General features: G+C 43.0%; 50 protein-coding genes and 2 riboswitches (1 of these 52 running past the window's edge). Of the genes, 28 read left to right on the top strand and 22 right to left on the bottom strand.

All coding sequences use genetic code 11. The annotated features are described in order from the left end of the window. Together LPH68_RS07370 and LPH68_RS07365 are read left to right on the top strand one after the other, a co-directional pair. Positions 1-236, top strand: partial view of a hypothetical protein gene (locus LPH68_RS07370; RefSeq protein ID WP_120144912.1) — the 3' end only. The gene continues 1,564 nt to the left of window position 1, outside the view; 236 of the gene's 1,800 nt are visible here — the last part of the coding sequence; its start codon lies beyond the left edge, outside the window; it ends in the stop codon at positions 234-236. Between the two features lie 20 nt (positions 237-256). Further along, a complete protein-coding gene (locus tag LPH68_RS07365; protein ID WP_118218435.1) occupies positions 257-775 on the top strand; it encodes a hypothetical protein in 519 nt (172 codons plus the stop codon). Positions 776-1,020: 245 nt separating this feature from the next. Here LPH68_RS07365 and LPH68_RS07360 read toward each other — a convergent pair whose 3' ends face one another. Then, positions 1,021-1,293: a DUF4248 domain-containing protein gene (locus LPH68_RS07360; protein WP_049702163.1), complete on the bottom strand. Its 273-nt coding sequence runs from the start codon at positions 1,291-1,293 to the stop codon at positions 1,021-1,023. Between the two features lie 366 nt (positions 1,294-1,659). Between LPH68_RS07360 and LPH68_RS07355 the strand changes: the two genes are divergently transcribed. The 6 genes from LPH68_RS07355 (at position 1,660) to LPH68_RS07330 (ending at position 8,949) form a co-directional block, all read left to right on the top strand. After that, a complete protein-coding gene (locus tag LPH68_RS07355; protein WP_009038697.1) occupies positions 1,660-2,172 on the top strand; it encodes an HU family DNA-binding protein in 513 nt (170 codons plus the stop codon). Between the two features lie 530 nt (positions 2,173-2,702). Continuing rightward, positions 2,703-3,563, top strand: coding sequence for an Rpn family recombination-promoting nuclease/putative transposase (locus LPH68_RS07350; protein WP_118407738.1), 861 nt, complete (start codon positions 2,703-2,705; stop codon positions 3,561-3,563). 287 nt (positions 3,564-3,850) lie between these two features. Continuing rightward, positions 3,851-4,040: riboswitch (cobalamin riboswitch) on the top strand. Positions 4,041-4,071: 31 nt separating this feature from the next. Then, positions 4,072-6,465 (top strand): anaerobic ribonucleoside triphosphate reductase, encoded by a 2,394-nt coding sequence (locus tag LPH68_RS07345; protein WP_120144892.1) that lies wholly within the window; start codon positions 4,072-4,074, stop codon positions 6,463-6,465. A gap of 194 nt (positions 6,466-6,659) precedes the next feature. Continuing rightward, on the top strand, positions 6,660-7,118 hold the full coding sequence (gene nrdG / locus LPH68_RS07340) for an anaerobic ribonucleoside-triphosphate reductase activating protein (RefSeq protein WP_008026567.1): 459 nt from the start codon (positions 6,660-6,662) through the stop codon (positions 7,116-7,118). A gap of 235 nt (positions 7,119-7,353) precedes the next feature. After that, positions 7,354-8,757: an MFS transporter gene (locus tag LPH68_RS07335; protein ID WP_008026570.1), complete on the top strand. Its 1,404-nt coding sequence runs from the start codon at positions 7,354-7,356 to the stop codon at positions 8,755-8,757. 21 nt (positions 8,758-8,778) lie between these two features. Continuing rightward, positions 8,779-8,949, top strand: coding sequence for a hypothetical protein (locus LPH68_RS07330; RefSeq protein WP_153882593.1), 171 nt, complete (start codon positions 8,779-8,781; stop codon positions 8,947-8,949). 108 nt (positions 8,950-9,057) lie between these two features. Here LPH68_RS07330 and rseP read toward each other — a convergent pair whose 3' ends face one another. The 7 genes from rseP to tsaB form a co-directional block, all read right to left on the bottom strand. Next, positions 9,058-10,413 carry an RIP metalloprotease RseP gene (gene rseP / locus LPH68_RS07325; RefSeq protein WP_004317003.1) on the bottom strand — a complete coding sequence of 452 codons (1,356 nt, stop codon included), beginning with the start codon at positions 10,411-10,413 and terminating at the stop codon, positions 9,058-9,060. A gap of 124 nt (positions 10,414-10,537) precedes the next feature. After that, the gene (locus LPH68_RS07320) at positions 10,538-11,707 is read right to left on the bottom strand and encodes a 1-deoxy-D-xylulose-5-phosphate reductoisomerase (RefSeq protein ID WP_004317002.1); all 1,170 of its coding nucleotides are present in this window, start codon (positions 11,705-11,707) and stop codon (positions 10,538-10,540) included. A gap of 97 nt (positions 11,708-11,804) precedes the next feature. Continuing rightward, on the bottom strand, positions 11,805-12,665 hold the full coding sequence (locus LPH68_RS07315; protein WP_004317001.1) for a M23 family metallopeptidase: 861 nt from the start codon (positions 12,663-12,665) through the stop codon (positions 11,805-11,807). A gap of 74 nt (positions 12,666-12,739) precedes the next feature. Continuing rightward, positions 12,740-13,279 (bottom strand): ribosome maturation factor RimM, encoded by a 540-nt coding sequence (gene rimM / locus LPH68_RS07310; RefSeq protein WP_008641267.1) that lies wholly within the window; start codon positions 13,277-13,279, stop codon positions 12,740-12,742. Further along, positions 13,276-14,580 (bottom strand): UDP-N-acetylglucosamine 1-carboxyvinyltransferase, encoded by a 1,305-nt coding sequence (gene murA, locus LPH68_RS07305; RefSeq protein ID WP_008641268.1) that lies wholly within the window; start codon positions 14,578-14,580, stop codon positions 13,276-13,278. Before murA ends, rimM begins: the two co-directional genes overlap by 4 nt. A 171-nt stretch (positions 14,581-14,751) precedes the next feature. Beyond that, positions 14,752-15,363, bottom strand: coding sequence for a DUF4290 domain-containing protein (locus LPH68_RS07300; protein WP_004316998.1), 612 nt, complete (start codon positions 15,361-15,363; stop codon positions 14,752-14,754). 29 nt (positions 15,364-15,392) lie between these two features. After that, complete coding sequence (gene tsaB, locus LPH68_RS07295) at positions 15,393-16,082, bottom strand: tRNA (adenosine(37)-N6)-threonylcarbamoyltransferase complex dimerization subunit type 1 TsaB (RefSeq protein ID WP_004316997.1); 690 nt, start codon at positions 16,080-16,082, stop codon at positions 15,393-15,395. Positions 16,083-16,171: 89 nt separating this feature from the next. On the opposite strand from tsaB, the gene LPH68_RS07290 reads away from it, so the two are divergent. The 3 genes from LPH68_RS07290 (at position 16,172) to nadD (ending at position 18,605) form a co-directional block, all read left to right on the top strand. Continuing rightward, the gene (locus tag LPH68_RS07290) at positions 16,172-17,050 is read left to right on the top strand and encodes a YicC/YloC family endoribonuclease (protein WP_008641269.1); all 879 of its coding nucleotides are present in this window, start codon (positions 16,172-16,174) and stop codon (positions 17,048-17,050) included. A gap of 186 nt (positions 17,051-17,236) precedes the next feature. After that, positions 17,237-17,806, top strand: a complete 570-nt coding sequence (gene gmk, locus LPH68_RS07285) for a guanylate kinase (RefSeq protein WP_008641270.1) — start codon at positions 17,237-17,239, stop codon at positions 17,804-17,806. 208 nt (positions 17,807-18,014) lie between these two features. After that, on the top strand, positions 18,015-18,605 hold the full coding sequence (gene nadD / locus LPH68_RS07280; RefSeq protein WP_087320436.1) for a nicotinate (nicotinamide) nucleotide adenylyltransferase: 591 nt from the start codon (positions 18,015-18,017) through the stop codon (positions 18,603-18,605). 5 nt (positions 18,606-18,610) lie between these two features. Here nadD and LPH68_RS07275 read toward each other — a convergent pair whose 3' ends face one another. Next, on the bottom strand, positions 18,611-19,900 hold the full coding sequence (locus tag LPH68_RS07275) for an ATP-binding protein (RefSeq protein ID WP_004316992.1): 1,290 nt from the start codon (positions 19,898-19,900) through the stop codon (positions 18,611-18,613). A gap of 197 nt (positions 19,901-20,097) precedes the next feature. Then, positions 20,098-21,201, bottom strand: coding sequence for a metallophosphoesterase (locus tag LPH68_RS07270; RefSeq protein WP_370638797.1), 1,104 nt, complete (start codon positions 21,199-21,201; stop codon positions 20,098-20,100). Between the two features lie 160 nt (positions 21,202-21,361). Here LPH68_RS07270 and LPH68_RS07265 point away from each other — a divergent pair, with 160 nt between their 5' ends. After that, on the top strand, positions 21,362-22,255 hold the full coding sequence (locus LPH68_RS07265) for a 1,4-dihydroxy-2-naphthoate polyprenyltransferase (protein ID WP_087320434.1): 894 nt from the start codon (positions 21,362-21,364) through the stop codon (positions 22,253-22,255). Between the two features lie 3 nt (positions 22,256-22,258). Here LPH68_RS07265 and rfbB read toward each other — a convergent pair whose 3' ends face one another. The 3 genes from rfbB to LPH68_RS07250 form a co-directional block, all read right to left on the bottom strand. Continuing rightward, on the bottom strand, positions 22,259-23,395 hold the full coding sequence (gene rfbB, locus LPH68_RS07260; protein WP_008026598.1) for a dTDP-glucose 4,6-dehydratase: 1,137 nt from the start codon (positions 23,393-23,395) through the stop codon (positions 22,259-22,261). 22 nt (positions 23,396-23,417) lie between these two features. Next, on the bottom strand, positions 23,418-24,287 hold the full coding sequence (gene rfbA / locus LPH68_RS07255; RefSeq protein WP_008026599.1) for a glucose-1-phosphate thymidylyltransferase RfbA: 870 nt from the start codon (positions 24,285-24,287) through the stop codon (positions 23,418-23,420). Positions 24,288-24,386: 99 nt separating this feature from the next. After that, entirely contained in the window at positions 24,387-24,881 is a 495-nt protein-coding gene (locus LPH68_RS07250; RefSeq protein WP_087320431.1) for a metallophosphoesterase, read from the bottom strand. A gap of 55 nt (positions 24,882-24,936) precedes the next feature. Here LPH68_RS07250 and ppk1 point away from each other — a divergent pair, with 55 nt between their 5' ends. From ppk1 to LPH68_RS07205, 9 genes are all read left to right on the top strand, one after another. After that, on the top strand, positions 24,937-27,120 hold the full coding sequence (gene ppk1 / locus LPH68_RS07245) for a polyphosphate kinase 1 (protein WP_230296894.1): 2,184 nt from the start codon (positions 24,937-24,939) through the stop codon (positions 27,118-27,120). A 376-nt stretch (positions 27,121-27,496) separates the two neighbouring features. After that, positions 27,497-29,746: an inorganic phosphate transporter gene (locus tag LPH68_RS07240; RefSeq protein WP_134993111.1), complete on the top strand. Its 2,250-nt coding sequence runs from the start codon at positions 27,497-27,499 to the stop codon at positions 29,744-29,746. A 235-nt stretch (positions 29,747-29,981) separates the two neighbouring features. Next, entirely contained in the window at positions 29,982-30,488 is a 507-nt protein-coding gene (gene imm9 / locus LPH68_RS07235; protein WP_008641277.1) for an Imm9 family immunity protein, read from the top strand. A gap of 283 nt (positions 30,489-30,771) precedes the next feature. Continuing rightward, the gene (locus LPH68_RS07230) at positions 30,772-31,398 is read left to right on the top strand and encodes an HU family DNA-binding protein (protein WP_004314900.1); all 627 of its coding nucleotides are present in this window, start codon (positions 30,772-30,774) and stop codon (positions 31,396-31,398) included. A gap of 116 nt (positions 31,399-31,514) precedes the next feature. Next, on the top strand, positions 31,515-32,453 hold the full coding sequence (locus LPH68_RS07225) for a site-specific integrase (protein ID WP_004296815.1): 939 nt from the start codon (positions 31,515-31,517) through the stop codon (positions 32,451-32,453). A 403-nt stretch (positions 32,454-32,856) separates the two neighbouring features. Then, positions 32,857-35,427, top strand: coding sequence for a hypothetical protein (locus LPH68_RS07220; RefSeq protein ID WP_230296893.1), 2,571 nt, complete (start codon positions 32,857-32,859; stop codon positions 35,425-35,427). A gap of 26 nt (positions 35,428-35,453) precedes the next feature. After that, positions 35,454-36,320 carry a BT1926 family outer membrane beta-barrel protein gene (locus LPH68_RS07215; RefSeq protein WP_087317911.1) on the top strand — a complete coding sequence of 289 codons (867 nt, stop codon included), beginning with the start codon at positions 35,454-35,456 and terminating at the stop codon, positions 36,318-36,320. 84 nt (positions 36,321-36,404) lie between these two features. Next, the gene (locus tag LPH68_RS07210; protein ID WP_087320427.1) at positions 36,405-36,947 is read left to right on the top strand and encodes a DUF4369 domain-containing protein; all 543 of its coding nucleotides are present in this window, start codon (positions 36,405-36,407) and stop codon (positions 36,945-36,947) included. 340 nt (positions 36,948-37,287) lie between these two features. Further along, the gene (locus LPH68_RS07205) at positions 37,288-38,208 is read left to right on the top strand and encodes a hypothetical protein (RefSeq protein WP_008026607.1); all 921 of its coding nucleotides are present in this window, start codon (positions 37,288-37,290) and stop codon (positions 38,206-38,208) included. 137 nt (positions 38,209-38,345) lie between these two features. Here LPH68_RS07205 and LPH68_RS07200 read toward each other — a convergent pair whose 3' ends face one another. Next, positions 38,346-39,626 (bottom strand): O-acetylhomoserine aminocarboxypropyltransferase/cysteine synthase family protein, encoded by a 1,281-nt coding sequence (locus tag LPH68_RS07200; protein WP_087320424.1) that lies wholly within the window; start codon positions 39,624-39,626, stop codon positions 38,346-38,348. Positions 39,627-39,756: 130 nt separating this feature from the next. Between LPH68_RS07200 and LPH68_RS07195 the strand changes: the two genes are divergently transcribed. Next, positions 39,757-40,851, top strand: coding sequence for an N-acetylmuramoyl-L-alanine amidase (locus tag LPH68_RS07195; RefSeq protein WP_087320677.1), 1,095 nt, complete (start codon positions 39,757-39,759; stop codon positions 40,849-40,851). 605 nt (positions 40,852-41,456) lie between these two features. Here LPH68_RS07195 and LPH68_RS07190 read toward each other — a convergent pair. From LPH68_RS07190 to accC, 3 genes are read right to left on the bottom strand one after another with little or no spacing between them, the layout of a single operon-like run. After that, positions 41,457-42,992, bottom strand: coding sequence for an acyl-CoA carboxylase subunit beta (locus tag LPH68_RS07190; protein WP_004316078.1), 1,536 nt, complete (start codon positions 42,990-42,992; stop codon positions 41,457-41,459). 19 nt (positions 42,993-43,011) lie between these two features. Then, a complete protein-coding gene (locus LPH68_RS07185) occupies positions 43,012-43,521 on the bottom strand; it encodes an acetyl-CoA carboxylase biotin carboxyl carrier protein subunit (RefSeq protein ID WP_004316076.1) in 510 nt (169 codons plus the stop codon). A gap of 23 nt (positions 43,522-43,544) precedes the next feature. Then, a complete protein-coding gene (gene accC / locus LPH68_RS07180) occupies positions 43,545-45,059 on the bottom strand; it encodes an acetyl-CoA carboxylase biotin carboxylase subunit (RefSeq protein ID WP_049702175.1) in 1,515 nt (504 codons plus the stop codon). Between the two features lie 131 nt (positions 45,060-45,190). Then, positions 45,191-45,395, bottom strand: a riboswitch (cobalamin riboswitch). 276 nt (positions 45,396-45,671) lie between these two features. Between accC and LPH68_RS07170 the strand changes: the two genes are divergently transcribed. Further along, complete coding sequence (locus LPH68_RS07170; RefSeq protein ID WP_009038677.1) at positions 45,672-45,995, top strand: co-chaperone YbbN; 324 nt, start codon at positions 45,672-45,674, stop codon at positions 45,993-45,995. 144 nt (positions 45,996-46,139) lie between these two features. On the opposite strand, the gene pncB is transcribed toward LPH68_RS07170, so the two are convergent. After that, positions 46,140-47,315, bottom strand: a complete 1,176-nt coding sequence (gene pncB, locus LPH68_RS07165; RefSeq protein ID WP_087320422.1) for a nicotinate phosphoribosyltransferase — start codon at positions 47,313-47,315, stop codon at positions 46,140-46,142. A gap of 166 nt (positions 47,316-47,481) precedes the next feature. Here pncB and LPH68_RS07160 point away from each other — a divergent pair, with 166 nt between their 5' ends. Further along, a complete protein-coding gene (locus tag LPH68_RS07160) occupies positions 47,482-49,371 on the top strand; it encodes a toxin-antitoxin system YwqK family antitoxin (protein ID WP_230296892.1) in 1,890 nt (629 codons plus the stop codon). A gap of 170 nt (positions 49,372-49,541) precedes the next feature. On the opposite strand, the gene LPH68_RS07155 is transcribed toward LPH68_RS07160, so the two are convergent. Both LPH68_RS07155 and LPH68_RS07150 read right to left on the bottom strand, forming a co-directional pair. After that, positions 49,542-50,321 (bottom strand): SDR family NAD(P)-dependent oxidoreductase, encoded by a 780-nt coding sequence (locus LPH68_RS07155; RefSeq protein WP_004308991.1) that lies wholly within the window; start codon positions 50,319-50,321, stop codon positions 49,542-49,544. 372 nt (positions 50,322-50,693) lie between these two features. After that, positions 50,694-51,632: a DUF1848 domain-containing protein gene (locus LPH68_RS07150; RefSeq protein ID WP_004308992.1), complete on the bottom strand. Its 939-nt coding sequence runs from the start codon at positions 51,630-51,632 to the stop codon at positions 50,694-50,696. Positions 51,633-52,069: 437 nt separating this feature from the next. On the opposite strand from LPH68_RS07150, the gene LPH68_RS07145 reads away from it, so the two are divergent. From LPH68_RS07145 to LPH68_RS07135, 3 genes are all read left to right on the top strand, one after another. Continuing rightward, on the top strand, positions 52,070-52,939 hold the full coding sequence (locus tag LPH68_RS07145) for a hypothetical protein (RefSeq protein ID WP_151923147.1): 870 nt from the start codon (positions 52,070-52,072) through the stop codon (positions 52,937-52,939). A 265-nt stretch (positions 52,940-53,204) separates the two neighbouring features. Beyond that, positions 53,205-54,008: a helix-turn-helix domain-containing protein gene (locus tag LPH68_RS07140; protein ID WP_004308994.1), complete on the top strand. Its 804-nt coding sequence runs from the start codon at positions 53,205-53,207 to the stop codon at positions 54,006-54,008. Between the two features lie 94 nt (positions 54,009-54,102). After that, positions 54,103-54,474 carry a VOC family protein gene (locus tag LPH68_RS07135; protein ID WP_004317320.1) on the top strand — a complete coding sequence of 124 codons (372 nt, stop codon included), beginning with the start codon at positions 54,103-54,105 and terminating at the stop codon, positions 54,472-54,474. Between the two features lie 218 nt (positions 54,475-54,692). Here the strand turns inward: LPH68_RS07135 and LPH68_RS07130 are convergent, their stop codons facing one another. Next, entirely contained in the window at positions 54,693-55,550 is an 858-nt protein-coding gene (locus LPH68_RS07130; protein WP_151923148.1) for a GyrI-like domain-containing protein, read from the bottom strand. 311 nt (positions 55,551-55,861) lie between these two features. Here LPH68_RS07130 and LPH68_RS07125 point away from each other — a divergent pair, with 311 nt between their 5' ends. Then, positions 55,862-56,086 carry a winged helix-turn-helix domain-containing protein gene (locus LPH68_RS07125; protein WP_004308997.1) on the top strand — a complete coding sequence of 75 codons (225 nt, stop codon included), beginning with the start codon at positions 55,862-55,864 and terminating at the stop codon, positions 56,084-56,086. A 262-nt stretch (positions 56,087-56,348) separates the two neighbouring features. Here LPH68_RS07125 and LPH68_RS07120 read toward each other — a convergent pair whose 3' ends face one another. Next, the gene (locus LPH68_RS07120) at positions 56,349-57,452 is read right to left on the bottom strand and encodes an AAA family ATPase (protein WP_074708867.1); all 1,104 of its coding nucleotides are present in this window, start codon (positions 57,450-57,452) and stop codon (positions 56,349-56,351) included. Between the last annotated feature and the right edge of the window lie 219 nt (positions 57,453-57,671).

Genomic DNA, 57,671 nt, shown 5'->3' with positions numbered 1-57,671 from the left:
GAGCTATTCACGGATTTTCCGGTAGTGCGGAAAATGCGAAAATATCGATCGCTTACGGAGGAGTGACTTATAATCAGGCTAATACGACGAACGGTGCTCATTTGGCCGCAGGTGGCAATACTTCTGTGGCTCTTCAAGGAAGTGAAATTGAAATGACATTCAAGATTTTTAGTATTGTACAGTACGATGGCGACTTGTCCGGCTACTACAAGGGCACGGCGACCGTAATAGAATAACGATTTAATGAAGTATATTCATGAAGAAAATTTTACTGAAATATTTCAACCTGTTCGCTTTATCGGGACTGCTGTTGGCTTTCGTCGGATGCAGCGACGACAATGATTCGATAACTCCCGGGCCGGACGTGGAGGAAATGCCTTCCATCGGTACTTACTCTTTCCGGGGAGAGGCGAATAAGATTGTGACCGGTGTGGCTTCTGTGGATGGGGACTATTTAACTTGTGTCCTTTCTCCGGAAAAGATGGATGAGGGAAAGACTGATACTTATTTTGCTTTTTCTCTCCATTTGTATTGGGAAGGGCAGGTGGTGGATGCTTCTACGCTCTATCACAACGACCAGTATGTTTTTATCTACGAAGATCCGATTTATTATTACTCGCAGTATAAAAAGGTTACAGGGACGTTTTATGTGCAGCGTAACAGCGAAACGAATGTGACTGTCAAATTGAATCTGCGGCTTCATGACGGGGTCCGTTTTAAAGCGGAGGTCACTGCCGATTTAATGAAACCGTCGGGAGAAGAACCCTCGGAATAAGGCGGCTTCGGGCGATATTCTTGCCCGGTTATGAATTTATCTTTTAGACGCGGATGACGGACGCGGATTTTAAAATAGCTATGCAGCTTTAAAAATCTGCGTCATTCGTGTCATCAGTGTCATCCGCGTCATTCGTGTCTAAAAAATTACTTGTATGCCGGAGGGAAATCCTGTTCGGGCACTACGATGTCAAATATCCATTCAGATCACTCTATTTTCATTCCTTTCCGTGCCGTATTTGTTTTTTAGGGTTCTCCCAAAAACTTGAAGAATAGTCCAACTTGAGCCGGAGTAAGTAAGATTGCCTTTTCACTGTAGCCGGTTTGGGCAAGTGCGGCTTGTAATGCCGTATTTTGGGCAATCCAACTGCGGAGGGTGCGGCGTGCCGAAGCAGACTGTATGTGAGGCAGATAAAGTGTGGCCAGCTGACTTTTGCTGTAAGTCTGTATGCGGGGAGAGTTTGCCGTCTCCGACATTTCTTTTGGGCTGACGGAGGTTACTGTTGTTTCTGTTTTCATTGTCGGTACTTTCTATTATTAGTAGGTGTTCATAATTTGTTTATATCATAATTCGTTTATATCATAATTTAGGCACGGATTACTCCTAAAAAAATAGCCATTAATCAGTGACAGGAACTTATCTGTTTCTTTTAAGTTTATCCTGTGTGAATGCGAAGATACGCTTTTTTATGCCAAGTGGTTCTGCTTTGTACAGAAGCCTCTGTTGGCATAGCTTGTGTAGAAATTGTGCCTGTTTGTTGTCTCTTGTGATGAGTTGTCACATCGTGTTCCTCTGCTTTTTTCTTTTCATATACTTTTGCCTTCGTAATCGGTTACAGATAGAATTTATTCATTAATCATTAAAAAGAAGAAAGGAAAAAAAGTATGCCATTAATTTACAAACCGTATCAGGCAACGCTTGCCAACAAGGAAGGACAGAAACTTTATTATCCCCGTCTGGTGAAATTCGGGAAAATGGTCAATACGCAGAAAATGGCGGAATTGATTGCAGAAAAAGCCTCGCTGACGGCGGGTGATGTTCACAACGTCATTCGTAACCTGATGTCGGTGATGCGTGAACAGTTGCTCAATAGCCGCACGGTGCGCCTCGAAGGCTTGGGGACGTTTACTATGATTGCCAAGGCAAACGGAAAAGGGGTAGAGTTGGAAAATAAGGTCAGCAGTTCGCAGATCACTTCATTGCGTTGCCAGTTTACTCCCGAATACACCCGCGCCGCCAACGGAAGTGCTACCCGTGCGTTGACCACCGGGGTGGAGTTTGTGCACATCAAGGATGTAGCGGGTTCGTTTGTGGCCGACGATGTCATTGACAAAGAACCGGATGATGATAATAAACCTGGTGGTGGAAGCGGAGAAGCGCCGGACCCGGCAGCTTAACCGGGAGTTCAGCCGGCAGCTGAATCCGCAGGGACTAACTGATAAGTTTGTCGGGCAAACTAAAGCCCGAACATGACCGACGGTTGACGGTTGGCTGTCAAATTCCAACGGACATAAAACGGAATCCAACGGACATAAAACGGATTATTAACTTTTAAAAAGAAAACGGATGAGACTATTATTGGAGAAGTTGCTGGATATTCTTGAAGCAGTTCTGCGTTTCCGCCACCGGAGAAACGGCAAGGCAGAAAAGGATTAGCTAGCTGGAAAAGGCTTGGCATACCTGAAAAAAAAGGTATGAAACGGAATGACGTAAAAACATAGAACGTGCCGTCTGCACGTAGTTCGCGGAACAAGTAAAAATAAACGTGTAGCAACTCATAGAGTAAACATAAGTAAGGAGCAAGTAAAGAAGCTGTCTCGAATGGACGAGGCAGCTTTTCTTTTTGTATCCATTTATTTTCTTCTATTCTTGACCGTATTCAACAAAAAAACTCTATCTTTGTTTTATAATTGAGACACAGCATATAATGGGAAGATTTATCAATCCCTTTACCGATTTTGGCTTTAAGTTTTTATTCGGCAGAGAGGTAGAAAAGGAGTTGTTAATCGACTTCTTGAACGATTTGCTCGTAGGCGAGCACGTAATCACCGACATCAGGTTCCTTAACAACGAACAGCCGCCGGAAGTAAAAACAGAACGAGGTCTTATCTACGACATCTATTGCGTAACCGATACCGGTGAACGTATTATCGTAGAAATGCAGAACCGGGAACAGCCTTATTTTAAAGATCGTGCCCTCTTCTATCTTTCTAGGGCCATTACGCAGCAAGCGAAAAGGGGAGTTTGGAACTTCCAGTTGGATGCCGTGTACGGAGTGTTCTTCATGAATTTCGTGATGGATAAGGATATGCCCTCTAAAATCAGAACGGATGTCGTTCTTTCTGACAGGGATACGGGGAAGCTCTTCAGCAACAAGTTCCGGCAGATTTTTATCGAACTACCGAACTTCAACAAAGAAGAGGATGAATGTGAAAATGATTTTGAACGCTGGATTTATATACTAAAGCATATGGATACACTTGACCGGATGCCTTTCAAGGCTCGCAAGGCCGTCTTCGAGCGACTTGAAAAGTTGGCTTCCAAAGCAAATATGACCCAGGAGGAAAGAGCCCAGTATGAAGAAGAATGGAAAGTTTATAACGATTATTTTAATACGTTGGACTTTGCTGAACAGAAGGGCTTACAGAAAGGCTTACAAAAAGGATTACAGAAAGGTTTGCAAAAAGGTAAAGAAGAAACAGCTCGTAATTTGAAAGAATTAGGTGTGGCTGACGATATTATTATGAAATCTACCGGGCTTTCGAAAGAAGAAATAGAAAAATTATAATTTCTTTCATTCCATTGGGAAGAAAGGCTTGTCGAAAGTGAAAAAATAGTCTATAACTTATGAAGCAAAAGATAGTTGTGGAGACTTTTAACACATCCTTTTTTCGTTAAGAGTAAAGTATCTAAAAACTATATATGTCTTTGGGGTGAAATGAACGGATTTGGAATATTATCCACGTTAAAATCAGAAAAAAGTTTTCCGTTTTGGAAAACTTTCTGTATCAGTGAGAAAGAAAAGTTTCCCGAAATTTAATGTTAAAAGCTAACCAAGCTATGATATAATCTCCTATCTTTGTATCCGGTTTCGGAACTAAAAAGAGGTTTAGTCAATGAGGGAACGCTGTGCAAATCGGCGACAGTACCCGCTGCTGTAATTCTCTAAGAATCCGCACAATAGGCCACTGCATCGATGCCGGTGTGGGAAGGTGTTGCGGGGGAGGGATAAGTCAGAAGACCTGCCGAAGAGATTTTCTATTTTTAATTTATTAATGCTTTCGGGAGTTAAAGTTATGAACTACGCGGAAATTTGTATCATCAAACGTGATGGTAAAAGAGAAGATTTCTCTATCAGTAAGATTAAGAATGCAATCAGTAAAGCATTCAGTGCAAGTGGAATTCAGGATGAGCAGCAGTTGGTTGCTGACATCACCATGAATGTTATCAGTCAGTTTTCAACCCCCACGATCACCGTAGAAGAGATTCAAGACTTGGTAGAAAAGTCGTTGATGAAAGTGCGGCCGGAAGTAGCGAAGAAATACATCATCTATCGCGAATGGCGGAATACGGAGCGTGATAAGAAAACCCAGATGAAACAGGTGATGGACGGCATTGTGGCTATCGACAAGAACGATGTCAATTTGAGCAACGCCAACATGAGCAGTCACACGCCTGCCGGACAGATGATGACGTTCGCTTCCGAAGTAACTAAAGATTATACCTATAAATACTTGTTGCCGAAACGTTTTGCCGAAGCACACCAGTTGGGAGACATTCACATCCACGACCTGGATTATTATCCGACAAAGACGACAACCTGCATTCAATATGATATGGATGACCTCTTTGAACGCGGTTTCCGCACAAAGAACGGTAGCATCCGCACCCCGCAAAGCATCCAAAGCTATGCTACGCTGGCTACCATCATCTTTCAGACCAACCAAAATGAGCAGCATGGCGGACAGGCGATTCCGGCTTTCGACTTCTTCATGGCAAAAGGAGTGGCCAAATCTTTCCGCAAGCATCTGGCATCGTTCATCAACTTCTATGTGGCTATGGAAAACGGAAATCAGGCCGATGAAAAATCCATCCGTACGTTGATTAAAGAATACCTTCCGTCTATCAAGTCCACCGAGGCCGAACGCGAAACATTGCGCATCGCTCTGGTCGCTTTACAGATCATTATAGATAAGGAACACCTTGCCCGCATCGTCGAAAAAGCCTACCAGCAGACCCGTAAAGATACACATCAGGCAATGGAAGGATTCATCCACAACCTGAATACGATGCATTCTCGTGGCGGTAACCAAGTGGTATTCAGTTCCATCAACTACGGAACGGACACTTCTGCCGAAGGCCGCATGGTGATCGAAGAACTGCTGAAAGCTACCATTGAAGGCCTCGGCACCAGAGGAGAAGTACCCGTATTCCCTATCCAGATATTCAAGGTGAAAGACGGCGTTTCTTACTCGGAGAAAGACTTTGAGAAAGCAATGAAAGCGGAGAACATCGAAGCGGCAATGACCGACAGTTACGAGGCTCCCAACTTCGACTTGTTATTAAAGGCTTGCCAGACTACTGCGAAAGCGTTGTTCCCGAACTTCATGTTCCTCGACACACCTTTCAACCAGAACGAGAAATGGAAAGCCGACGATCCGCAGCGTTACATTTACGAATTGGCAACAATGGGCTGCCGTACCCGTGTTTTTGAAAATGTGGCCGGAGAAAAATCTTCTTTAGGACGTGGCAATCTTTCGTTCACCACACTGAATATGCCAAGACTGGCTATCGAAGCCCGTATCAAAGCGGAAAATCTGGTAGAAGATGAACGCAACAAGGACGCCATCGAACAAAAAGCAAAAGAAATTTTCATCGAATCCGTACACCAAATGTCTGCGCTCGTGGCCGACCAGCTTTACGAACGTTATCAGTATCAGCGTACGGCCCTGGCACGCCAGTTCCCGTTCATGATGGGAAATAATGTGTGGAAAGGCGGTGGCGAACTGAATCCGAACGAACAGGTAGGAGACGCCTTGCGCAGCGGTACACTGGGGATCGGATTTATCGGCGGGCATAACGCGATGGTGGCTCTCTACGGACAAGGTCACGGACACAGCCAGAAAGCATGGGACACGCTGTATGAAGCGGTGATGGAAATGAATAAAGTGGTAGACGAATATAAAGAGAAATATAACCTGAACTACTCCGTTCTGGCTACTCCTGCCGAAGGACTTTCGGGACGTTTCACGAAAATGGACCGCCGGAAATATGGAAAAATCCCCGGAGTGACAGATCGCGACTATTATGTCAACTCTTTCCACGTAGACGTGAAAGAACCGATCAGCATCGTTGAGAAAATCAAGCGTGAAGCTCCGTTTCACGCTATTACACGCGGCGGACACATCACGTATGTGGAGCTGGACGGTGAAGCGCAGAAGAATGTGCGTGCTATTGCCAAGATTGTGAAAGTGATGCACGACGAAGGAATTGGATACGGCTCTATCAATCACCCGGTAGACACTTGTCATAACTGTGGTTACAAGGGAGTTATCTTCGATAAATGCCCTGTATGCCAGAGTGAAAGTATTCTCCGTATGCGTCGTATCACCGGTTATCTGACAGGCGATTTAAGCTCTTGGAACTCTGCCAAACGGGCAGAAGAGAAGGACCGTGTAAAACATTTGTAGAATAAATGTTTGATAATTGATGAATGGATAATGAACGGTGCTTGATGAAAGCGTTACGGTTCATTATCCATTATTCGGTTATTACTTGCAGCACGTTACTCTCATCTTGTACTGTTCTGTAACGAGTATTTATTCCACATTTATATGGTTATCATCCATTCTCAAATCTTCATTTTCCATTAGCTATTAAAGAAGTGAATTTACTAGGAACTTATTCTGAAACGATTGTTGACGGTGAAGGTATCAGGTTTTCTATTTATCTTGCCGGCTGCTCCCATCATTGTCCCGGTTGCCACAACCCGGAGAGTTGGAATCCGGGAGCAGGAGAAGAACTGACGGAGGAGAAAATACAGTCCATCATTCGTGAAATCAAAGCGAATCCTTTGTTGGACGGCGTTACTTTTTCCGGCGGTGATCCGTTTTTTCATCCGGAAGCGTTCCTGCTTTTACTGAAACGGGTGAAAGAGGAAACAGGGATGAACGTGTGGTGCTACACCGGATACACATACGAAGAAATTAAGGCGCAGCCTCGTTTGAGTGCCGCTCTTGATTATATTGATGTATTGGTGGACGGACGCTTCGAACAGGCTCTTTTCTCTCCATATCTGGAGTTCAGGGGAAGCAGTAATCAGCGGATTTTGAAGCTGAAGTAAATGTAATTCGACATTTAGAGTAAGTTGAATCCAGTAGTTGAGCACTAAAAAAACTTATTTTTCAAAGGAAACAAAAACACCTGTACCGTTGTTTTGTTTACCTTTACGAAACCAAGTGAATCATTTTTCATCACAGAGTAACGCGGCGCTTTTTGGTAGTCGGTGGGGCTTGCGTCTGTGTTTGTGTCTGCTTGATGGTGAAGAAATAAACGACTACTTACAAGAATAAGTTTTTATGGTACAATCAATAAATCCAACTCAAAAAAACGATGAGACCGATGGCTTGCCAATGCCTAAACGTATTTGGGCGGTGGTGTCTGTCGGCTTCGCTCTTTGTATGTCAGTACTGGATATTAACATCGTCAATATCGTACTACCTACACTTTCGCATGATTTTGGGACTTCTCCCGCTGTAACCACCTGGATTATCAACGGCTATCAGCTGGCCATCGTTATATCGTTACTGTCTTTTTCCGCTTTGGGTGAAATCATCGGTTACCGGAAAGTCTTTCTTTCGGGCATCGGACTGTTTTGCGTCACTTCATTGATCTGTGCCTTGTCCGATTCGTTTTGGACTTTGACGGTTGCCCGTATCTTTCAAGGGTTCAGCGCTTCCGCCATCACTAGTGTGAATACGGCACAGCTGCGTTACATCTATCCGAAGAGCCAGATCGGGCGGGGGATGGGGATCAATGCAATGGTAGTCGCCATATCGGCTGCCGCCGGACCATCTGTGGCGAGCGGTATTCTTTCCATTGCCAGTTGGCACTGGTTGTTTGCCATCAATGTGCCGTTGGGACTCACTGCATTGCTTCTCGGCATCAAACACCTGCCACGACAGGAGGAGCGTACGAAACGTAAATTCGATTATATCAGTGCCATCGCGAATGCGGTCACTTTCGGTCTGCTCATTTACACGCTGGACGGATTTGCCCACCATGAGAAAATGGACTTCCTTTTCATTCAACTGATTGTGTTGGCAGTGGTCGGTACCTACTACGTGCGCCGACAACTGACGCAGACCACTCCGCTGCTCCCTCTTGATCTGCTGCGGATTCCGATTTTCCGGCTGTCCATCCTGACTTCCATCTGTTCTTTCATAGCACAAATGACAGCGATGGTTTCTTTGCCTTTTTTCCTCCAGAACACTTTGGGACACAGCGAAGTCATGACCGGACTTCTACTCACACCGTGGCCGTTGGCTACGCTTGTCACGGCTCCGTTGGCAGGATATCTTGTCGAGCGCATCCACCCCGGTATCTTGGGAAGTGTCGGGATGGCTCTGTTTGCTGTCGGGCTTTTCTCGCTTTCCAGTCTGACTGCGGAGTCGTCCGATATTAGTATCATACTGCGTTTGATGCTGTGTGGGGCAGGCTTCGGATTGTTCCAGACACCGAACAACAGTACGATTATCTCTTCCGCTCCTACGCAACGTTCGGGCGGAGCCAGTGGTATGTTGGGAATGGCCCGCTTGTTGGGACAGACCACCGGGACAACATTGGTCGCATTGCTTTTCAGCTTTGTCGCTCATGACCGGAGTACAGCTGTCTGTCTTATGGTAGGAAGTGGATTTGCTGTTGTGGCGGCTATCGTCAGCAGCTTGAGACTATCGCAGCCTTCCACTCTGAAAAGAAAATAAGAACTGATAAAGTCAGGCTAATTGAAAATAAATAAACTGAGGTTGGTGCCGAAAGCGGAGCTCACTCCGGAACTGGAGGTGTACTACAATTATACTTGTCAGGAGGGCGATTATATCAAAACGTGCACAGTGCCTTCACCCAAGTTGGATGAAACGGATTTGGAAAGGGAAAAAAAGATGTTGAAGATTTAGAAGATTTAAAGGCAAGCAACTATAAAAAAGCATCCCGGATGAGAGAGGAGTGAATACCTGTTCTCATCCGGGATTGTTTTTTATGTCTTTCTTCTGTCGTTTGGTCTGTTAGAAGAAGAACCTTAGAATATCGTTGAAGTTAGCCCATATCAACAGACCGAAGAGTAGAATCATACCGGTCATTTGAGCGTATTCCATAAATTTGTCGCTCGGTTTGCGGCGAGCTATCATCTCGTAGAAGAGGAAGAGCACGTGGCCGCCGTCCAATGCGGGGATAGGGAGGATATTCATGAAAGCCAGAATGATGGAAAGGAAGGCTGTCATATACCAGAACTGGTGCCAATCCCATGTAGCAGGGAAGATGCTGCCGATCGTTCCGAAGCCACCTAGCTGTTTGGCTCCTTCTTTCGAGAAGAGGTATTTCATGTTTCCTACATATCCTTTCAGGGTTTTTACGCCGAGGGAGACACCTGCCGGGAAGGATTCGAAGAAAGTATATTCTTTTTTCACCATAGGGAGCAGGCGGTCTGTGACGAGACAGGCGGTTACACCCATCAGGTAGGCGGAGTCTACACGCATATTCAATGTGTCGGTTACGCCGCCACGCACATAGGTCAGTGTAATCAGGCGCGGATCTATGCTGTCTTTGAGCAGGGTTTCCGCGTTTTTCTTACGTTCTGCCATCGCTTCTTTGAAGTCGGAGAAAGAAATCGGTGTTCCGTTCAGGGCGATAATGCTGTCGCCTGGTTGGATGCCTGCTTGTGCGGCAGGAGAATTCACCATCACACTGTCTATCACATACGGGAAACGGTAGGAGGCAAAACGGATGCTGTCTGCCAGAAGGCGTTGCATCAAGTCTTCAGGGATATAAACGGAGGCTTTCGCGCCGTTGCGGATAACGCTTACTTCGCGGGCGTCGGCAATCTGGCTCAACATATCGCCGTCATAACGTTCAAAAGGAACGCCGTCGGCAGAAAGAAGGATGTCGCCGTCCTGAAAACCTACGGATTTGGCTGTTTCGTTGAAATCCATACCGAGAGGAGCTTCCTGCACCTTTATATATTGGTCGCCCCACGCAAATAGAATCATCGAGTAGATGAACAGGGCCAACAGGAAGTTGAACAGTACGCCACCCACCATGATTAGCAGACGTTGCCACGCCGGTTTGGAACGGAACTCCCACGGTTGTTCGGGTTGTTTCATCTGCTCGGTATCCATCGACTCGTCAATCATACCGGCTATCTTGACATAACCGCCCAATGGCAGCCAACCTACTGCATATTCTGTGTCACTTTTCTTGGGCTTGAATTTAAACAGGGTGAACCAGGGGTCAAAAAATAAGCAGAATTTTTCTACACGCACCTTAAACAAACGGGCAAAAAGAAAATGCCCGCCTTCATGAATGATAACGAGCAAAGATAAGCTCATAATCAATTGCAGGGCACGAATCAAAAATGTTTCCATATAGTCTATTTACAATTTAAAGCCTTCACTGGATTCTCTGCCAAAGAGAAGATATAAAGGCTATTTTCAATTTATATTAATACTAATCAATTTCTCTATTTTCTTTATTCCTCTACGAAATGAATTATATCAGACTTGCTGCTATCTTTCTTGCTTCCGCATCGGTAGCCACATAATCATCGTAGGTCGGGTTGGCAATGAAGGTGGCCCGTTCCATTGTTTTTTCTATCACGTCGCTCATGCCGAGGAAGCTGATGCCGTCTTTCAGGAAAGAGGCTACCACTACTTCATTGGCGGCATTAACGATGCAAGGCATGTTCCCTCCGCGATACATCGCTTCGTAAGCGAGTGCCAGATTGCGGAAACGTTTCGTGTCGGGTTGCTCAAACGTCAGGTTCGTGCATTTGGAGAAATCGAGCCTGTCGAAAGAAGAACTGATACGGTCGGGATAGGAGAATGCATACTGGATGGGCAGGCGCATATCGGGCATGCCCAACTGTGCTTTTACAGCTCCGTCTTCAAACTGCACCATCGAGTGAATGACTGATTGCGGATGCACAACCACCTCAATCTGACTGGGTTGAACACCGAACAACCATTTGGCTTCGATCACTTCAAAACCTTTATTCATCATAGAAGCAGAATCAATCGTGATTTTTGCTCCCATTTCCCAATTGGGATGTTTCAAGGCCTGTGTCTTAGTCACAGACTTCAATTGTTCCAAAGTGTAAGTGCGGAACGGACCTCCGGAGGCAGTCAATATCACTTTCTCAATCGGATTGCCCACTTCTCCCGCTAAACACTGAAAAACGGCGGAGTGTTCAGAGTCTACCGGCAGAATCGGAGTGCGATATTGTTGTGCCAGCTGGTTAATCAGTTCACCTGCTACTACCAATGTTTCTTTATTTGCCAATGCAATCGCTTTCTTGGCGCGGATCGCGTTGATTGTCGGCTTCAGTCCGGCATAACCGACCATGGCTGTCAATACCATATCAATAGGACCCGCTTCCACAATCTGACAGATAGCGTCGGTCCCTGCATACACCTTGATAGGCAGGTCGCTCAATGCTTCTTTCAGTTCGGAATACTTTTCTTCGTTGGCTATCACTACCACTTCCGGCTGGAACTTCCGTGCTTGGGCAATCAGTAGTTCCACACGATTGTTGGCTGTCAGTGCGTATGCTTCGTACAGGTCGGGATGCTCTTCGATGACTTGCAAAGCCTGCGTCCCGATAGAACCTGTGGAGCCAAGGATAGCTATTTGTTTTTTCTTTTTATTAGTCTCTATATTCATTTTATCTAATTCTTCCTATTTTGTTGACAAACATATCATCGCTGATTATCACTTATATCTCATCACTCGCCATATCTCATCATTCATCATTGATAACTTAAAAAACGATGTATTTTTCCGGATTTACCGGGTGACCTTTATACCAAAGTTCGAAGTGCAGGTGCGGCCCTGTACTAAGTGTTCCGCTATTTCCTACCAGGGCGATGGCTTCGCCTCCTTTCACCCGTTCACCTTCCTTTTTCAGGAGAGAGCCGCAGTGTTTGTAGATCGAAATTAAATCCTGGTTGTGTTGCACGCCAATCAGATAACCGGTTTCAGCGGTGTATGTACTAAGGATGACGGTTCCGTCCATGGTTGCCAGTACGCTTTCGTTGGGATTGGCGGCAATGTCAGTGCCGTAATGTTTCTTTTCGGCATTGAAGTGGTCGGACACCATGCCTCGTGTCGGACGGTATAATATCAATCCGGTCACGTCCGGTTGGGAAGTAATGGAGGTCAGATTATATTTTTCATTCTCCTCATATTGGCGGCGGAATTCTTCTTCCCGCTTGGTTCGTTCCATCAACGTGTCTTCACGGGCAGCAGTCAGCGAATCAAGCGTTTGCACGCTGTCGATAGGCACTTTCCCGCTGAAAATGTCCTGAATGTTCATGATGTAGAGGTTCTGCTTGTTGAGCACTTGTTGCAAAGAGTCTACACGCAGCGCATTGTCTACGATCTGTGTACGGACTTCACTGTTCATATATCCCGGAAGATAATTGCGCAACGGGGTGAAAGTAATGATGCAGGAAGCAATCAGGAAAAGCACTGCCAGCACGCAAAGTAAAACGGATAGTCCATTGAGCTTGGATACACGAAGTCCGACAATTTCTTCAAGTGTATTTTCATTAACGATCGTTAGTTTATACTTGAACTTGAAATTTTTCCAGAAAGCTTTACTTCGTCTTCTCTTTGGCATCTCGGATATTTACTATTTTACGATTTACTATTTACTATTTTCAGTTGATGAGTGACTCATCGTTTTATTTGTTCTCATCGGTCATCTTCCAACTCTTCCAGATTGAGTAACCCTTCGGGAAGTTCCACGGTGATGAGTTTCTGTTTCTGATCTATTCCTACGATAAATTCCTCTTGGGCGGGAACGAGTAGTTCCTCTTCTTCTCTTTCAACCACAAAAAGGGTGTTTACCGTAGTGTTATCTACATCTATCACTTCTCCTAGAGGTCCGTGATGAATGTCTTCCATTTGGAAACCGATAAAGAAGTTCCAGGACAATTCGCCGTCTTCCGCTTCTTCCGCATGCTTTACGGGGAAGTAAACTTCAATGTTGGTGAACATTCGGGCACGTTCGGCGGTGTCTATTCCTTCCAGTTTTACCAAAGCGGTGGAGTCGGAACGGAAACGGTATTCTTCAATGAAGAAGGGCACGAAAATACCGTCGAGCAGGCATATCAGATAATCGCAGTCCACACGGTCGAAAATGTCGTCGGTAAACGTAAACTGCAATTCGCCGTGAATACCATGCGGTTTATTGAATAATCCTATCTTATATACTTCTTCTTTCTTTATCATATTCGGGTGATTCTGGCTCCGATAGCGTTCAGACGTCCTTCGATGTTCTGATAACCACGGTCTATCTGTTCGATGTTACTAATGGTACTGGTTCCTTCGGCACTCATGGCGGCAATCAGAAGGGCGATACCGGCACGTATATCCGGTGAAGTCAGGCGGGCACCACGCAACTTGAAGCCATGATTGTGTCCGATGACTACGGCACGGTGAGGGTCGCAGAGGATGATCTGTGCACCCATATCGATTAGCTTGTCCACAAAGAACAGGCGGCTTTCGAACATCTTCTGATGGATCAGTACGCTGCCTTTGGCTTGTGTGGCTACAACGAGCATCACACTAAGCAAGTCGGGAGTCAGTCCCGGCCAGGTGGCGTCGGCTATCGTCATGATGGAGCCGTCGATGAATGATTCTATCTGGTAGGTTTCCTGTGCGGGAACATAAATGTCATCTCCTCTCTGTTCGAGTTTGATGCCCAGGCGGCGGAAGCTCTCGGGGATGATTCCAAGGTTCTCGTAAGAAACGTTCTTGATGGTAATTTCGCTTTTTGTCATGGCTGCCATACCGATAAAACTGCCGACTTCAATCATATCGGGCAATACGGTGTGTTGCGCGCCATGCAATTCTTCCACACCTTCAATAGTAAGCAGGTTGGAGGCAATTCCGCTGATTTTCGCTCCCATTCGGTTGAGCAACCGGCAGAGTTGTTGCACGTAAGGTTCGCAGGCAGCGTTGTAGATGGTAGTAGTGCCTTTGGCAAGCACGGCAGCCATTACGATATTGGCTGTTCCGGTGACGGATGCTTCGTCCAGCAGCATATAGCTTCCTTGAAGTCTGTCGGCTGTTATTTCATAAATGCCCCGTCCTTCATCATAACGGAAGTCCGCTCCTAAATTCTGAATACCTACAAAGTGGGTGTCCAAACGGCGGCGGCCTATTTTATCTCCTCCCGGCTTGGATATCAACGCTTTGCCGAAACGTGCCACCATAGGGCCAATCAGCATGACAGAGCCTCGCAGACTGGAGCATTTCTTTAAAAACTCATCGCTTTCCAGATAAGCCAAGTCTACATTCTCTGCTTTAAAACTATAAGAATCAATGCCTTTCTTTGCAACCGTCACTCCCATCTCGCGCAAGAGCTGAATCAAGTTGTTGACATCAAGAATGTCAGGTATATTGTTCACCGTTACTTCCTCTGCGGTTAGCAATGTGGCACAGATTATCTGCAAAACCTCGTTTTTAGCTCCTTGCGGGTGAATCTCTCCGCAAAGCCGATGTCCTCCTTCGATTACAAATGAAGCCATTAATTAAAGTATTAAGTATGATTAAAGTATTAAGTATCAAGTATTAAGTATTAACCGTACGGTATCGCACGCTAAGTAAATAAGTAAAAGAAATCCAACCAGTGCCAACAAATGGCTGCGATTAATACTTAATACTTTATACTTAATACTTATTTCTTATTTCCTATTTTCTTAGTATCTTCTCTTGTTGTTCTGACGATTATTGGTATAGTTCGTCTTCGGACGATAGTTCTGGTTCAGGCGTTCTGCCATCAGCCGGACGATATCGTCAGTCATTTGGAGTTCCCCGTTGGAGAGTTCGTACAGGTCTTCGGCGATCTTTTTGTCGTCCACTGTATCTTTGTTCCATGCCAGGTAGTCCTTCTTCATGTGGTTGCAGATGAGGGCAATCAGGTTTCTCTTTTCGTTTCCTTCGGGGAATTCGATTGCTTTCTTTATCAGCACTTCCAGTGTGCGTCCGTAATGGCGATAACGCATACGGGCAGTGGAGTAGGGGATCGGATCCGGACGGGTCACCAAGTTATCCTTACGGATGATTTCATACGGGTAGTCAATATCCAGCTCAAAACCGGACATGATAGCCAGGTGATCCCAGAGCTTGTGCTTGAAGTCGGGCACATCACGCAAATGGGGGAACATATTTCCCATAATGTTGATGATGGTGTTGGCACAACGCTGACGTTCTGCACGATCCTGAATGGTCAACGCATAATCTACCATGTTCTGGATGCTACGCCCGTATTCGGGAAGCGGCATTCTTTTCTGTTGAGTATTGTATTGCATTTATTTAATTGAAAGTTTAAAATTAAAAATTAAAGAAGTTTTTTCGGCATGGAAGCAACGAATTCTTTCAAGTAGAAAGGTTCGAAGTAAGCCACGTCTTTATAATCTTCGTCGGCTATTGCTTTTTCTGCCAGCGGGAACATCATTTTAGCCAACGGGTGAATATTGTCGATAAAATGTGCGTTCGGATGCGTGATCTGTTCGCGGCATTTGTCGGCCCCGTTTCCAAAGAAATAAACCGGCTGCTCGTTCAGAAACTCCAAGTAAGAGTTTTCGTCTACAATATCGGCAGCTACTGCACGTTTCACCTGAAGTCTGCGGTCATAAACGGCTGCGTATACTTCCATGCGGCGGGCGTCGATCATCGGACAAAGCAAAGCGTCCTCGGGCAAGTCGTGATACAACAACACCGGAACAGTCAATACTTCCAGCGTCGGAATACCGATCAATGGGACGTTACGTCCGTAACAAACTCCTTTCGCCATAGAAACCCCGATTCGAAGTCCGGTGTAAGAACCCGGCCCGCAACTCACTGCGACTGCATCCAAAGGGATGGCATGACTGTCTATGAAAGACAACGCTTCATCTACAAAAACTCCTAAAGACACGGCGTGTGAAGGGCCTTTCAAATCTTCTTTCACAAAAATCGTCTGTCCGTCTTGACTGGCCGCTACCGAGCAAACAGAGGTAGAGGTTTCAATATTCAGTATACACGACATAAAAATCAGCTTATTAAATTGTCGCAAATTTACATGATTATTTCCAATTCTTAAAATATTCGTGTACTTTTGCACAAAACTTTAAGGTTATGATACAGTCTATGACAGGATACGGCAAAGCTACGGCCGAACTTCCTGATAAAAAAATAAATGTAGAAATCAAGTCGCTCAACAGCAAGGCAATGGATTTATCCACTCGCATCGCTCCGGCGTATCGTGAAAAAGAGATTGAAATCCGTAATGAGATTTCTAAAGTGCTGGAACGTGGAAAGGTCGATTTCAGCCTGTGGATCGAGAAGAAAGAAGCGGCAGAAAATGCGACTCCTATCAATCAAGTATTGGTGGAAGGTTACTACAAACAGATTTTGGCAATCTCGCAGAATCTTGGTATCCCTGTTCCTGCCGACTGGTTTCAGACATTGCTCCGTATGCCGGATGTGATGACTAAAACGGAAATCCAGGAACTGACCGAAGAGGAATGGAAAATGGTGCATGCCACTGTGCTCGATGCTATCAGTCATCTGGTAGATTTCCGCAAACAGGAAGGTGCTGCACTGGAAAAAAAGTTCCGTGAAAAGATCGCCAATATCTCAAGCCTGCTCGAAAAGATCGCTCCTTACGAAAAAGAACGTGTGGAAAAAGTGAAAGAACGCATCACGGATGCTCTCGAAAAGACATTAAGTGTGGATTACGACAAGAACCGCTTGGAGCAGGAATTGATCTATTACATTGAGAAACTGGATGTTAATGAAGAAAAACAACGCCTTAGCAACCATCTGAAATATTTCATCAGTACAATGGAAAGCGGTAACGGACAAGGTAAGAAACTTGGTTTTATCGCCCAGGAAATGGGTCGGGAAATCAATACGTTAGGTAGCAAGTCCAATCATGCCGAAATGCAGAAAATCGTTGTTCAGATGAAAGATGAGTTGGAGCAGATTAAGGAGCAGGTGTTGAACGTGATGTAATTTACTCACAATAAATTCATTTACGATGATTCATTTACGATTAGACGATTTACGATGTATGATTGATATTACTTTTTGAATTTATAAATATCCAAATGTGTACACTATTATTTCGCAATACTAACTTCAATCGTACATCGTAAATCGTCTAATTGTAAATAACTTAATGTCAAATAAACTTTAATAATGACCGGTAAACTAATTATTTTCTCTGCCCCGTCAGGTTCGGGCAAATCTACTATTATCAATTATCTGCTGACGCAGAATTTGAATCTTGCATTTTCTATTTCTGCTACCAGCCGTCCTCCGCGTGGTACGGAGCAGCACGGAGTGGAATATTTCTTTCTTACGCCGGAGGAATTCCGTTGTCGCATTGAGAACAACGAATTTTTGGAGTATGAGGAAGTATATAAGGACCGTTATTACGGAACATTGAAGGCACAAGTGGAAAAGCAACTGGAAGCAGGTCAGAATGTTGTGTTTGACGTTGATGTGGTAGGTGGATGTAATATCAAGAAGTTTTATGGTGACCGTGCGTTGTCAGTGTTTATTCAACCGCCTTCGGTGGAAGAATTGCGTTGTCGGTTGGAAGGGCGCGGAACGGATGCCCCGGAAATCATTGAAAGCCGTATTGCTAAGGCAGAATATGAATTGGGGTTTGCTCCGCAATTCGATTGTGTGATTGTCAATGACGATTTGGAAGCTGCGAAGGCAGAAGCATTGAAAGTAATTAAAGAGTTTTTAGCCGAAGAATAAGACTTGAGAATGTACAAGAAGAATTGTAACACCCGAAAATGGATGTATCTGTGTGCCGTCACCGGTGTGATGAATCTTCTTGCTTTTATTGTATGCCTTTATTTTCAACAATGGTTCATAAGCGGCATTGCGCTACTTCTCACAATCAGACAAGCTATTGTTTTACCGAAGTGGAGAAAGAAAATAAAGCAAGAAAGAATAGCGGAAAATGAATCAAGTTAAAACAAGAAAAACCGGAATCTTCAGCGGGTCATTCAATCCGATTCATATCGGGCATCTCGCTTTAGCCAATTACCTTTGTGAGTATGAAGGGTTGGATGAAATATGGTTTATGGTCAGTCCGCAGAATCCTTTGAAAACGAAGGCTGAATTATGGAGTGACGAGCTTCGTCTTCAATTAGTGGAGTTATCCATCAGTGATTATCCTCGTTTTCGAGCTTCAGACTTTGAATTTCATTTGTCCCGTCCTTCGTATAGCGTATATACACTGGAAAAACTTCGTGAAACGTATCCTAACCGGGAATTTTATTTCATTATCGGTTCCGATAATTGGGAACGTTTTGAACGCTGGTATCAGTCCGAACGCATCATTAAAGAGAATCAACTCCTCATTTATCCTCGTCCTGGCTTTCCGGTAAAAGAAGAGGAATTGCCGGAAACCGTGCGTCTCGTTCATTCCCCTGTTTTTGAAATCAGTTCCACTTTTATTCGGGAAGCCTTGAGTGCAGGGAAAGATATTCGCTACTTTCTACATCCAAGAGTTTGGGAGGCTATCAAGAAAGATAATATACGCCTTTGAATATATTATAATATGTGTCCGGCAGAATATAACGGATAATTTGTCAGCCACTCTTGTTCCCGATAATCTGACATGGAAAAACGGATGCCATGTAGTTCTGGATTCTTTTCAACAAAAGAGCGCAGACTTTTCGACTGTAAATTTTCTTCAGCTTTCACTTCGACCGGAATAATACAGATTTCTTTTTGCAAAAGGAAATCCAATTCTCCTTTGGAAGTATCTGAAGACCAGTAATAGATATTCAAGCCTTTCACTGATTTCAGTTGTTGTAACACATATTGTTCGGTAATTGCTCCTTTATAATCGGTAAATAAAACATTGCCTTCCAATAATGCTTGTGGGGGGAGTCCGCTCATTGCTCCCATTAATCCGGTGTCTAGCATAAACAGTTTGAATGCGGAAAAATCTTCGTAGGCCGATAAAGGTATTCCACCTTTCTTTACCCGGTTTACTTTATAAATAAGACCGGCATCTATCAGCCATTCTATGGCCAGTTCAAAATCCTTGGCTCTTGCTCCTTCTTTTATAACTCCATAAATGAATTTGCGATTTTCTTTAGCCAGTTGTGCAGGAACCGAACGCCACACCATACGAATCCTAGGGACTTCGGCAATAGGAGCGTGTTTGGAAAAATCACGGTCATAAGAATCCAGTATGTTTTGTTGCAACTGGCGGACTTCGGTATAGTCTTTATGCTCAATAAATGCATTGACTACTTCGGGCATTCCTCCTACGAAATAGTACTGTTTAAGGAAGTCGGTGAATTTAGAACGGAAGGTAGAAATGAGGTTCCAATCTTGCTTTGCAAGCAAGCTGACAAAAGACTCTTGTCCGATAGCTTCTAAAAACTCGGAAAAAGAAAGTGGATATAGGTCTATAAAATCGACTTTTCCCACCGGGAAAGAGTCATTTTGATGCATAGCGATGCCCAGTAAAGAACCAGCTGCAATAACATGATACTGTGGCGCTTTCTCCAGGAAATATTTCATGGCTGTCAAGCCGCGTGGGGCTTCCTGAAGTTCGTCAAAAAGAATTAAGGTATCTGTATCTACTACTTTTCCGGTTACTAACTGGATAGCCATCAAAATACGTTCGATATCAAAATCTTTTTGAAAAACCTCTTTCATCACTTCATTGTCTTCGAAGTTGATGTAGGCAAACTGTTTGTAAGCAGTAGCCGCAAACTCTTTCATAAGCCATGTCTTTCCTACCTGACGGGCTCCGCGAATAATCAAAGGCTTTCGTGTAGACTTTTCTTTCCAATCGTACAATTGTTGCATTGCATTTCTTCTCATACTTCTTTCTTTTATTGTCAGCTACTTATAGGTACAAATGTAAGCACTAAAAAGGATAATAACAAAAAGTCGTACCCTAAAAGTGTGGTATTTAACAAAAAGTTATACCCTAAAAGTGTGGCATGTTACAGAAAGTCGTATCAGAAAAGTGTGTGATGTTGCTATTTTTGTTTGTTATTGTACCAAGTCACGATACCTTACTCCGTCAATCGATGAAGAGTAATGACGATGATTTCTGCCGGAGCACCGACACGGATCGGTAACTTTGAAGTTCCTATTCCGTTTGTTATAATCAAAGGTATTTTTGCTGTATTATATGCCAGTCCGGTGATAAAACGATTGCCGTAGTGTGAGTTCAGTGCCGGGGCGACTCCGAATACACGGACTTGTCCGCCGTGTGTATGTCCTGCGAGAGCGAGGTCTGTATTGGCTACTGAAACATCTTCTATGTAATCCGGCGTATGAACTAGTAAGATGACAAAATCTTTGGGAGAGAGTGCCAAAGTGGGTGATACTCCGTTGCGCCCCAGATCGAAAGGATTGCGCACTCCGGCGATAATAATCTGCTGGCCGTCTTTACGCAGCGTGTCCACTTCGTGTTCTAACGGACGCATTCCGTAATGTTTCATAGTGTTCACAATTTCGTCGTGACAACGTTCGTAATCATTATTACCCATCACTCCATAGGTTCCCATTGGTGTCTTTACACGTGCAAGTGCGGAAAACAAAGGTTCTACATATTCGCAACCTTCCTGATAATCACCACCCATCAAAAGAACATCTGCTTTTTGGGCAATCAATAGACGGACAAGATCGTTCAATCCTCTCTCTTTTAGCAGGCTTTTGTAATGTAAATCGGAAATGAAAGCGATGCGGAAACCTTCAAAAGCTTCAGGTACATCGCGGTGGGTGAAGTCGTATTTTACTACACGATCCACTCCTGTATAAACAGATGACACATCTACGCTGGAAGAGGTTATTTGGGTTCCACGGAGCATCCGGTCGGATTTGTCTGCGTCGGTATCAGTCTCCTTTTTCTTTGTATGTTGCTTTTGGTTTTTAGAAACAGCCAGTGCTTTGAGTTTCGAGTGGTCGGGAGCGAAGAGTCCGGCAATGGCGTTAGTCGTATCCGGATAAATGGAATCAGTATGTAAGACAGGGTGCGGCAAGCTAGCCACCATATTCTTTTTCGATTTGCAGGAAACAAGCAAAAGCAATGTCAACAGGATAACAGGGTAGATTGTTTTCTTCGTCAGTGGATAAATCGTTTTCTTCATCAATGGGATATTTATTTTCTTCATCAATGGGATATTTATTTTTTTCATCAATAGGGTATTTATTTTCTCCATCACAGGAGCATTTATTTTCTTCATCTTCTCTTAGTTTGAAGTTTTCTGGGGTGCAAAGATACGAAAAATCATGTATCTTTGTCCGTCAAAACTCTTTATAATATATTAAAGTATGGAAGAAGTAAAGCGTAACTCGCTACGAGCATGGATATTAGCTGCACGTCCCAAAACTCTTACAGGAGCCGTTACCCCTGTTCTGATAGGTACAGCTCTCGCTGCGATGGACGGGCATTTTCACTGGTTGCCGGCACTGATCTGCTGTCTGTTCGCAAGTCTGATGCAAATTGCCGCTAATTTCATCAATGACCTTTTCGACTTCCTCAAAGGGACAGATCGGGAAGATCGCCTGGGACCCGAACGTGCTTGTGCACAGGGATGGATTTCTCCGCAAGCGATGAAAACCGGGATTATTATTACGGTTGCTCTTGCCTGTCTTATCGGTTGCACATTACTTTTCTTTGCCGGATGGGAACTGATTGTCGTAGGAGTGCTTTGTGTATTATTCGCTTTTCTTTATACCACCGGCCCTTATCCTCTTTCTTACAACGGCTGGGGAGATGTACTGGTGATTGTCTTCTTTGGATTTGTGCCTGTTGGCGGAACATATTACGTGCAAGCGCTAACATGGACGCCGGATGTCACTATCGCCTCTCTGATTTGTGGACTATTGATTGATACGCTACTGGTAGTCAATAACTACCGTGACCGGGAAGCGGATGCGCGCAGTGGAAAAAGAACAGTGATCGTTCGTTTCGGTGAGAAGTTCGGCCGCTATTTTTATTTGATGCTGGGTGTTACAGCTTCTCTTCTCTGTCTGTGTTTCCTTCGTGAAGGTCATTTTTTAGCCGCTCTTCTTCCGCAACTCTATTTGATTCCTCATTTCCTCACCTGGAAACGGATGGTGAAAATATATAGTGGTAAAAAATTAAACAGCATATTAGGCGAGACTTCGCGTAATATGCTGTTTATGGGTGTTCTTATTGCAATAGGAATGTTGGTAAGTTGAGAATCATTTCCCATACATCTTTTCGTAGTAACCCTGATAATCTCCGCTGGTAACTTCTTCCACCCAAGCCTGGTTGGCTAAGTACCATTCGATTGTCTTTACGATACCGACTTCGAATTTTGTTTCGGGATACCATCCTAAAGCATTTGTAATCTTTGTAGGATCGATGGCGTAACGTTGGTCATGCCCCAGACGGTCTTTAACAAACGTAATCAGATCTTCGTTGATCCAGTCGATCGAAATATTTCCGTTTTCGTCTTTCACCTTCTTTTTGAGAACCTGGCGATATTCGGGATTCTCTGCCATCAGACGGTGGATAGTTGAAATAGTCAGTTTTACGATTTCGAGGTTTGTTTTCTCGTTATGTCCGCCAACGTTGTACACTTCTCCGTCTTTACCTTCACGTACAACGAGATCAATCGCTTTGCAGTGATCTTCTACATAAAGCCAGTCGCGTACATTACTGCCGTCACCGTAGACGGGGAGATGTTTTCCTTCGAGGATATTCTTGATAATCAACGGAATCAATTTCTCCGGGAAATGATACGGACCATAGTTGTTTGAGCAGCGGGTAATTGTTACCGGCATTTTATAAGTATCATGGTAAGCCATCACTACCATGTCTGCGCTAGTCTTAGAGGCACTGTACGGGCTGTGAGGACAAAGCGGGGTTGTTTCTGTGAAATACCCTTCGGCTCCCAGTGAACCATACACTTCGTCGGTGGATACCTGATGATAGCGTACACCTTTTCTCCAGGTAGGATATCCTTGTTCATCTTTTCCCATTACCCATGCGCGGCGTGCACAATCCAATAAGTTCTGTGTTCCGAGAATGTTGGTAATCAGAAACAGTTGCGGATTTTCAATGCTGCGGTCAACGTGACTTTCGGCAGCGAAATTCACCACATAATCAAAACGATACTCAGCAAAAAGACCGTCTACCACATCACGGCTACAAATGTCTCCTTTGATAAAGACGCAGCGTTCGTTGTCGATGTCTTTGGCAATCGTTCCTAAGTTACCTGCATACGTCAAAGCATCCAATATCACGACTTTGATGTCGTTATGTTTGGCCAAGATGTATTTGATGTAATTTGCCCCGATAAATCCTGCGGCACCGGTCACTAGATAAGTTTTCATATTTTATTCTATTATGTTGATTTTAGGATTGTTTTGCCAATTCGATGAGATACTTTCCATACTCGGTCTTTTCGAGTTGCTGACCTAACAGAAGCAATTGCTCCGTCGGAATCCATCCCTGACGCCAGGCGATTTCTTCAATACAGCTGACGTAGAAACCTTGCCGATTCTGAATAGTAGCCACGAAGTTGGATGCTTCCAGCAGACTGTCGCAGTTACCCGTATCCAGCCATGCGAATCCGCGTCCGAAGAGTTCCACTTTCAATGTGCCTTCTTCCAGGTACAGGCGATTCAGGTCTGTAATCTCATATTCTCCACGTGCTGAAGGACGAAGAGCTGCTGCTTTTTCCGTCACACTGGCATCATAGAAATAGAGTCCGGGAACGGCATAATTACTTTTCGGCATTTCCGGTTTTTCTTCCAGTGAAATAACTTTCCCTTGTTCGTTAAATTCCACTACACCATAAGCGCGCGGGTCTTTTACATAGTAGCCGAAGATGCAGGCGCCTTTTTCTATATTGGCAGCCCGGCGGAGCATGGCAGAAAAGCCTTGTCCGTAAAACATATTATCCCCAAGAATCAGACAGCCCGGTTCACCGTTCAGGAAATCGGCTCCCAATACGAAAGCCTGTGCCAGTCCGTTAGGTTGTTCCTGTATTTTATAGGAGAAAGACATACCCAGCTCCTCACCCGTTCCCAGCAAATCCCGGAACATAGGCAAGTCACGTGGAGTCGAAATAATCAACACTTCGCGTATTCCTGCCAACATCAGTGTCGACAATGGATAGTAAATCATCGGCTTGTCATACACAGGCATGATTTGTTTGGAAATCGCTTTGGAAAGCGGATAAAGTCGGGTGGCACTACCACCGGCCAGAATAATTCCTTTCATGTTCGTCTGAGTTATTCATTAACAGTGTGCAAAGGTCGGAAAGAATTCCGACGTGGCAAAATTTTAAAATAATTTTTCAGTCAGGCGGGGACATTTATTTTATTTGTCCGCCAGTTCGATAACTTCCAAGTCCTGAAACGCCCCTTGATTGATAACAAAACGCACCAAAGTCCGCACCTTATGGAAACCAGACATACCTGCAGCTCCCGGATTGATATGTAACATATCCAGCGTTTTATCATACTTCACCTTTAATATATGCGAATGTCCGCTGATAAAAAGCTTGGGCGGTCGCGTCATCAGACTACCGATGATGGAAGGATCGTACTTTCCCGGATAACCGCCGATATGTTTTATCAGTACTTCCGCACCATCCACCGTGAAACGATTTATTTGAGGATACAGTTTTCTGATTTCCTGTCCGTCAATGTTTCCGTACACCGCCCGGAATGGACGGAATACGGCTAACTTTTCCGCTACTTCCAGCGAACCGATGTCTCCGGCGTGCCAGATTTCGTCGCACGGTTCAAAATATTCCAGGTATTTCTCATCCCAGTAAGCGTGAGTATCAGATAATAATCCAATTCTTGTCATAAAATTCTTTGTTTAATCCCACAAAGATACTATATTTGGAAAAATCTTAAAGCACATGGAAAGCAAATATAATTATTTCAAGCGAGATATAAGTTGGCTCTCATTCAATTACCGCGTATTGTTGGAGGCTCTGGACGAGCGTCTGCCGCTTTACGAACGTATCAACTTCATCTCTATCTACTCTTCCAACCTCGAAGAGTTTTACAAAATCCGTGTAGCCGACCATAAAGCTGTTGCTTCCGGCGCTACGGAAAGCGATGAAGAAACCGTACAGTCAGCCCGCGAACTGGTAGAGGAAATAAATAAAGAAGTCACCCGCCAGCTGGATGACCGTGTACGCATCTATGAACAAAAAATACTGCCTGCCCTGCGCAAAAATCATATCATCTTTTATCAGGACAATCATGTAGAACCGTTCCACCAACAGTTTATCAAAGACTTTTTCCGGGAGGAAATCTTTCCCTACCTGCAACCTGTGCCTGTATCCAAAGATAAAATTGTCTCCTTCCTGCGGGACAACCGTCTTTACCTGGCAATACGAGTCTATCCGAAGAAAGAAGAAAAAAACAAAGGAGAAGAACCTAAAGAAAATATAGAAAAATATACCGGAGAGTGCATAAATGAAAGAAATGACGGAGAAGGTATAAAAGTAGGTATGGAAGAAGTAAGGCCAAATGTAACAGACCTCCGACAACCCCTTTACTTTGTGATGAAACAACCCTACGCCAAAGTGCCCCGCTTCATTGAACTTCCGTCTCGCGAGAAAAATCATTATTTGATGTTTACCGAAGACATCATCAAGGCAAACCTCAACCTGATCTTCCCCGGTTACGACGTTGATTCCAGCTACTGCATCAAAATCTCCCGTGATGCTGATATATTGATTGACGACACCGCCAGCAGTGCCGACCTCGTCGCCCAACTTAAGAAGAAAGTGAAGAAACGCAAGATCGGTGACGTCTGCCGTTTCGTCTACGACCGTGCTATGCCTTCTGAATTCCTGGACTTCCTTGTGGATGCCTTCCGTATTCAGCGTGACGAACTTGTCCCCGGTGATAAGCATTTGAACCTCGAAGACCTGCGTCATCTTCCCAACCCGAACAAATCCCTTCATAGCCTCGAAAAACCGAAGCCGATGAAGCTGACCGTCCTCGATGAGAAAGAATTCATTTTCAATTACGTCGCCAAAAAGGACCTATTATTATATTACCCTTATCACTCTTTCGAGCACTTTATCCACTTCCTGTATGAAGCCGTGCACAACCCGGAAACCCGTGAAATCATGGTAACTCAATACCGCGTAGCGGAAAACTCCGCCGTCATCAACACCCTGATAGCCGCCGCCCAAAACGGCAAGAAAGTCACCGTATTTGTGGAACTGAAAGCCCGCTTTGATGAAGAAAACAACCTTGCCACCGCCGAAATGATGCAAGCCGCCGGTATCAAGATAATCTACAGCATCCCTGGTTTGAAAGTGCACGCCAAAGTAGCCTTGATCCGTCGTCGCGGATTAAACGGTGAGAAAATCCCCAGCTACGCCTACATCAGCACCGGCAACTTTAACGAAAAAACCGCCACCCTTTACGCCGATTGCGGTCTTTTCACCTGTCGCAAAGAAATAGTGGCCGACCTCTATAACCTCTTCCGTACCCTGCAAGGAAAAGAAGACCCGAAGTTCACCACCCTTTTGGTAGCCCGTTTCAACCTCATCCCTGAATTGAACCGCCTGATCGACCGCGAAATATCCCTCGCAGACGAAGGCAAGCAAGGACGCATCATTCTAAAAATGAACGCCCTCCAAGACCCTACCATGATAGACCGCCTCTACGAAGCCTCCGAACACGGTGTACAAATCGACCTTATCGTCCGTGGTATCTGCTGCCTCATCCCCGGACAGTCATACAGTCGTAATATCCGTGTCACCCGTATTGTGGATAGCTTCCTCGAACACGCCCGCATCTGGTACTTCGGCAACGACGGCACCCCCAAAGTATTCATAGGCTCTCCCGACTGGATGCGCCGTAACCTCTACCGCCGCATCGAAGCCATCACCCCCGTTCTTGCCCCCGACCTGCGTGACAGCCTGATCGAAATGCTTAATATCCAGCTTGCCGACAACCAAAAAGCCTGCTGGGTAGATGATAAGTTGCAAAACATATTCAAAAAAAGAACACCCGGCACCCCTACCGTCCGAGCCCAATACACCTTCTACGACTGGCTAAACAAAACTAACAGCTAACATCAAATCCTTTCCGCAGCAACTATGCTGCGGAAAACACATCATTGCAACCATACCCCAGCCCCCCCCATCGTACATACGATCACAATGACCTGCACCCCGCATGGTTTCCCGGCCTACTTTTTTCTCCGTCAAGCGAGCGCCCGTAACGTAGCGTCAAGAAGGGCAGACTGTTTGAGCGTAGCGAGTTTCTGCCCTTTAGCGAAGTGAAGGAAGCGAGTAGGAGAAAAAAGTCAGCCTTGAATTTTTCTTTGCTTCTTTCTTTTGTTTCAAGACAAAAGAAAGATGATTGTAATACAATTGTAACATGTATGACACCTCCCTGCAACGTCAAATCCCGTCCTTTGCAACTGGAAACAACATACACATATTATTTATGGAGACTATTTATTTATGCATTATCATCTTCCTCTTCGTCCTTGCCGTCTTCGATTTGATAGTCGGAGTCAGCAATGACGCAGTCAACTTCTTAAACTCCGCGGTAGGTGCCAAAGCCGCTTCGTTTAAAACCATCCTTTTCATAGCCGGCGTCGGCATATTTATTGGCGCCTCCCTATCCAATGGCATGATGGACATAGCCCGGCACGGCATCTACCAGCCCGAGCACTTCTACTTTGCCGAAATCATGTGCATCCTGTTAGCCGTCATGCTGACCGACGTAGTACTGCTGGACGTATTTAACTCCATGGGTATGCCCACCTCCACCACCGTTTCATTAGTCTTTGAACTACTCGGAGGAACCTTCGCCCTCTCACTTATCAAAGTACATAATAGCGACACCCTCGGTTTGGGCGACCTCATAAACACCGACAAAGCCCTTTCCGTCATCATGGCCATTTTCGTATCCGTCGCCATCGCCTTCTTCTTCGGAATGATCGTACAATGGCTGGCCCGTGTGGTATTCACCTTCAACTATACGAAAAAGATGAAATACAGCATTGCACTCTTCGGAGGTGTAGCCGCTACCGCCATCATCTATTTCATGCTTATCAAAGGACTGAAAGACAGCTCCTTCATGACCCCCGAAAACAAACACTGGATACAAGACAACACATTGATGTTAATCGCCGTCTTCTTCGTGTTCTTCACCGTACTGATGCAAATCCTTCACTGGATGAAAATCAACGTTTTCAAAGTAATTGTATTGATGGGCACCTTCGCCCTCGCTCTCGCTTTTGCCGGCAACGACCTTGTCAACTTCATCGGTGTTCCCCTCGCAGGCTTCTCCTCTTTTATGGACTATACCGCCAACGGAGGAGGAAATCCGAACGGCTTCCTGATGACCTCCCTGCTGGGACCCGCCAAAACCCCGTGGTATTTCCTTATCGGAGCCGGAGCCGTTATGGTCTACGCCCTTTGTACTTCTAAAAAGGCACATGCCGTAATTAAAACATCCGTCGACCTTTCCCGTCAAGATGAAGGAGAAGAAACATTCGGAAGTACCCCGATTGCCCGTACAGTAGTCCGCATCAGTATGACACTTGCCAACGGAATCTCCCGCATTATGCCAAGTGGCAGCAAAGAATGGTTTGACTCCCGCTTCCGCAAAGACGAAGCCATCATTGCCGACGGAGCAGCTTTCGACCTTGTCCGCGCTTCTGTCAACCTAGTATTAGCGGGTCTGCTCATCGCCTTGGGAACTTCCCTGAAACTTCCTCTTTCTACCACCTACGTAACCTTCATGGTAGCTATGGGTACCTCCTTGGCCGACCGTGCCTGGGGACGTGATTCTGCCGTTTATCGTATTACTGGCGTATTAAGCGTCATCGGTGGCTGGTTCATCACTGCCGGAGCTGCCTTCACCATCTGTTTCTTCGTAGCCCTCGTACTTCATTATGGAGGAAATATCTCTATCATCGCACTCATCGGTATAGCTGTATTCATTCTGATCCGTAGCCAAGTGATGTACAAAAAACGCAAAGCGAAAGAACAAGGTAACGAAACTCTGAAGCAACTTATGCAAGCCACAGACAGCACAGAAGCCCTGCAACTGATGCGTAAGCACACCCGTGAAGAACTTTCCAAAGTGCTGGAATATGCAGAAACTAACTTCGAACTGACCGTCACTTCTTTCCTCCACGAAAATCTTCGAGGACTGCGTCGTGCTATGGGTTCCACAAAATTTGAAAAACAGCTCATCAAACAGATGAAACGTTCCGGCACCGTAGCCATGTGCCGCCTCGACAACAACACCGTACTCGAAAAGGGACTTTATTACTATCAAGGCAACGACTTTGCCAGCGAACTCGTTTACAGTATTTCTCGTCTCTGCGAACCTTGCCTGGAACATACCGACAATAACTTCAACCCATTGGATGCCATTCAGAAAGGTGAATTCAGCGATGTTGCCGAAGATATTACATATCTGATTCAGCAATGCCGTAAGAAAATGGAAAACAACGAGTACAACAATCTGGAAGAAGAAATCCGTCGTGCCAACGACCTCAACGGACAGCTTTCGCTATTGAAACGTAAGGAACTGCAACGCATCCAAAGCCAATCAGGAAGTATCCGGGTTAGCATGGTATATCTCACGATGGTTCAGGAAGCACAGAACGTAGTCACTTACACCATCAACTTAATGAAAGTAAGCCGTAAATTCCAAGTGGAGACTGAAATGCCGTAAAGGCTGGAAACGATAACGTTCTTCACTGGAAAAAACGAATGATAACTCGAAAGGAAAGGACTGTTTGATAAACCCTATTTATATAAGTGAGGGTATGTCAAACAGTCTTTTCTTTTTAGTAGGTGGTTGGATAAAAAAGCTCTGTTCTTTAGCATTTGATTTGATAAAATTGTATATTTATAGTCGGTAAGATATTTGAGACGATTTAAAATGCAATGGTATAAAAATGAAATGAATGAAATATCAATTAGAAATAACCACTTTACTGGTTCCTGTCAATGTGCATCAGTTGTTTGAGAAATGTGAATGGCCCGAACTAAACAGTTTTGACAAAGAAATGGTTGAGGACTATTTCTCTGATTTGGTAAATGGCATTCAAACCGATGAGGCTTTGGACGATTGGAAGCTGACAATTGTCCTGTATATCGGTACTTATTTGGGAGCCAATCATATCAGTATCCGGAAACATGGAATCACCGATACGGCAACAAAAGAAAAAGTGTTGACGATCGGTATACCTCTCCCTTGCAGTAAAACCGTTCGTTGGGGAGTGAAGAAGAAAGAACGGTTTACTGGTAAAATACCGGATGAAAACTATAGGAGAAATAACAGGTTGCTTCCCGTCAACTTTGCGAAATATGATACTATGGGAACCTATATTGAAGATAACATCCGGATAGCCCTTTTGAATTTGTTTGAAGTAGGTTTTACCTTGAAAGGATATAAAGTAAAGAAACGGTGATAGTAACTGAATTGTAATCAAACTTTCTTTTCATAGGGATTAAACTTGCTTATCCCGGCAGGAAAACGTATCTTTGTTGGTAAGAAAACTATAACCGCAAGTTCTGATTATAAAACCGGAACTTTTGATTATGTAATCAGAAGTTTCAGTTATAAAACCAGAACTTGCGGTTTTAGTTTGCCCTAAGGGAAAAAGAACTTTTCTTCTAGGGGAGAACAAGTTTTCTACCTATAGCAAGGATGTTTTCTATTAGTAATCAATATTTCAAATAAACTTTAGTACTATGGCAATGTATGTAATGGAAGAAATGCCCGATATTCATGGAACGGGCGAACAAGTACTTTATCCTCGGTTTGCAATGATGGATCAGGTTTCTACCGAGGAGCTGATACGTCAGATAGCATCCAGCAGTGGTTTTAATGTCGGAGATGTGGAAGGCGTAATTACACAAATAGGTATTGAGATGGCACATCAGATGGCAGAAGGCAAGTCTGTGAAGCTGGATGGCATTGGAACATTCTCTCCTTCGTTGGCGTTATGCAAAGATAAAGAGCGTGAAAAGGCCGGAGAAGGCGAAACCCATCGTAACGCACGAAGCATTGTGGTGGGAAACGTGAACTTTCGTGTAGACAGGAAGATGATAAGGCGTATCAATGGAAGATGTCTGCTGGAAAGAGCTCCGTGGAAGTCGCAACGTTCTTCACAGAAGTATACTCCGGCGCAACGGCTTGCATTGGCTGTCAGATATTTGGAGGAACATCCTTTTTTGACAGTCTACGAATACCGGAAGCTGACAGGTCTGCTGCGCACAGCGGCTACCAATGAATTGCGCCAATGGGCGTATACGCCCGGTTCCGGTATCGGGATTGATGGCAGAGGAACACATCGGGTGTATATAAAGAAAACATAATTCATCATATTTGTATGATGATACTTTGAGATTTTGAATTAAGAGCATTGGGGGGAATTGCGGTGAGGGCGCTTTTCTTCAGGGACGTGCTTGAGTGATAACTAAAATTAATAAAAATGGGGAATTTGATTTCATTTATGAAGGAAGTAGCTGAAGGGCTTCGAAAAAGTGGGAATTATGGAACTGCTCATGTTTACAGGAGTAGCATGAATGCTATCATTGCATTTAACGGGAGCAGGAATCTGTCATTCAAGAAAGTGAATCAGGAGTTTCTTAAAAGTTTTGAAACGTATTTGCGGGAAAAGGATTGTAGTTGGAACACGGTTTCAACCTATATGCGTACATTGAGGGCGGTGTACAACCGCGCGGTTGACCGTCGTATGGCATCTTATATACCGCATCATTTCCGGTATGTTTATACAGGAACGCGTGCTGACAGAAAGCGTGCACTGGAAAAGGAGGATATGGAACGATTGATGAAAGAGCTTCCCAAACAAATTCATCAGGGAAGGGAAGAATTACAACGTACGCGCGCGTACTTTTTCTTAATGTTCATGCTTCGTGGTATGCCGTTTGTAGATCTTGCCTATCTTAAAAAGCAGGATATGGTGGGGAATGTGCTTACTTATCGTCGTAGAAAAACCGGGCGGCTTCTAACTGTGACGCTTCTGCCGGAAACTATGAAACTAATAAAAAAGTATATGAACACCGATTCTGCTTCTCCTTATCTTTTTCCCATACTGACTGGCGGAGAGAGTACCGAAGCTACCTACAGGGAATATCAGATAGCTTTGCGTAATTTTAACTATCAGCTTCTGTTGCTGAAACAAGTACTTGCATTGACTTCTGATTTAAGCTCATATACGGCTCGGCATACTTGGGCTACAATGGCATATTATTGCGAGATACATCCAGGCATTATTTCAGAGGCGATGGGACATTCATCCATTATCGTCACAGAGACTTATCTAAAACCTTTTAAGAATAAGAAAATAGATGAAGCGAATGTGACGATTCTATCTTCGCTGAAAAGGAACTATATTTGTGGCAAGTAGTTGATTGATAGTGCTGTTACTTTGTAGGTAACGGGAAGAAAAGACGCTGCAAATATGAGCATATTTCTTAAAACATCCAAACAAAATCGTACATTTTTTCTAATAAACTACTCAAAATAGGAATAAACACAGAAGAACACGTGGATTCTTTGTCTTAGAGCTTTGTTAACGTCTAAATTTTGCAATAGATTTCCCGCCCCTCTACTTTTTCTCATAAGCAGGGGTAAGAAGATTCGTCATATATCGTATTATTTTCTAGTATAGACTACTCTAAAAGAGCAGGCACAAGGGTTTTCCCGTTACCTACAAAGTAACGGGAAGAGGGGGAGTGAAGCGAAATAAATCATGAATTAGTACAAACAAATTTTTTATTTATTAATTGTATAACATTTAATTTACTTTTATGAGAAAATGGACGTATTTAGTCGCAACCTTGCTCATGGCAGGTACGACGGCGACATTCACGGGATGTATTGATACCGATGAACCGGAAGGCATTGCAGAACTTAGGGGAGCAAAGTCTGATTTTATCAAAGCTCAAGCTGCAGTTGAGCTTGTAGAGGCTGAATTGAGAAAAGCACAGGTTGCAGAGCAAGAGTTAGTTAATGCAGGTTTGGCACTTCAGAATAAATCTGCAGAAATTGATTTGCAGTTGCATGAACTGGATATTCAGTTGAAGCAACTCCTGATTGAAAAGGAAGAAGCTGCTACTGCACAAGCAAAAGCAGAAGCGGAAGCTGACATTGCAAAAGCGGAAGCTGACAAAACTAAGTGGGAAAATGAAAAGGCATTGATTGTTGAGCAGTATAAGGAAAAAATGCTTCTTGCCGAAACTGCCACTGCTAAAGCACAGGAAGCTTACAAGCAAGCTATGGAACAGATTGAAGCTTCCAAGTTGTTGCTGACAGATGAAGAACAAGCTCGTTTGAATGGTGTACAAGCGCAAGTCGCCTATGCAAAACAAGCAATGGACAAGGCAATGTATGGATATTCAACAACTGTTATCAAAAGAATTCTGTCATCGGAAGTTGCGAATTCCACTACTACTACAAATCCGGATGAAAGCACGGAGACTAATTCTTCTACGACTAAGTATTATGTTTATCTTATTACTGAAGATCCTACCCAGTCTGCGGATGGCTATAAAGCCGGTAGCTTGAAAAAACTTCAGGAGCAATTAGCTAACTATTCTGATATAGTAGCTGATAATAATTTAGAAGCGGTTTTGGATAATGCATTGAAAAATGCAGAATTTGCTTTAGAAATGACGCAGAAGTATGCTGATAACTTGAAAGCTATCTTGGATAATGAGTATACTACTGTTGCAGATTGGGAAGCAGAAGTCAAGAAGCTGGAAGAAGAAATTGCTGCTGCAAAAGTCAAGGAACAACAGTATAATATTGAAAAAGGCAAGTTGGAAGTTGCTAATCCTAAACTGATATCTGACTTGGATGCTACTAGCAATAAGTTGGAGACTGCTAAAAATAACCAGAACTCTAACAAGAACAAAGCTAAAACAGCTGCAGCTTATTCTAAGAAAGTAGAGGCTGAAAGTGTAAAGAAAGGATTGAATGATGTAATACCTAGTGGAACAACTGTTGCTGGTTATAATTCTTCTACTGGTACTTTTGCCTATGCTAAAAGTATACAAATTACTGAAGCACAAAGTCAGATTGATGGTTGGGTTAAGCTGATTGATAAGGCTACTAAAGGTGTTGATTTGGAAAATATAGAATGGGCCAAACCACAATTGGCTACAGCTCTTGCAGCACAAAAAGAAGCAGAAGAGAACTATGCTAAAGATTATAAAGCATGGGAAGATGCAATGGCAGCTTATGATGAAAGTCTGAAAATAGATTTGGAGAAATCAGAAGCAGCCGCTAATGCTGCAATAAAGAAATATAATGGACTTAAACCAGAAGATAGAAAAAAAGAAGCTAATATTGATGCTGTAGCTGCGGCTTTAGTTGCATACTATAAGGATGCATTGGCTAAAGAAGCACAAGTTACTAAGGCAACTGTGACAAAAGGAAGTGACACGAAAAAAATCTCTGCTTGGCTGATAGCAGACGCTAATAACTTTAAAAAGGTGGTTGGAGTAGATTTAGGCTTTATCACTTGGGATGCTGGTGACATCGCTACTGCAAATGAAATTAGTAAAGAAAATATTGGAAAATTAATAGATGTAGAGCAAGACTCCAGTGTAAAGACTCCATTGGAAAAATGGAAATCAGCTTCTTCTACTGTATTTAGCGATAATTTCAATTCCGGTAATAATCCAAGAAGATTGCCAGTATCTAAGGACGAAGTAATAGCTGCGGCTGGTGGTAATCATGTAGACGCCTTGAAGAATGATTATGGTTCTCTTGGTAAGATGATTTGGGCAACAGCAGAAACGGCTAGTCTACAAGCTATAATTGATCAGGTAGAAACTTACAAAGCTTTGAAAGAAGCATTTACTGCTCAAAAAGCTGTAGAACAGGCTGCTCAAGATAAAGCAAATGCTGCTTTGGCGGATGTTGTAGATAAAGCTAAGAAAGCTAACGACGAAGCCCAGGCTGCTTATGATAAAGTCTTTAAAGAAGTAAATGATAATATTGCAACAGTACAAAAAGAATACGGCAATAATGAAATTATCAAAGGTAAGATTGAAACGGAAATCACTGTTTATTTGAATAATAACTTTACTAATGGTGATTTAGGTTCTTTGGAAGCTATCAAGAATTTGGTTAAGCAAGAACATATGATTGCTTTGGCAAATGTCACTGCCGCTAAGGCCGATGTTGCTAAAGCTAAGAGAAATATAGAGAAATTAGCGGCAGGTACTTATACTGATACAGATTATATTACTGAATCATTGGTAAGTATCCAGGAAAAGATCAAAGTAAAACAGGCTGAATATGATGCTGCCAAGGCAGACTATGATGCTGCAAGCGCTCAATTGAAAGCACTTCTTGCTATCTTCTTGAAATAATTCCCTAACTACGTAAAAGTAACAAGATGATAAAAAAACTATGCACATTACTTTTGCTGACCTGTATGACAGCTGCGCCTTCAATGGCGCAGCGTTACAGCAGCGGTGATGATGCGTCGTTTGCCCCGAAAAAAGGACAGTGGCAGGTTTCAGTCCTGCTTGGTAGCGGAAAGTTCTTTAACGAGAACACTTCTTATCTGCTTCCCAAGTTCTCCAATGACGGAGGAGTAGTCGGACTTCCCAATGGAGGGAAGGATAACTCCGGCGATCTGAACCGCTATCTGAACATCGGGAGTCTGAATAATAATAGTCTGGTCAATATAGCCGGAATTGAAGGTAAGTATTTTGTGTCTGACAATTGGGATGTAAATTTCCAGTTCAGCATGAACGTTAGCCTCACTCCTAAGAAAGACTATGTAGAAGGAGACAACAGTGTACCTGACATGATTATCCCTGCGCAAAGTTATATCAATGCGCAGATGACCAACAACTGGTATGTATCTGTCGGTTCCAACTACTATTTCAAGACTCGCAACGAACGTATTCATCCATATCTCGGAGGCGCACTCGGCTTCCAGATGGCACGCATTGAAACGACCGAACCATACACCGGAGACACCTACAAGGATAGTGACGACTCGGAAGAACTTCCGTCACAGGTCTATGTTTCCGGAAGTAAAGCCGGTCAGATGTACGGTTTCAAAGTAGCTGCCGTAGCAGGTATTGAGTATAGCATTGCCAAAGGTTTTGTTTTCGGTTTCGAAATGCACCCTCTGGCTTACCGCTATGACTTGATACAGATTTGCCCGAAAGGATTTGATAAATATAACGCCAGTCACCACAATATCAAAATATTTGAAATGCCTGTGGTGAAACTGGGATTCAGATTCTAAGGATGAATGATTATACAAATGTATGAATGAAAAGAGAAAGCCGTTCAGCTGATAGTGCGGACGGCTTTTCTTTTTTAAAGAAGAATGAAGAGCTTAATGAACAGATATGTGAAACTTTTATCTTTTCTTCCGGGAATATGTCTGATAGTGGCTTGCACCGGGCATCAGATAAAAGGTTACGAGATTAACGGCAGTGCACCTTTGCCCGAATTCGAAGGAAAAATGGTTTATATGAAAGATGTTTCGAGCGGGCAGCCGGTAGATAGTGCAGAAATAATCCACGGAAAGTTTGATTTTTCCGATACGGTGACTATTGTGTCGCCCGTAGTAAAAGTGCTTTCTATTCGTGCCAGCAAATCGGGACTGGAATACCGCCTCCCTGTTGTCATAGAAAATGGTAGTATCCAAGCCTATATTTCCGATGTGGTTTGTACAGGAGGAACAATGCTGAATGAACGAATGCAGGATTTTCTCATGGCTGTTGATGAATATTCTACAGCCTGCGAGAACAAGCAAACGGAACAGATAAAATCCGGATTTGCGGATTTATTGAAAAAATACATAGAAATCAATGATGACAATGCAGTAGGAGAATATATTCGGACTGCCTATCGTTCATCACTTTGATGCAATCAGATTGCTTTTAAGACTATAAACTAAATTTCCCACATAATAATATCCTCTCCAGATATTTCCTCCATATTTTTATAGAAGGGAATGTTGCATAAGAGAGACAGAAATGCGCCCTTGTGAAAGTCCATATTTCTGTATTGTTATGTTTTGAGGACGTTCCCGTATTTCCCATTCCCTTTTTCCCCCGGGAACGTCCTTTTCAATGACCTTTTGTTGTATATCTCATATAACTTACACTGTATGGAAGAATCTAGTGGATCTGTACTATTGGTAACTTTTCATACAAAGATAGTGTTTTTTACAAATACTTTATATCTTTGCAAAACAATGGCATATGCCGGGATTTAACCATACCACTGAAAATATGAAAACAAAAACTTTATTAGGCTTCTTTCTTCTTTCTGTTATGGCTTTTTGTGTATCAGCCTGTCAAGATGATGCAGAGATTATCTTATTTAGTGGTTCCGAACTGGTTGACGAAACAGGAACTTGTACAAACACTGTTTCTTCTACAGTTTTGTATCTTAACGGATGGGAAGCGGAGAATATCGGGATAGCCAATGGAAAAGGTGGCTACTCTGCACAAAGCTCCGATGAAACAATTGTGACAGCAACAGTCATCGACAACCGATTATGGCTTAGTTCGCATGGTAAAAAAGGGAAAGTAACGGTTACCGTTACTGATAAGGATGGTAATTATGTCACCCTGCCTGTGACTGTTTCTTATGGCGTATTGACATTTATGTGCGTCGACCAACCTGAATTTCAGGTTTCCAGACCCAGTGAAGATATGTTGTCATTGGATTCGGAAAGCGAGTTGCAGGAAAAAGTAAATGTGGCAATGGCTCCTTATTCTTTTATAAATAAAGGAGATATCTGTATTTTGCGGCCGGATGATGTATATCATTTATCTGAAGAAGGAACAGGAGGGAAATTCATTTATAAGACAGAGGATGAGCAAATTCTTGTTGAAGGAACATACCAGATAGAGTGGGCTTCATTGGGTGGAAAACAGAAAAAGGCTTTTGTCTTTACATATATAGATAAAAATAATGTAGAGCAACAACACACGTTTTTTAATTTTAGTCCGTATTTAGGAACTCAAAGTTCTACAAGAGAAAGAGGACCGATTACTACGGCATGGTTGGAGGAGGTATCCGATTCACCTTATCTGGAAGGAGTTTTGCCAGCGGATAGAACAGTTGTATATTGGGTGGATACAGTGATTTCCAGTTTGTCTGCCGAGGATTTATAATCATCCGGAAGGATTTATCGGTTCACATTTGAAATGATTCTCTTCGAAATTAATTTTCTTTTTGTGGCAAATAAAAAGGCACGGGAATGAAAGATTTCCCGTGCCTTCTCTTAGTATTTGATACCTTTACGGTATTGTTATGTGTTCAAAGCCTGTTCGATATCAGCAATGATATCATCCGCATTTTCGATACCTACCGATAGGCGGATCAGGTCCGGACGTACACCGGCTTCCATCAGTTGCTCATCCGTCAGCTGGCGGTGAGTATGGCTTGCCGGATGGAGCACGCAACTACGTGCATCGGCTACGTGAGTAACGATAGCGATGAATTCCAGTGAATCCATAAACTTGATAGACACATCACGTCCGCCTTTCAGACCGAAGGAGATAACTCCGCAAGAACCGTTCGGCATATATTTCTGTGCCAGGCTGTAATATTTGTTGTCCGGCAGACCACAATAGTTTACCCAAGCTACTTTCTCATTTTTAGAAAGATATTCGGCCACTTTCTGTGCGTTACGGCAGTGTTGAGGCATACGTAAGTGCAGTGTCTCAAGTCCCAGATTCAATAAGAAAGAGTTTTGCGGGCTTTGGATGCTGCCGAGGTCACGCATCAGTTGCGCGGTTGCTTTGGTGATGTAGGCACCTTTGCCGAATGCTTTCGTGTAAGTTAGCCCGTGGTAAGACTCGTCCGGAGTACAAAGTCCCGGGAATTTTTCTGCGTGAGCATCCCAGTCAAAATTACCGCTATCTACGATACAGCCACCTACGCTTGTAGCGTGTCCGTCCATATATTTGGTAGTAGAATGAACTACGATGTCAGCTCCCCATTCAAACGGGCGACAATTGATAGGAGTAGGGAAGGTGTTGTCAACAATCAAGGGGACCCCGTGACTGTGTGCGATACGTGCGAACTTTTCAATATCCAGCACTTCCAGAGAAGGATTGGAAATTGTTTCGCCAAACAAAGCCTTTGTATTCGGTTTGAAAGCTGCAGAAATTTCTTCTTCGCTGGCATCCGGATTTACGAAAGTCACATCGATGCCTAGTTTCTTCATCGTCACTCCGAACAGGTTGAACGTACCTCCATAAATAGCGGAAGAACAAACGAAGTGATCTCCTGCCTGGCAGATATTAAAAATGGCATAGAAGTTGGCTGCCTGACCGCTGGAAGTCAGCATAGCGGCTACACCACCTTCAAGAGCGGCGATTTTGGCGGCAACGGCGTCATTCGTTGGATTTTGCAGGCGGGTATAAAAGTAACCACTGTCTTCCAAATCGAACAGGCGGGCCATCTGCTCGCTGGTATCGTATTTGAAAGTTGTACTTTGATAGATGGGCAATACGCGTGGTTCGCCTTTTTTAGGCGTCCATCCAGCCTGTACACACAGGGTTTCCGGTTTGAATTGTTTTGCCATAATGTTATCGGGTTTTAATGTTTTATTTCAAAAAATGTTTTAATGCTGCAAAAGTAGGGAAAATAATTGTATTTTTGCCCTGTTTATGAGTGAAATGATAACTCTTGCGAAGGAGATAGTTAATGTAGTTATGAAAAATAAACTCTATATTCTTTTATTCTTAGCTTTTCTTTTTTCGGGCACAACTCTTTGGGCGCAGCAGAAGGCAACTCCGAAGGCGGGTGAGGGCATCTCTTCTTTTCTGTTGAGGCACAACCGTTCTCCGAAGAAGTATTACGACGATTTTATAGAGTTGAATAAGCAGAAGCTGGGAAAGAATAATGTGCTTAAAGTAGGCGTGACTTATGTTATTCCTCCGGTAAAGAAATCGACAACTACTTCTGCCAAGACTACTCCTGTCAAAAATACGGGTGCCAAGAACACAACTTCCGAAGGCGCCGGGACAAAGCAACCATCTTCAAAAGCTAAATCGACAAAAATAGGAACCACCATCAATGAGCCTCTGTTTGGAAAGCAACTGGCTAATGTGAAAGTCACTTCCAACCGTCTTGCCGGTGCTTGTTTCTATGTGGTTAGCGGACACGGAGGTCCCGATCCGGGAGCTATTGGAAAAGTGGGTAGATACGAACTGCATGAAGATGAATACGCTTATGATATTGCACTCCGTCTGGCACGTAACCTGATGCAGGAAGGAGCCGAAGTGCATATCATCATTCAAGATGCCAAAGATGGCATTCGTGATGATTCGTATCTGTCGAACAGTAAACGTGAGACTTGTATGGGGGATGCAATTCCTTTAAATCAAGTGCAACGCCTTCAGCAACGTTGTGATAAAATAAATGCCCTTTACCGGAAAGACCGTAAGAATCACTCTTATTGCAGGGCGATTTTTATTCATATCGATAGCCGTAGTAAGGGAAAACAAACGGATGTCTTTTTCTATTATTCGAATAAAAAAGGAGACAGCAAACGATTGGCGAATAATATGAAAGATACGTTTGAGTCAAAATATGATAAGCATCAGCCTAATCGGGGTTTTTCCGGCACAGTGAGCGGGCGCAACTTATACGTGCTTTCCCATACCACTCCCGCTTCCGTTTTTGTGGAGTTGGGCAATATCCAGAATACGTTCGATCAGCGTCGGTTGGTGATAAATTCCAATCGTCAGGCACTCGCAAAATGGCTGATGGAAGGCTTCCTGAAAGATTACAAGGAGAAGAAATAACATTTTTGCTTCTCCTTTCGTGAACAAAATAAAAATCTGAATGTTTTATATATGCAAATCGCCTGATGGCTACTTGTAGGTATGCGAATATATATAGGCTAGTGAATATGCCTCCCCGGCATAACAGGAAGATTGCATAGTAGTTTTGTCGTGTTTTATTTTGTGTTTGTGTTGTGACGGTGCTGCGATGTGAATCGGGGTGCCGTTTTTTTTCGTTTCTCTTGAATTCGTTAAGAGCACGTTATTTCATTTTCTTCTCATTTTATGATATAAAATCTTCTCAATTCAATGAACAAAATCCGGAAGTGTATGTTATTTATTGTGCAAATCGCCTGATAAAGCTTCTTGTGTGTATGCGAATATAGATAAGTCAAGCAAGGTATGCCTCCCCGGCATGACAGGAAGATTGCATAGTAGTTTTGTCGTGTTTTATTTTGTGTTTGTGTTGTGACGGTGCTGCGATGTGAATCGAGGTGCCGTTTTTTTTGTGTATATAAAAAGACTTACTCATAAAAAGAGGGCTTACAAAGATTCTAAAGTATATCGTAGAATCTATGTAAGCCCGTCTTGATGGGAGGGTACTTTATGCACACCTTATCTAGTTGTTATAAAGGCATATTACCGTGCTTCTTGGGCGGATTTGTCTGCATTTTGTTTTCCGTCATTTCTAGTGCCTGAATCAGACGTTTGCGAGTCTGTCTCGGATAAATGATTTCGTCAATATATCCCAGTTCGGCAGCTTGATACGGAGTAGCAAACTTTTCTTTGTAGGCTTCCAGTTCCTTAGCCTTTGTTGCTTCGTCAGCTTTGCGGAACAGGATATTGATTGCACCGTCTGCACCCATCACTGCAATTTCTGCGCTGGGATATGCGAAGTTCACATCAGCTCCTGTCTGCTTGGAGTTCATTACGATATAAGCGCCGCCGTAAGCTTTGCGGGTAATAACAGTCAGTTTGGGAACAGTAGCTTCTGCGAACGCATAAACTATTTTTGCGCCGTGACGGATGATACCGTTGTTCTCCTGCGTATATCCCGGAAGGAATCCCGGAACATCTTCGAATGTAATCAACGGAATATTGAAACAGTCGCAAAAACGGATAAAACGACTTGCTTTGTCGCTGGCGTCGATGTCAAGAACGCCGGCAAGATAAGCCGGCTGATTGGCTACGATACCTACCGAACGACCTGCCATGCGGGCAAAGCCGATGATGATATTCTTTGCAAAGTTCGGCATGACTTCGAAGAAATAACCGTTGTCTATCACGCGTTCGATAATGTCTTTCATATCATATGGTACGTTCGGATCTGCCGGAACGATTGTATCCAGAAAAGCGTCTTCGCGGTTGGTTTCGTCGGCGCAAGGTTGTTTCCTGGCTTCATCCATATTATTCTGCGGTAAGAAAGACAACAGTTCGCGGATACTCATCAACAGTTCTTCTTCGGAGTTGCACATAAAATGCGTCACACCGCTCTTGCTGCTATGTGTCATTGCGCCACCCAGCTCTTCTTTGCTTACTTCTTCATGAATCACGGTTTTTACTACATCGGGACCAGTCACGAACATGTGACTTTTTTCTTTCACCATAAAGATGAAATCGGTAAGGGCAGGAGAGTAGCAAGCACCTCCGGCACAAGGACCCAGGATGGCCGAAATCTGTGGAATCACACCGCTGGCCATTGTGTTCTGATAGAAAATATCCGCATAACCGGAAAGGCTTTCGATACCTTCCTGAATACGTGCGCCGCCTGAATCATTCAAAGCGATAATCGGGGCACCGTTCTTCAACGCAAGTTGTTGTACTTTCACAATCTTTTTGGCATTGGAAGCAGACAGTGAGCCGCCATATACGGTAAAGTCATAAGCGTAAACAAATACTTGGCGACCGTCTACCTTTCCGTAACCTGAAACGATACCGTCTCCCGGAATTTTGTTTTTATCCATGCCATAGTTCGTACAACGGTGAACCATCAACTTATCCAGTTCAACGAAAGTACCTTTATCGAGCAACATCTCAATACGTTCGCGAGCAGTCATTTTGCCGCTTTCGTGTTGCTTCTCTATTTTATCAACGCCTCCACCAAGAGAAGCGATGCGGTCACGTTCCTCGAACGTGGCGTATGCTTTGTTCATTTCTTCCATAATGCAATCCGTTCTTATATTATGCAATCGGTTCTAATGTTATTAATGTCTGGTCGCCGGTTATGTTATCACCTTCCTGAACCAGAATTTCTTTAATGCGGCAGTCTGAAGTCACTTTGTAGTTACTCTGCATCTTCATGGCTTCGATAACGATAGCGGTGTCTCCCGCCTTCATTTCCTGGCCGACTGCAACAGGTATTTTCACTACTTTGCCCGGCATCGGAGAAATGATACAGTCATTCTGTTCTTCTTCCCCTTTCTTGCGCATACGCAGATATTTTGCTTGGCTGTCCACTATTTCTACATTGAAACTGCTATAATGCGTATTCACTTTATAGCTTTTTCCGTTATCACGGCGAATCAGCTGTGCGTTCGAACTGCGTCCGTCCATCAAGATGTTGCAAGTACCGTTTTCTGCCATCACTACGTCTGCTTCAAACGTTTTTCCATCAATGGTGAGCACTACCTTGTTATCTTCCTTGCTGACCAGTTCTACTTCGGCCACACGGTTTCCTATATGAATTTCCATAATTGAATTCTCTTTGTTAAAATTTAGATTCTCAACACACCCTTATGCAATCCGAACTCTTTCCACTTGCTGATAGGGCGGTTGTCGGCAGCCATACCGCTGTTGTTCTCTTCGAGATTCATCAAATAGTCTATATAAGCAGCGATCAGGGCAATATTTTCGGAATATTCGCTGGTGCGCGTAATCCGTTGTTGCAGAAACTCGCTGTTCTTGGCGATGAATCCTGTGTCATAATGACCTTCTACAAAATCGGGAGTATCCATGATGGCACGCAGATAACTGATGTTGTTTTTCACTCCGGTCAATTTATATTCGTGGAGAACACGACGCATCCGCTCAATCGCATATTCGCGATTGGTAGCCCACACAATCAGTTTACCGATCATCGGGTCATAGTAGATCGGAATTTCATATCCTTCATATACATAACTGTCAATACGCACACCGATACTGTTCGGCTCTGTAATTTGTTTGATGATACCCGGACTTGGCATGAAATTCATTTCAGTGTCTTCGGCACAGATACGACATTCGATAGCGTGCCCGCGTTGCCGGATATTCTCTTGTTTCAGTTGAAGCACTTGTCCGTCAGCAACTTTAATTTGCTCTTTTACCAAATCTACTCCAATCACTTCTTCCGTAATCGGATGTTCCACCTGCAAGCGGGTGTTCATCTCAAGGAAATAATAGTTGCGGTGTTTATCAACAAGGAATTCGATAGTACCCGCACCGATGTAGTTCACAGCTTTAGCCGCCGCTACCGCTTTTTCACCCATGTCTTTTCGCAGTTCGGGAGTGACGAAAACCGAAGGAGTCTCTTCCACGATTTTCTGGTTACGGCGTTGCACGGAACATTCGCGTTCGCACAGATGAATGACGTTTCCATGCTTGTCACCAAGAATCTGGAACTCGATGTGATGAGGCTCTTCAACGAACTTCTCCAGGTAAACCGTGTCGTCGCCAAAGGAAGACAATGATTCGCTCTTGGCAGTGGTATATGCTTCTTCCACTTCTTCGGCACTGTGGATGAGGCGCATACCCTTTCCACCACCGCCCATAGAGGCCTTCAGCATCACCGGATAGCCAATTTTATTGCAAAGCTCTACGGCTTCTTCTACGCTTTTCAGGTTGTCTTGTGTGCCGGGAACTACGGGTACTCCCGCCTCAATCATTTTGATACGGGCAGCAATTTTATCTCCCATAGCTTCCATTGTTTCCGGATTGGGTCCGATAAAGATGATTCCTTCTTCCTGACATCGACGGGCGAATGTGGCATTCTCGGACAAGAAGCCGTAACCCGGATGGATGGCGTCTGCATGAGCTGCTTTTGCCACTTCGATGATTTTTTCTATATTCAGATAACTCTCTTTGGATGCTGCCGGCCCTACGCAATAAGCTTCGTCTGCATAAAGCACGTGCTTCGCGGTCCGGTCTGCTTCGGAGAAGATAGCGATACTCGTTATCTCCATTTCCCGGCAGGAACGCATCACCCTTACGGCAATTTCACCGCGATTGGCTACTAAGATTTTTTTTATCATACTTTTTTCAATTAAGTACATACTTATTAATGTCTTCCCGTCTAATGGACATACTCCACCCGACGAAAAACAGTATTTTTTTGATTTGGGGCTTAACAAGTGATACTCTTTCTCCTAATCCACGAGGAGAGGGGCGTCTTACACAAAATGGCAGGTCTTCTGACTGACTCTTGTCTTATTTGCCTTCCCGAATAACATCAGTGGCGTTAAATTAGTTCAATTATAAGACATTGAACAGAGTTTCACAGCAGCGGGACTGTCCGGGATTTACACCCGGTTCCCTATTAATCATCGTCCGTTGGATACGGATTCTGAACCATTTTGGGGGGCAAAGATAAATAAATATTGAATAGGATGTTTCTTTTTTGCACGAAAGTTTCAATTTTGTGCAATGCTTGTCCTTAGTCCGGAAGATAAAGTGATAAGAGCAAAGTATGATGCGGAGAAGTCTTTTCATCGTACGGAGATGATTCGCTTGGATATGGATAGTTGGTCGGGGAAATGTAAACGGGTTTGATTCTTTAATTTGTGTGTAACCTTGCTTCTTTTCTAAACCATCTTTCTCCTGATATTGTTAGGTTGGTAGTTATTAATTAAAAGGAGATATTCATTATGAAAGAAAAGAAAATAGCTCGTGAAGAAAGAAACCAGGAGAAGCTGGCTAACGGTGATTGGGTAATGGCAGAGTTTTACGCAACGTGGTGTCCTCACTGCCAGCGCATGAAACCGGTTGTTGAAGAGTTCAAGAAACTAATGGTAGGAACATTGGAAGTGGTGGAAGTGGACATCGACCAGGAACCTGCCCTTACTGATTTTTATACGGTGGAGTCGACTCCTACCTTTATTCTTTTTAGAAAAGGGCAACAGCTTTGGCGGCAATCCGGCGAATTATCTTTGGAAAGATTGGAAAAAGCAGTGAAAGGGTTCAAATCCTGAAAATGATGTATCTTTTATTACAATGATATAAATAGCTGGTTTTATGCAGGTGTATTTCGGTATGGCATATATGGAGGAACAGCAGAAAGTATTTTCTATCGAGGTACTTCTGCTTTTCTTTTTATAGCCTTTCCGTTGTCTTGATTATTGGTTTCTGTTCAACCTCAACTCATACAAGCATGCCTGCACTTCTTCAAGACTGCCGGTATGTTTTCCTTCATCATCCGACAGTTTGATACATTCCCTCCACTCCTGATTGACATTCATCTTGCATTGCGTCAGTTTCATCACGATGTTCGAAGGTTCGAACCCGGTATCGTTGGTGAGATTGGTACCGATTCCGAAAGAGCAGTGGATTTTGTTTTTGCAGTATTCTTGAATGTCTAATGCTTTTGTAAAGTCGAGGGCATTGCTGAATACGATGGTTTTGGTTGTCGCATCGATTCCCAACTCTTTGTAGCGGGCAACCAGTCGGTCGATAAATTCAAATTCATTGCCGGAATCGCAGCGCACACCGTCGAAAAGTTTAGCTTGTTTACGGCTAAGGTTGCTAAGGAAGATGCCGGATGTATATGTATCGGAAAGTGCGATACCCAAATCACCGTCATAAACATTCACCCAGTTTTCGAGTGCCATATAATTGGCATGTTTATATCCGAACTGTGCTCCATGAAACATAAACCATTCGTGAGGGTGAGTCCCCATCATTTTCATTCCATATTTCATTGCGAAGTTGCAGTTGGAAGTTCCGGTGCAATATTGCGCTGTTTCGTTCAGTTTCTTGATAACTGCTTCCTGCACATCGATGGAGAATCTTCTCCGTGTGCCGAACTCTGAAAAGCGGAGCTGATGTTGGTTTGATAACTCTATTTTCTCCGACAGTTTGCAAAGAATCCCGTTCATATCTGCTACATGGCCGAAGAACCGGTTTTTGATTTCAGAAACAATAGCGAGCAAAGGCACTTCATATAAAGTCACTTTATAAAGCAAGTCAGTCACTTCGATGTGGAGATGACAGGCTTCATCCAGATGAATATCAATCTTATTCGGGTCGAAACGAAAAGAAGACAACCACTCCCAGTAGACTCTCGGGAGAAATCTGCAATTCTTCGTCATGTATTCCAACTCCTCTTCCGTGAATCTCAACTGACTAAGATTCTTGATCTCTGCCTTGAGTGTTTCCAGAAAAGCTTCGGTATACTTTGTTTCGTTCCGGTCATTGAAACTAAAAGTACCCATTGCATAGGGGAACAGTTTGATATAAGCGTACGAGGTGGTAAACTTATAGAGGTCTGTATCTAGTAGTGTTTTAACAATCATGACGTTCGTTCTTTTCTATTAATAACGTTGTAAAGTTAGTATTTGTTGAACGAAATAATAGCCTGCTGACAGATAATTATTCCATTTTTGGGATCGATTTATACCTGATTATCTGATATTATCATTAATTTTGCCGTAATTATGTATTAAATAAAAGATATTTGGTATGAAAAACGCTTTGGTATATAGCTGCGTATTACTGTTGTTATCATGTGGCGGAAAAACCGGAGGAACTTCGCAATCTTCTTCCACGAATCAGGAAACACAGGAAAACGCTTTAAGCGAAAAAACTACTGCTATTTCCGAAGCTTTCTCTATGGATTTTTATAAAGGAAGTGATTGGATTATTCCTGATACGCTTTCCGAATCATTGCTAAAAGAACCGGAAGCATCTTCTTTGAAGGTCTATGACTCCGACAGTATTTGCCGGAAACAAGTAGATGGCGTGGAACGTTGTTTTTACAAGGACTCATTGATGAACGGTGCTTATAAGCACTTTTATTTTCGCTCGACTGATTCTTTTGTGTCGGAACCCTATTATTCGGTAGTTGTTTATAAAGACGGAATAAAGAACGATACGGTGCGTCATTACAGTATCTCTTCCCATTGTATGACAAGTCGTATAATCACTCTTGACAGTATTTGTGAACTTTATCAATCTTATTATTCCAACGGATATCCCCATATCTTTTACCAGGCTACACGAGGTAAACTTAATGGAGTACGTCAGAGATGGTATTATGATGGAAAGCCGGACTGGTTTGAACACTATAAAGATGGGAAGCTAAACGGAGAGGAAATGAGATGGCATGCCAACGGACATCTATGGCAGGTTAATCATTATATTGACGATCAGGAAGTGTTACCGACCGAATGTTGGTATTATAGCCATTCGGAATACGCTTATAATGACCCTGACGGGGTAGCGGAGGCTCCCGACTGGTATGAGTATAAATATCAGGCATCAGAAGGGACTCCCTTTTATTACATTCAAGAAATTTATGCATTGGAGAACGGCAAAAAGTATCTTCTGAAACGAAAATATTTTGAAAAGGATTCCGATGAGCCGATATACTTCATGGATGATAAGTGTGATTCTGTAAAACGAAGCATTGTGACGGTCGGAACTCAAAAGCGGCTGGATATAAGGAATTATTCTGGCGGGCGGCTACGTCGTTTCGAGAGTTATCCGTACTCGGAGAAAGGCGTGCCGGGTGTCATGACTGAAATTTATTCTGAAGAAGGCAACCGGATTGCAAAGAGTATGTATGACTATCATAGTGGAAGAATGATTTCCTTGCGTATGTATAGCAATACAGGGGCAGACGTGAAAAAACTTGAATTTGCTGAATATACGAATATGAAGGCGGATAGTTGTAATAAACAGCTTGATTCTGGTAAAGGGCGTTATACAGCCAATCAAAATAAACTGTCCGTGCGCTGGAAAAAGGGGGAACTCGCACTGCTGAATTCTCCGGCGAAAGAAGATGAAGATGGATTTATAAAATGGTACTATGATGGGTATCAGTCTGATTACGGTCTGCATTTTTTTCACTATTCAGGGTTTGAGAGCTGGGGTTATTTTGTGATGAGTGATGTTACAGGAGAAGTTTACGAATATCGTAGTATAGATACTCCTTTATTCTGTGGAAAATCCGGTCTTTTCCTTGTTGTAGATGAAAATCCGTATAAGGAAGAATGTTATGTCCGCGTTTACAAGATGCTTCCCGAAGGACGTTTGGCGGAAGTTGCCGCACTCAATCGGGGAGGAGGGGATTATTTTGAGGTTGATTTGGACGATTTTGTCTGGGTGGGTGAAAGTTCATTCATTGCCAATAAAAAAACGTCGGAAGATGAACTTCAATGTGACTTTTACGGAGGATGCTCTGACAGTTGCCTGGAAGAGTACAGGAAGTGTGGCTATCTGCAAATCGACGAAGACGGCTGGGGGTATGTGCGCGTCGATCTTCGTCCTGATGCTTTGCAGACTAAGCAGGAGCTTCCGTCTTCACTAGAAGCTATTAACGAAATGAATGCATGGGTAAAGTCATTGTGAAACCCAGAAACAATGGAAAATCATGCATCCACTCTTCCCCCTTTTCGATAGATATTTTAAGATCATTACTGTCTATTCTACTAATTCCCGGTTGCATCCGCTATTGATAAATAGCGAAAGAAGCCATATTCCCATTATTGTCATTTTATTCATTGTATTAAAGTTATGTTCTATGATAACGCTACTGTCGGGTTATGAGCAGTCAGGCCACCATCTACGACGATTGTTTGTCCCGTGATGTACCTTGCATCGTTCGAAGCCAGAAAAGCGATGGCAGCTGCGACGTCTTCCGGTTCTCCTAAATAAGGAGTGGCACATTGGCCGAGGAAGATGTTGCGTACATCTTCATTCAGGTTATCCAATGCCGCGGGGGTAAGTACCAATCCCGGGGCTACGGCATTGCAGCGGATATTTTTCTTTCCCATTTGGGTAGCGATGTATTTCGTCAGGTTGATGACGCCCGCTTTGCTGGCACCATATAATGTACCGTTAGCATCAGCAGTAAGTCCGCTTATGGAAGCTACGTTGACAATGTTTCCGCCGCCATTGGTAGTCATGATAGGGATGACCTGTTGAGAAAGGTACATGGTACAGCAGAGATTCAGGTGGAATGCCTCGTCAAAGTAATTGATATCCAGCTTCTCGATGTTAAGGTCACGTTTGGGATCGGTTCCTCCTACATTATTAATCAGTACATCTATTCGTTGATATTCATTCATAGAAAAATCAATCAGCTCTTTGCAACTCTGGAGTTCGGTGGCGGAGAAATAGACATGGCGCACGTCGGCCCCTGCATGAGTAAGTTCGTTGGCAAGCTGTTCCGCCTTTTTTTCAGAATGGTCAGCGATGACTACTTTGCCCCCTTCGGAGACAATGCGGCGTGTGGTTGCTTCGCCGATACCACCGGCAGCACCGGTGATGACAACTACTTTATTTTCGAATCTGTTCATATATTGGGAATTTGATAGTTACCTTCTATTAGAAACAGCTGGCAGAGGAATTTGTTAGACCTCATAAACGCTCTTTAATAAGATAAGGTGTCCGATTGGAAAACATTTGCATCTCCTCCGGTTTTATGCCCTGATTATTTAAGAAAACTGTTAAATGTTAATGCTTAACCGCTTATTTGTTAATACGGTTCAGATTCTATTAAACCATGTTATAAGATACGCTGCATTGGGCCGAAAATTTGGAGATAACCGAAAAGTCCGTATCTTTGTACTGTGTTTTTCATAGTATTAGATTTAAGGTTAACAAAAGATTGGCTGTCTGGGATAGATAGCCTTTTTTTATGCCTGTAAGTCAGATACGGATCAGGAAGACTAAAACAACGAATATTGGTTATCCCGCAGACTCTTCATCTCCCGTTCCTTTACTATATCATCTTCGGATAAATGACCGATGAGCAACGGCGAGTTTTTATCATGTTTCTTCATATTATATGCTGCTGTATTATAATTACCTTTGATGGCATAGCAATAAACACATCCGTTCAGACAACTTTCATAAGTCCCGATATCAATACTTTCGATACAGTTGCAGATATTACGCTGGTTTTTATCCTTTTGAGCAAGGATAGGATAACCGGTGATCTTTTCAATCAGCCCTTTATCAATGCACAAGCCGCTGGGAATACCCAAATGTCTTAAATCTACCTTGACGGTACAAGTGTCCAGCTGTATACCGGGATAAATATCTATTGTCTTTTTAAAGGAGACGGCCATTTCTTCTATTTCCTCTTTGGTCAGCGGATTGATGTTGAATGGTTGTATCGAGTTTCGGATATGGGGGTAATGATCTATAAATCCCAACATACATTTCGAGGTATGGTCTTTGAGTTCATGGGCAATCCGGGCGAATGCTTCCTGGTGGAAAGAAACGTTGTATTCCTCATTCGTCAGTATCGGATCATATCTCCAAATCATTTTTTCTCTGCCAATTTTGTCTGCCAGCTTTTTAAAGGTATCAATTCGTTTATCGATAGATGGCAAACGATTCTCCAATTTTTCTCCGTAAGGGTTGAGTGTAAATTGGAAGTAATAGTTGTAATCCTGTAATTTATCCAGCTGGTTAAGCATCGGGGCCGGGTTCTTGGTCCAGAATACGAAACAATCAACCACAGCAGGAGATAAGGAAATCCTGCTAATCATTTTCGGATGATAAGGATTGGGCACTAATACATATCCTTCTTTTATCCGGTTGAAAAACCATTGAGAATAGAATGCCGGAATATCTGTCCGGCGGCTGGCACTGATTATCATAGTTCAAAGTTACGAAAAAAAACAATGTCGTTTCCATGATTAGCCTTTTTTTCTATTCTTACTTATCCGGGGAGCAACTTATGTGAATGAATATGTTAAATGTTAACGGATGAAGTCTGAAATGTTAATGCGATTCTCGGAGTATTAAACCCTGTTACAATATCGTCTGTTTAGGCGCTGAAATTTGCTATTTATCTGAAATATGGTACCTTTGTACTGTGTTTTTTTCATAAGTATTAGATTTAAGGTTAACAAAAGATTGGTTGCTCGTGATGAGTAGCCATTTTTTGTTTTTATACACGTTGGTTGCTTATTCCTTAATCATCGTTAGCAGCATTTTAAATTTCTCCACTACACTTCTCGAATATGCATTGTTTGTCTATAACAAAAAACGATTTTTATTGTTATAGTACGAAAGACTTAATAAACGAACCATTATGAAGAAGAATATTTTATTTTTCGGAGCACTTGTAGGTGCTCTCTTGTTGGTTTCTTGTTCGGGAGGAAACAAGAAACAGGCTGCGTCCTCTGTCGCTTCGGAGGAATTGGACAATGCCAGTAAGGTGATAAACTATTATCGTACATCGCTTATCGTGTTGAGGCATGTAGCCAATGCGAAAGACATAAATGCAGTTTTGGGATATATGGAACAGACAGGAAAAGTTCCTGAAGTATCTCCGATTGCACCACCTGAAGTATCTGCCAGAGATACAGCGGAATTGATGGATCCGGGAGATTATTTTAATATAGAAGTCCGTCAGAATCTGAAGCAGAGTTATCGAGGACTTTTCAGTGCAAGGACGCAATTCTATGATAATTTTAATAAATTCCTCTCTTACAAGCAGGCAAAAGAGACTGCAAAGATCGGCAAGCTCCTCGACGAGAACTATCGGCTTAGTGTAGAAATGTCGGAATATAAACAAGTGATCTTTGATATTCTAAGCCCTCTGACAGAACAAGCTGAAAAAGAACTGCTTGCCGATGAACCGTTGAAAGATCAAATCATGGCCATGCGTAAGATGTCCGGCACCGTGCAAAGCATCATGAATCTCTATTCACGCAAACATGCGCTGGATGGTATGCGTATTGATATGAAGATGGCCGAACTGAAGAAAGAACTCGAAGCTGCAAAGAAACTTCCTGCTGTCACAGGTTATGATGAAGAACAGAAGAATTATTATAGCTTCCTGACTTCCGTAGAATCATTTATGAAAGATATGCAGAAAGCCAGAGATAAAGGTAGCTATTCCGACGAGGACTATAATGCGATATCGGAGGCCTACGAATACGGACTTTCCGTTATCTAAAGAATCTTCCTCTGTTTGAATGTGAGCTACAATCATGCTCTTTCAAACAGAGGATGTTTTTTTTTAAGAAAAGGTTTGCCGTCTTTTCAATTGTACCTTATTCTCAAATAAGGATCCTGCCTTAAATCCTTATCTGTTTATCATTCCGGCATATCTGTTCTTAATAGGACGACTCCCTAATTTATAAAAAGTCCTTTTTTTACTATACCTCTTTAAACAGGAGCTTTACTTTTGCATTTGAATTAAGAAATAATATCTTTGCTCTATGCAATCATTTCAACTCATAAAACCCTGTTTGGCGCTTGCTCCTTATATACGGCATTACTGGATATTGCAAGACGATTCAGTGACTCCGGTTTCCGAACGGACTCTGCCCATTGGCTGTATGCAACTGGTATTTCATAAAGGGAAACAACTCCTTTTGTCGGGCGAGTCGGAACTACAACCTCAATCCTTTATTTCCGGACAATCGGTCGGCTTCTCGGATGTACAGTCGACGGGTAGGATAGAAATGATTACTGTTGTTTTCCAGCCTTATGCAGTCAAAGCATTGTTTCATATTCCCAGCCATCTGTTTCACGGACAAAATGTAGATACCGATGCGATGGAAGATGTAGAACTGTCGGATTTGGTGAAACAGGTCACTGACACTTCTGATAATGCCGTTTCTATTCGTTTGATAGAGCAGTTTTTCCTTCGTCGTTTATACACCCTTCCGGAGTATAACCTCAAGCGGATGTCTGCTGTGTTTCATGAAATAAACCTCCAGCCACAAATCAACATTGCTCATCTGTCGGAAACGGCCTGTTTGAGCAGTAAGCAGTTTGGACGTATCTTTGCCGATTATGTCGGCACTACTCCCAAAGAATTTATTCGCATTGTCCGTATGCAGCGGGCATTGTCAATGTTGCAGCAGGATGCCACTATCCCTTTTGTACAAGTAGCTTACGAATGTGGCTTCTCCGATCAGTCTCACATGATAAAGGAATTCAAACTCTTTTCCGGTTACACCCCTGCAGAGTATCTTTCTGTCTGCGCTCCTTATTCCGATTATTTTTCCGAACTTTAAAGATGTCCCTTTTTTCCTATCAGGCTTCCTCGTGTTGCCCTACTTTTGCAGTGTCTTTGCAAAGGCTTAGTAGTAACGATAAAAAAGAAACGAAATGAAAAAACTAATTGCATTTTTTGAGATTCCTGCTTCCGATTTCCATCGGGCTGTCGATTTTTACGAAACAGTATTGGGTATGCAACTTCCGACTTTTGAATGTGAAACAGAAAAAATGGCTTGTTTCACAGAAGAAGGTGAAACCGTTGGTGCTATCTCTTATGCTTCAAATTTCGACTTTCTTCCTTCAACGCATGGAGTGCTTATCCATTTCAACTGTGAGGATATAGAACAGACCTTGGAAAAAGTACTTCTGAAAGGAGGGAAAGTAGTCATTCCCAGAACAAAGATCGAGGCGGACGGCAAAGGATGGTTTGCCGTATTCACTGATAGTGAAGGAAACCGGATTGGCATTTATGCTGAAAAATAACAGGTAGGAGAGAGGAAGGCAGCCTGTTATAGCATAATATGCTTTTAGATGCGGATAACGCAAAATGACACGGATAAGAAGATTATAAATCTGCTAAATCCGTGTCATCCGCGTCTAAAAGATAGACTTATCAGGGTTTTGCACTATCCCCCAAAAAAAGTCAGACGTTAAATCACATCTTTATTCATTCTCTTTATTCCGCCATTTGTCTGTCCGCATTATTCTACCGGAATATAAATTTCCGTCAACAACTCTTCGGGAGCAGTGTCGCATGGATTGTTCAGATAACGTTCCGCGCTGGCTTCATCACGCAGCGTACATTCCATTTCGGGCAGACACTTTCCGTAAATCGTATCATACACAGCTTGCAAATTGTCATACGGACCTTTATACAAGAAGATAGCATAACGTCCGGCCGGGATCACCTTAAATCCGACATCACTTTTTGGGGGTACCTTTACAGGCATTACCATACATACGTCTGTACGCAGTTTTTCTGCCGGTGTCACTTTCGGATCATCGTGATAGATGCAAAGCGGGCTGAAATCTCCCATCGGCAACTGTTGTTCTTTGATGAATTGGAATAAACGGCCCCAGGTGCCACCGTAATCATTCAGTTTGTAATCGCCGGTGAGACGGATATAAATCACATTCCGTTCGGAAACGTTTCTGATCTCTCTTTTTAGTTCCAGGTCTGGCCTGATAATCGCTGGTTTCATAATTACAAAGTTTTTATTGTTTCTATACTCTAAAGGTGAAATGCCATAAAATTGCTTGAACACTTTCGACAACGAAGAAGGAGAAGAGTAACCAATCCGATAGGCTATGTCGGCAATCGGAACATCCGAGTAGCGGAGTAGACGTGCGGCAGCTTCTGTCCGCGTCCGGACAATAAACGTACCAATCGGTTCACCGAGAAAAGCTTTCATGATCCGGTGAAAGTAAAAAGGAGAAAAGTTTGAAATTCTGGCCAGAGATTTTAAATCAATGTCTTCTCCCAAATGTTGGTTGATGTATTCCACTACAACATTTACGCACTTTTGATATTCTTCTTTCGTTGTTTTTTTCTGTTGCATAACTTATTCTGGTATTTCACTCCGCAAAGGTATTGGTAAAAAAGCGAAATGACTTGTCCGATATTGCGGAAATGTCAATTTCCTATTTTCTTTCTGTGATTGCCCGATTCCTGTTTTGAGAATTTATTTTGATATATAATGTTCCTTTTAGTGGTGTTATGGTACGAATTATTACCAAGTTTTTAATCACTAGACGCGAAATTGATTTCTTTGTTTTAAATAATGTCAAAAACTAAAACAAAAAAGTTGGTTTTGTTATAAACAATTATTAAAATGACTATATTGTAACCAAATTATTAATAAAAATAGCCATGGATAAAACAATTGTAGGGAACAATGCCGGAAAAGTTTGGTGTGCCCTGAAAGAAATTGGTGAAATTTCAATACCTGAATTGGCAAGAAGATTAAACCTAAGCGTAGAAAGTACAGCATTGGCGGCCGGTTGGCTGGCAAGAGAAAACAAAATTTGTATCCAGCGAAAGAACGGATTAATTGCTTTATCTGATGAAAGCACTTTCCCTTTTAGCTTTGGATAATTACAGATTTTGCGAGTGAGTATCTTTGGATTTCCGTTAACTTGTAAGTAAGAAAATGTCGATATAAGGTATCACATGCAAAGTTTGAACTTAAGAAGTTTAATATTTAAAAGAGTTGCTCCGTAATAGGGCAACTCTTTTAACGTATAATAAACGTATAAAAATATCAAATCGTTCTTGTTGATAGGTAAAATATAGATACTTATATTTCGCAATAATAATAGTCGATTTTTCTTTAAAAGTTCTACTTTGGAGGATTTGTTCAGAATCCTACCCGCTTTCTTCCTAAAGAGAAATCCATGCCTTCGTAATTATAGATTTCAGCCAGTGTCATAGGTTGTGTCTGTTGGGGGATATCCAGTCCTTCTTCCTTTATTAGTTGGTTTACTTTGTCGGTTGTCAGGTCTTTAAATTCGTACCGGGCAGCCAGACGTCCTTTTCTAAGCAAGGCTTCGTCGATATCTTTTAGTGGAGCGTTGAATGTGCAGATAAATTTGATACATAATTCATCGCTTAATAGTCCGTCGCTGATATTCAGTATGTTGACTAGTCCGGCATTCATGCGGTTGCTTCCGTTGCGGCTTGACAATAACTCTTCGCAATCTTCTACGATAAAGATAGAATTTTTTTGTTGACGGATAAAAGTGATAAAGCTAGGGTCCGAAAGTTTGTCTACCAGGTCGCCGCTCATATAAATCATTCTCTTTTTTCCGAGATTGATAAGATGACGGATATAAGTTGTTTTCCCCGTACCTTGTTTCCCGTGCAGAATGATTAAACCGCTTTTATTCTCCTCTAATAGGAAGTTTTCGATTTCAGCGGCTACGGGAGCAAAATCATTGTTATAGTGGCGGTCAATCTGAATGCCCGGCTTATTGATTTGCGATTGTTTCAGGCTGAAGTAGTTATGAGCGTATGTTACTATAAATAGGTTGTTCAGTTTCTCATTCTCCTTTTTGTGGTTTTCGCAAATCTGATTGATACGATCGATTTCTTCCTTATCAATATTGGAATAGGCTATTTTTGTGCAATTATCAAAATAGCCAATCATTAAATTCTTCTTGCAGATAACGATGCAATCATATAACTCTTTTGTAGATGTATCTTCTTCTTCCTCCTCTTCCTCTTTTTCATTCTCAAAATGATTGCAATATATATGCTCGAATATATCGAACGCATCGTCTTGCTGATAAAGTTCTTTGATTTCTTTCAGGAAATCCTGGTTTACTTTATATTTCACCATTTTCATAGAAGGGAATCGTTTGAATATCTGATAGAATAGACTACAAATGCTACTGTCGCTGAACCAGCCTGTGGAGTAATCGAAAATATCTGTGAAATCTGCGAGTGTGTATTCTTTACTCATTTTTTCTTTTTATATAAATAGGACGGCAAAGGTACTAAATAAATCTATGATATGGACTTATCCGATTTCTCATTTTCTTGAAAAACATTGGTATGATAGTTTCCTGCATTTATATCAGCGCGCCCCCTGCAAACGATTTTTCGGTTCTTCGTCAAATTTGGTGGTACTTCTTCTATTGTGAATAAAGAATCTTGGCTCTCAGTAGTTTGCTTCCTGCCC

This window comes from Bacteroides sp. 1_1_30 (assembly GCF_020982715.1).
Lineage (GTDB): Bacteria > Bacteroidota > Bacteroidia > Bacteroidales > Bacteroidaceae > Bacteroides > Bacteroides xylanisolvens.
Note: the sequence above shows the minus strand (reverse complement) of the source record. Positions and strands in the feature narration are given on the sequence as shown.

Coding starts and splice junctions, on each gene's coding strand:
- LPH68_RS07365 (WP_118218435.1), top strand. CDS start 257: ATGAAGAAAATTTTACTGAAATATTTCAACCTGTTCGCTTTATCGGGA.
- LPH68_RS07360 (WP_049702163.1), bottom strand. CDS start 1,293: ATGAAAACAGAAACAACAGTAACCTCCGTCAGCCCAAAAGAAATGTCG.
- LPH68_RS07355 (WP_009038697.1), top strand. CDS start 1,660: ATGCCATTAATTTACAAACCGTATCAGGCAACGCTTGCCAACAAGGAA.
- LPH68_RS07350 (WP_118407738.1), top strand. CDS start 2,703: ATGGGAAGATTTATCAATCCCTTTACCGATTTTGGCTTTAAGTTTTTA.
- LPH68_RS07345 (WP_120144892.1), top strand. CDS start 4,072: ATGAACTACGCGGAAATTTGTATCATCAAACGTGATGGTAAAAGAGAA.
- LPH68_RS07335 (WP_008026570.1), top strand. CDS start 7,354: ATGGTACAATCAATAAATCCAACTCAAAAAAACGATGAGACCGATGGC.
- rseP (WP_004317003.1), bottom strand. CDS start 10,413: ATGGAAACATTTTTGATTCGTGCCCTGCAATTGATTATGAGCTTATCT.
- LPH68_RS07320 (WP_004317002.1), bottom strand. CDS start 11,707: ATGAATATAGAGACTAATAAAAAGAAAAAACAAATAGCTATCCTTGGC.
- LPH68_RS07315 (WP_004317001.1), bottom strand. CDS start 12,665: ATGCCAAAGAGAAGACGAAGTAAAGCTTTCTGGAAAAATTTCAAGTTC.
- rimM (WP_008641267.1), bottom strand. CDS start 13,279: ATGATAAAGAAAGAAGAAGTATATAAGATAGGATTATTCAATAAACCG.
- murA (WP_008641268.1), bottom strand. CDS start 14,580: ATGGCTTCATTTGTAATCGAAGGAGGACATCGGCTTTGCGGAGAGATT.
- LPH68_RS07300 (WP_004316998.1), bottom strand. CDS start 15,363: ATGCAATACAATACTCAACAGAAAAGAATGCCGCTTCCCGAATACGGG.
- tsaB (WP_004316997.1), bottom strand. CDS start 16,082: ATGTCGTGTATACTGAATATTGAAACCTCTACCTCTGTTTGCTCGGTA.
- LPH68_RS07290 (WP_008641269.1), top strand. CDS start 16,172: ATGATACAGTCTATGACAGGATACGGCAAAGCTACGGCCGAACTTCCT.
- gmk (WP_008641270.1), top strand. CDS start 17,237: ATGACCGGTAAACTAATTATTTTCTCTGCCCCGTCAGGTTCGGGCAAA.
- nadD (WP_087320436.1), top strand. CDS start 18,015: ATGAATCAAGTTAAAACAAGAAAAACCGGAATCTTCAGCGGGTCATTC.
- LPH68_RS07275 (WP_004316992.1), bottom strand. CDS start 19,900: ATGAGAAGAAATGCAATGCAACAATTGTACGATTGGAAAGAAAAGTCT.
- LPH68_RS07270 (WP_370638797.1), bottom strand. CDS start 21,201: ATGAAGAAAATAAATATCCCATTGATGAAGAAAACGATTTATCCACTG.
- LPH68_RS07265 (WP_087320434.1), top strand. CDS start 21,362: ATGGAAGAAGTAAAGCGTAACTCGCTACGAGCATGGATATTAGCTGCA.
- rfbB (WP_008026598.1), bottom strand. CDS start 23,395: ATGAAAACTTATCTAGTGACCGGTGCCGCAGGATTTATCGGGGCAAAT.
- rfbA (WP_008026599.1), bottom strand. CDS start 24,287: ATGAAAGGAATTATTCTGGCCGGTGGTAGTGCCACCCGACTTTATCCG.
- LPH68_RS07250 (WP_087320431.1), bottom strand. CDS start 24,881: ATGACAAGAATTGGATTATTATCTGATACTCACGCTTACTGGGATGAG.
- ppk1 (WP_230296894.1), top strand. CDS start 24,937: ATGGAAAGCAAATATAATTATTTCAAGCGAGATATAAGTTGGCTCTCA.
- LPH68_RS07240 (WP_134993111.1), top strand. CDS start 27,497: ATGGAGACTATTTATTTATGCATTATCATCTTCCTCTTCGTCCTTGCC.
- imm9 (WP_008641277.1), top strand. CDS start 29,982: ATGAAATATCAATTAGAAATAACCACTTTACTGGTTCCTGTCAATGTG.
- LPH68_RS07230 (WP_004314900.1), top strand. CDS start 30,772: ATGGCAATGTATGTAATGGAAGAAATGCCCGATATTCATGGAACGGGC.
- LPH68_RS07225 (WP_004296815.1), top strand. CDS start 31,515: ATGGGGAATTTGATTTCATTTATGAAGGAAGTAGCTGAAGGGCTTCGA.
- LPH68_RS07220 (WP_230296893.1), top strand. CDS start 32,857: ATGAGAAAATGGACGTATTTAGTCGCAACCTTGCTCATGGCAGGTACG.
- LPH68_RS07215 (WP_087317911.1), top strand. CDS start 35,454: ATGATAAAAAAACTATGCACATTACTTTTGCTGACCTGTATGACAGCT.
- LPH68_RS07210 (WP_087320427.1), top strand. CDS start 36,405: ATGAAGAGCTTAATGAACAGATATGTGAAACTTTTATCTTTTCTTCCG.
- LPH68_RS07205 (WP_008026607.1), top strand. CDS start 37,288: ATGCCGGGATTTAACCATACCACTGAAAATATGAAAACAAAAACTTTA.
- LPH68_RS07200 (WP_087320424.1), bottom strand. CDS start 39,626: ATGGCAAAACAATTCAAACCGGAAACCCTGTGTGTACAGGCTGGATGG.
- LPH68_RS07195 (WP_087320677.1), top strand. CDS start 39,757: ATGAAAAATAAACTCTATATTCTTTTATTCTTAGCTTTTCTTTTTTCG.
- LPH68_RS07190 (WP_004316078.1), bottom strand. CDS start 42,992: ATGGAAGAAATGAACAAAGCATACGCCACGTTCGAGGAACGTGACCGC.
- LPH68_RS07185 (WP_004316076.1), bottom strand. CDS start 43,521: ATGGAAATTCATATAGGAAACCGTGTGGCCGAAGTAGAACTGGTCAGC.
- accC (WP_049702175.1), bottom strand. CDS start 45,059: ATGATAAAAAAAATCTTAGTAGCCAATCGCGGTGAAATTGCCGTAAGG.
- LPH68_RS07170 (WP_009038677.1), top strand. CDS start 45,672: ATGAAAGAAAAGAAAATAGCTCGTGAAGAAAGAAACCAGGAGAAGCTG.
- pncB (WP_087320422.1), bottom strand. CDS start 47,315: ATGATTGTTAAAACACTACTAGATACAGACCTCTATAAGTTTACCACC.
- LPH68_RS07160 (WP_230296892.1), top strand. CDS start 47,482: ATGAAAAACGCTTTGGTATATAGCTGCGTATTACTGTTGTTATCATGT.
- LPH68_RS07155 (WP_004308991.1), bottom strand. CDS start 50,321: ATGAACAGATTCGAAAATAAAGTAGTTGTCATCACCGGTGCTGCCGGT.
- LPH68_RS07150 (WP_004308992.1), bottom strand. CDS start 51,632: ATGATAATCAGTGCCAGCCGCCGGACAGATATTCCGGCATTCTATTCT.
- LPH68_RS07145 (WP_151923147.1), top strand. CDS start 52,070: ATGAAGAAGAATATTTTATTTTTCGGAGCACTTGTAGGTGCTCTCTTG.
- LPH68_RS07140 (WP_004308994.1), top strand. CDS start 53,205: ATGCAATCATTTCAACTCATAAAACCCTGTTTGGCGCTTGCTCCTTAT.
- LPH68_RS07135 (WP_004317320.1), top strand. CDS start 54,103: ATGAAAAAACTAATTGCATTTTTTGAGATTCCTGCTTCCGATTTCCAT.
- LPH68_RS07130 (WP_151923148.1), bottom strand. CDS start 55,550: ATGCAACAGAAAAAAACAACGAAAGAAGAATATCAAAAGTGCGTAAAT.
- LPH68_RS07125 (WP_004308997.1), top strand. CDS start 55,862: ATGGATAAAACAATTGTAGGGAACAATGCCGGAAAAGTTTGGTGTGCC.
- LPH68_RS07120 (WP_074708867.1), bottom strand. CDS start 57,452: ATGAGTAAAGAATACACACTCGCAGATTTCACAGATATTTTCGATTAC.